Source organism: Hyphomonas sediminis (assembly GCF_019679475.1).
Classification (GTDB): domain Bacteria; phylum Pseudomonadota; class Alphaproteobacteria; order Caulobacterales; family Hyphomonadaceae; genus Hyphomonas; species Hyphomonas sediminis.
Genome location: NZ_JAIEZP010000001.1, coordinates 506,385 through 562,294 on the forward strand (window position 1 = coordinate 506,385; position 55,910 = coordinate 562,294).

General features: G+C 59.6%; 58 protein-coding genes and 2 tRNA genes (2 of these 60 cut by a window edge). 18 read left to right on the top strand and 42 right to left on the bottom strand.

Annotated elements, in window-relative coordinates; translation table 11 throughout:
- Positions 1-317 carry the 5' portion of a flagellar basal body rod C-terminal domain-containing protein gene (locus K1X12_RS02450; protein WP_220986053.1) on the bottom strand. It extends 70 nt beyond the left edge of the window, so 317 of the gene's 387 nt are visible here — the first part of the coding sequence; it begins with the start codon at positions 315-317; the stop codon falls past the left edge of the window.
- Positions 318-331: 14 nt separating this feature from the next.
- Positions 332-691 carry a FlgB family protein gene (locus K1X12_RS02455; RefSeq protein WP_225907845.1) on the bottom strand — a complete coding sequence of 120 codons (360 nt, stop codon included), beginning with the start codon at positions 689-691 and terminating at the stop codon, positions 332-334.
- 96 nt (positions 692-787) lie between these two features.
- Here K1X12_RS02455 and fliI point away from each other — a divergent pair, with 96 nt between their 5' ends.
- Entirely contained in the window at positions 788-2,161 is a 1,374-nt protein-coding gene (fliI, locus tag K1X12_RS02460; RefSeq protein ID WP_225907846.1) for a flagellum-specific ATP synthase FliI, read from the top strand.
- 7 nt (positions 2,162-2,168) lie between these two features.
- Here the strand turns inward: fliI and K1X12_RS02465 are convergent, their stop codons facing one another.
- The 6 genes from K1X12_RS02465 to K1X12_RS02490 all read right to left on the bottom strand — a co-directional run bounded on the left by K1X12_RS02465 (position 2,169) and on the right by K1X12_RS02490 (position 5,914).
- Positions 2,169-3,011 (bottom strand): DUF1217 domain-containing protein, encoded by an 843-nt coding sequence (locus K1X12_RS02465; protein ID WP_220986055.1) that lies wholly within the window; start codon positions 3,009-3,011, stop codon positions 2,169-2,171.
- 1 nt (position 3,012) lies between these two features.
- Positions 3,013-3,438 (bottom strand): flagellar biosynthesis repressor FlbT, encoded by a 426-nt coding sequence (gene flbT, locus K1X12_RS02470; protein ID WP_220986056.1) that lies wholly within the window; start codon positions 3,436-3,438, stop codon positions 3,013-3,015.
- Complete coding sequence (gene flaF / locus K1X12_RS02475) at positions 3,438-3,824, bottom strand: flagellar biosynthesis regulator FlaF (RefSeq protein WP_220986057.1); 387 nt, start codon at positions 3,822-3,824, stop codon at positions 3,438-3,440. The genes flbT and flaF overlap by 1 nt, the downstream gene beginning before the upstream one ends.
- 108 nt (positions 3,825-3,932) lie before the next feature.
- A complete protein-coding gene (locus K1X12_RS02480; RefSeq protein ID WP_220986058.1) occupies positions 3,933-5,180 on the bottom strand; it encodes a flagellin N-terminal helical domain-containing protein in 1,248 nt (415 codons plus the stop codon).
- A gap of 144 nt (positions 5,181-5,324) precedes the next feature.
- A complete protein-coding gene (locus K1X12_RS02485) occupies positions 5,325-5,705 on the bottom strand; it encodes a hypothetical protein (RefSeq protein ID WP_220986059.1) in 381 nt (126 codons plus the stop codon).
- On the bottom strand, positions 5,702-5,914 hold the full coding sequence (locus K1X12_RS02490; protein WP_220986060.1) for a hypothetical protein: 213 nt from the start codon (positions 5,912-5,914) through the stop codon (positions 5,702-5,704). The genes K1X12_RS02485 and K1X12_RS02490 overlap by 4 nt, the downstream gene beginning before the upstream one ends.
- 231 nt (positions 5,915-6,145) lie before the next feature.
- On the opposite strand from K1X12_RS02490, the gene fliK reads away from it, so the two are divergent.
- Both fliK and K1X12_RS02500 read left to right on the top strand, forming a co-directional pair.
- Positions 6,146-7,780, top strand: coding sequence for a flagellar hook-length control protein FliK (gene fliK / locus K1X12_RS02495; protein WP_220986061.1), 1,635 nt, complete (start codon positions 6,146-6,148; stop codon positions 7,778-7,780).
- Positions 7,781-7,789: 9 nt separating this feature from the next.
- Positions 7,790-8,404 carry a flagellar hook assembly protein FlgD gene (locus tag K1X12_RS02500; protein ID WP_220986062.1) on the top strand — a complete coding sequence of 205 codons (615 nt, stop codon included), beginning with the start codon at positions 7,790-7,792 and terminating at the stop codon, positions 8,402-8,404.
- 84 nt (positions 8,405-8,488) lie between these two features.
- Here K1X12_RS02500 and K1X12_RS02505 read toward each other — a convergent pair whose 3' ends face one another.
- From K1X12_RS02505 to K1X12_RS02595, 19 genes are all read right to left on the bottom strand, one after another.
- Positions 8,489-10,288 carry a methyl-accepting chemotaxis protein gene (locus K1X12_RS02505; RefSeq protein ID WP_220986063.1) on the bottom strand — a complete coding sequence of 600 codons (1,800 nt, stop codon included), beginning with the start codon at positions 10,286-10,288 and terminating at the stop codon, positions 8,489-8,491.
- A 246-nt stretch (positions 10,289-10,534) separates the two neighbouring features.
- Positions 10,535-11,080 carry a chemotaxis protein CheD gene (locus K1X12_RS02510; RefSeq protein WP_220986064.1) on the bottom strand — a complete coding sequence of 182 codons (546 nt, stop codon included), beginning with the start codon at positions 11,078-11,080 and terminating at the stop codon, positions 10,535-10,537.
- Positions 11,081-11,083: 3 nt separating this feature from the next.
- Complete coding sequence (locus tag K1X12_RS02515) at positions 11,084-12,142, bottom strand: protein-glutamate methylesterase/protein-glutamine glutaminase (RefSeq protein ID WP_220986065.1); 1,059 nt, start codon at positions 12,140-12,142, stop codon at positions 11,084-11,086.
- A gap of 42 nt (positions 12,143-12,184) precedes the next feature.
- Complete coding sequence (locus K1X12_RS02520; RefSeq protein WP_220986066.1) at positions 12,185-14,092, bottom strand: methyl-accepting chemotaxis protein; 1,908 nt, start codon at positions 14,090-14,092, stop codon at positions 12,185-12,187.
- 64 nt (positions 14,093-14,156) lie between these two features.
- Entirely contained in the window at positions 14,157-14,519 is a 363-nt protein-coding gene (locus tag K1X12_RS02525; RefSeq protein WP_220986067.1) for a hypothetical protein, read from the bottom strand.
- Positions 14,519-14,905 carry a response regulator gene (locus tag K1X12_RS02530; RefSeq protein WP_220986068.1) on the bottom strand — a complete coding sequence of 129 codons (387 nt, stop codon included), beginning with the start codon at positions 14,903-14,905 and terminating at the stop codon, positions 14,519-14,521. The genes K1X12_RS02525 and K1X12_RS02530 overlap by 1 nt, the downstream gene beginning before the upstream one ends.
- A gap of 43 nt (positions 14,906-14,948) precedes the next feature.
- Positions 14,949-15,809: a CheR family methyltransferase gene (locus K1X12_RS02535; RefSeq protein WP_220986069.1), complete on the bottom strand. Its 861-nt coding sequence runs from the start codon at positions 15,807-15,809 to the stop codon at positions 14,949-14,951.
- Positions 15,809-16,276, bottom strand: coding sequence for a chemotaxis protein CheW (locus K1X12_RS02540; RefSeq protein ID WP_220986070.1), 468 nt, complete (start codon positions 16,274-16,276; stop codon positions 15,809-15,811). Before K1X12_RS02540 ends, K1X12_RS02535 begins: the two co-directional genes overlap by 1 nt.
- Positions 16,254-18,416 (bottom strand): chemotaxis protein CheA, encoded by a 2,163-nt coding sequence (locus K1X12_RS02545; RefSeq protein WP_220986071.1) that lies wholly within the window; start codon positions 18,414-18,416, stop codon positions 16,254-16,256. Before K1X12_RS02545 ends, K1X12_RS02540 begins: the two co-directional genes overlap by 23 nt.
- A gap of 12 nt (positions 18,417-18,428) precedes the next feature.
- On the bottom strand, positions 18,429-18,794 hold the full coding sequence (locus K1X12_RS02550) for a response regulator (protein WP_220986072.1): 366 nt from the start codon (positions 18,792-18,794) through the stop codon (positions 18,429-18,431).
- Positions 18,791-19,075, bottom strand: a complete 285-nt coding sequence (locus K1X12_RS02555; protein WP_220986073.1) for an STAS domain-containing protein — start codon at positions 19,073-19,075, stop codon at positions 18,791-18,793. The genes K1X12_RS02550 and K1X12_RS02555 overlap by 4 nt, the downstream gene beginning before the upstream one ends.
- Before the next feature lie 403 nt (positions 19,076-19,478).
- Positions 19,479-20,039, bottom strand: coding sequence for a hypothetical protein (locus K1X12_RS02560; RefSeq protein WP_220986074.1), 561 nt, complete (start codon positions 20,037-20,039; stop codon positions 19,479-19,481).
- A gap of 8 nt (positions 20,040-20,047) precedes the next feature.
- The gene (locus K1X12_RS02565) at positions 20,048-20,752 is read right to left on the bottom strand and encodes a flagellar basal body L-ring protein FlgH (RefSeq protein ID WP_225907847.1); all 705 of its coding nucleotides are present in this window, start codon (positions 20,750-20,752) and stop codon (positions 20,048-20,050) included.
- Entirely contained in the window at positions 20,749-21,156 is a 408-nt protein-coding gene (gene flgA / locus K1X12_RS02570; protein WP_220986076.1) for a flagellar basal body P-ring formation chaperone FlgA, read from the bottom strand. The genes K1X12_RS02565 and flgA overlap by 4 nt, the downstream gene beginning before the upstream one ends.
- A gap of 4 nt (positions 21,157-21,160) precedes the next feature.
- A complete protein-coding gene (gene flgG, locus K1X12_RS02575; RefSeq protein ID WP_220986077.1) occupies positions 21,161-21,946 on the bottom strand; it encodes a flagellar basal-body rod protein FlgG in 786 nt (261 codons plus the stop codon).
- A gap of 29 nt (positions 21,947-21,975) precedes the next feature.
- Positions 21,976-22,692, bottom strand: a complete 717-nt coding sequence (locus K1X12_RS02580; protein WP_220986078.1) for a flagellar hook-basal body complex protein — start codon at positions 22,690-22,692, stop codon at positions 21,976-21,978.
- Entirely contained in the window at positions 22,692-24,431 is a 1,740-nt protein-coding gene (locus K1X12_RS02585) for a hypothetical protein (RefSeq protein ID WP_220986079.1), read from the bottom strand. Before K1X12_RS02585 ends, K1X12_RS02580 begins: the two co-directional genes overlap by 1 nt.
- On the bottom strand, positions 24,428-25,294 hold the full coding sequence (motA, locus tag K1X12_RS02590) for a flagellar motor stator protein MotA (RefSeq protein WP_220986080.1): 867 nt from the start codon (positions 25,292-25,294) through the stop codon (positions 24,428-24,430). Before motA ends, K1X12_RS02585 begins: the two co-directional genes overlap by 4 nt.
- Before the next feature lie 68 nt (positions 25,295-25,362).
- Complete coding sequence (locus K1X12_RS02595) at positions 25,363-26,253, bottom strand: FliM/FliN family flagellar motor switch protein (protein WP_220986081.1); 891 nt, start codon at positions 26,251-26,253, stop codon at positions 25,363-25,365.
- Positions 26,254-26,415: 162 nt separating this feature from the next.
- On the opposite strand from K1X12_RS02595, the gene K1X12_RS02600 reads away from it, so the two are divergent.
- The 5 genes from K1X12_RS02600 (at position 26,416) to K1X12_RS02620 (ending at position 32,270) form a co-directional block, all read left to right on the top strand.
- Positions 26,416-27,276 carry a flagellar motor protein MotB gene (locus K1X12_RS02600; protein ID WP_220986082.1) on the top strand — a complete coding sequence of 287 codons (861 nt, stop codon included), beginning with the start codon at positions 26,416-26,418 and terminating at the stop codon, positions 27,274-27,276.
- Positions 27,277-27,392: 116 nt separating this feature from the next.
- Positions 27,393-28,697, top strand: coding sequence for a flagellar hook protein FlgE (locus K1X12_RS02605; RefSeq protein WP_220986083.1), 1,305 nt, complete (start codon positions 27,393-27,395; stop codon positions 28,695-28,697).
- A gap of 25 nt (positions 28,698-28,722) precedes the next feature.
- Complete coding sequence (flgK, locus tag K1X12_RS02610) at positions 28,723-30,174, top strand: flagellar hook-associated protein FlgK (RefSeq protein ID WP_220986084.1); 1,452 nt, start codon at positions 28,723-28,725, stop codon at positions 30,172-30,174.
- A 4-nt stretch (positions 30,175-30,178) separates the two neighbouring features.
- On the top strand, positions 30,179-31,156 hold the full coding sequence (locus K1X12_RS02615) for a flagellin (protein WP_220986085.1): 978 nt from the start codon (positions 30,179-30,181) through the stop codon (positions 31,154-31,156).
- 4 nt (positions 31,157-31,160) lie between these two features.
- A complete protein-coding gene (locus K1X12_RS02620; protein ID WP_220986086.1) occupies positions 31,161-32,270 on the top strand; it encodes a flagellar basal body P-ring protein FlgI in 1,110 nt (369 codons plus the stop codon).
- Positions 32,271-32,357: 87 nt separating this feature from the next.
- On the opposite strand, the gene K1X12_RS02625 is transcribed toward K1X12_RS02620, so the two are convergent.
- Genes K1X12_RS02625 through fliF form a run of 5 tightly spaced genes read right to left on the bottom strand, consistent with a single transcriptional unit; the run spans position 32,358 to position 36,729 of the window.
- Entirely contained in the window at positions 32,358-33,452 is a 1,095-nt protein-coding gene (locus K1X12_RS02625) for a FliG C-terminal domain-containing protein (RefSeq protein WP_220986087.1), read from the bottom strand.
- Positions 33,449-34,210 (bottom strand): flagellar type III secretion system pore protein FliP, encoded by a 762-nt coding sequence (gene fliP, locus K1X12_RS02630; RefSeq protein WP_220986088.1) that lies wholly within the window; start codon positions 34,208-34,210, stop codon positions 33,449-33,451. Before fliP ends, K1X12_RS02625 begins: the two co-directional genes overlap by 4 nt.
- A complete protein-coding gene (locus K1X12_RS02635; protein WP_220986089.1) occupies positions 34,207-34,524 on the bottom strand; it encodes a FliM/FliN family flagellar motor switch protein in 318 nt (105 codons plus the stop codon). Before K1X12_RS02635 ends, fliP begins: the two co-directional genes overlap by 4 nt.
- Positions 34,524-35,147: a hypothetical protein gene (locus tag K1X12_RS02640; RefSeq protein ID WP_220986090.1), complete on the bottom strand. Its 624-nt coding sequence runs from the start codon at positions 35,145-35,147 to the stop codon at positions 34,524-34,526. The genes K1X12_RS02635 and K1X12_RS02640 overlap by 1 nt, the downstream gene beginning before the upstream one ends.
- Positions 35,140-36,729, bottom strand: coding sequence for a flagellar basal-body MS-ring/collar protein FliF (gene fliF, locus K1X12_RS02645; protein WP_220986091.1), 1,590 nt, complete (start codon positions 36,727-36,729; stop codon positions 35,140-35,142). Before fliF ends, K1X12_RS02640 begins: the two co-directional genes overlap by 8 nt.
- 128 nt (positions 36,730-36,857) lie before the next feature.
- Between fliF and K1X12_RS02650 the strand changes: the two genes are divergently transcribed.
- From K1X12_RS02650 to K1X12_RS02670, 5 genes are all read left to right on the top strand, one after another.
- Positions 36,858-37,370, top strand: a complete 513-nt coding sequence (locus tag K1X12_RS02650) for a flagellar basal body-associated FliL family protein (protein WP_220986092.1) — start codon at positions 36,858-36,860, stop codon at positions 37,368-37,370.
- Positions 37,371-37,374: 4 nt separating this feature from the next.
- A complete protein-coding gene (locus K1X12_RS02655; protein WP_220986093.1) occupies positions 37,375-37,863 on the top strand; it encodes a hypothetical protein in 489 nt (162 codons plus the stop codon).
- A gap of 19 nt (positions 37,864-37,882) precedes the next feature.
- Positions 37,883-38,512 (top strand): MotE family protein, encoded by a 630-nt coding sequence (locus K1X12_RS02660; RefSeq protein ID WP_220986094.1) that lies wholly within the window; start codon positions 37,883-37,885, stop codon positions 38,510-38,512.
- A gap of 139 nt (positions 38,513-38,651) precedes the next feature.
- Positions 38,652-39,575 carry an oxygenase MpaB family protein gene (locus K1X12_RS02665; RefSeq protein ID WP_220986095.1) on the top strand — a complete coding sequence of 308 codons (924 nt, stop codon included), beginning with the start codon at positions 38,652-38,654 and terminating at the stop codon, positions 39,573-39,575.
- On the top strand, positions 39,572-40,792 hold the full coding sequence (locus K1X12_RS02670; protein WP_220986096.1) for an acyl-CoA dehydrogenase family protein: 1,221 nt from the start codon (positions 39,572-39,574) through the stop codon (positions 40,790-40,792). Before K1X12_RS02665 ends, K1X12_RS02670 begins: the two co-directional genes overlap by 4 nt.
- A 7-nt stretch (positions 40,793-40,799) precedes the next feature.
- Here the strand turns inward: K1X12_RS02670 and K1X12_RS02675 are convergent, their stop codons facing one another.
- The 5 genes from K1X12_RS02675 to cpdR all read right to left on the bottom strand — a co-directional run bounded on the left by K1X12_RS02675 (position 40,800) and on the right by cpdR (position 45,248).
- Positions 40,800-42,362 carry a coiled-coil domain-containing protein gene (locus tag K1X12_RS02675; RefSeq protein ID WP_220986097.1) on the bottom strand — a complete coding sequence of 521 codons (1,563 nt, stop codon included), beginning with the start codon at positions 42,360-42,362 and terminating at the stop codon, positions 40,800-40,802.
- A 4-nt stretch (positions 42,363-42,366) separates the two neighbouring features.
- Entirely contained in the window at positions 42,367-43,290 is a 924-nt protein-coding gene (locus K1X12_RS02680) for a DUF6384 family protein (RefSeq protein WP_220986098.1), read from the bottom strand.
- Between the two features lie 23 nt (positions 43,291-43,313).
- Positions 43,314-44,513, bottom strand: coding sequence for a cell surface protein (locus K1X12_RS02685; protein ID WP_220986099.1), 1,200 nt, complete (start codon positions 44,511-44,513; stop codon positions 43,314-43,316).
- Between the two features lie 186 nt (positions 44,514-44,699).
- Positions 44,700-44,774 (bottom strand) — tRNA-Val (locus K1X12_RS02690).
- A 114-nt stretch (positions 44,775-44,888) separates the two neighbouring features.
- Positions 44,889-45,248, bottom strand: a complete 360-nt coding sequence (gene cpdR, locus K1X12_RS02695) for a cell cycle two-component system response regulator CpdR (protein ID WP_035600105.1) — start codon at positions 45,246-45,248, stop codon at positions 44,889-44,891.
- Positions 45,249-45,400: 152 nt separating this feature from the next.
- On the opposite strand from cpdR, the gene K1X12_RS02700 reads away from it, so the two are divergent.
- From K1X12_RS02700 to K1X12_RS02710, 3 genes are all read left to right on the top strand, one after another.
- Positions 45,401-46,303 (top strand): N-formylglutamate amidohydrolase, encoded by a 903-nt coding sequence (locus K1X12_RS02700; RefSeq protein WP_225907848.1) that lies wholly within the window; start codon positions 45,401-45,403, stop codon positions 46,301-46,303.
- 281 nt (positions 46,304-46,584) lie between these two features.
- Positions 46,585-46,983 carry a helix-turn-helix domain-containing protein gene (locus K1X12_RS02705; RefSeq protein ID WP_220986100.1) on the top strand — a complete coding sequence of 133 codons (399 nt, stop codon included), beginning with the start codon at positions 46,585-46,587 and terminating at the stop codon, positions 46,981-46,983.
- A 32-nt stretch (positions 46,984-47,015) separates the two neighbouring features.
- Positions 47,016-47,828, top strand: a complete 813-nt coding sequence (locus K1X12_RS02710; protein WP_220986101.1) for an inositol monophosphatase family protein — start codon at positions 47,016-47,018, stop codon at positions 47,826-47,828.
- A 32-nt stretch (positions 47,829-47,860) separates the two neighbouring features.
- On the opposite strand, the gene K1X12_RS02715 is transcribed toward K1X12_RS02710, so the two are convergent.
- Positions 47,861-48,883, bottom strand: a complete 1,023-nt coding sequence (locus K1X12_RS02715) for a TraB/GumN family protein (RefSeq protein ID WP_220986102.1) — start codon at positions 48,881-48,883, stop codon at positions 47,861-47,863.
- Between the two features lie 137 nt (positions 48,884-49,020).
- Here K1X12_RS02715 and K1X12_RS02720 point away from each other — a divergent pair.
- Positions 49,021-49,097: transfer RNA gene (locus K1X12_RS02720), tRNA-Arg, on the top strand.
- 41 nt (positions 49,098-49,138) lie between these two features.
- Here K1X12_RS02720 and K1X12_RS02725 read toward each other — a convergent pair.
- Complete coding sequence (locus K1X12_RS02725) at positions 49,139-49,447, bottom strand: type II toxin-antitoxin system RelE/ParE family toxin (RefSeq protein ID WP_220986103.1); 309 nt, start codon at positions 49,445-49,447, stop codon at positions 49,139-49,141.
- Positions 49,448-49,453: 6 nt separating this feature from the next.
- On the bottom strand, positions 49,454-49,702 hold the full coding sequence (locus tag K1X12_RS02730; RefSeq protein ID WP_220986104.1) for a ribbon-helix-helix domain-containing protein: 249 nt from the start codon (positions 49,700-49,702) through the stop codon (positions 49,454-49,456).
- Between the two features lie 344 nt (positions 49,703-50,046).
- On the opposite strand from K1X12_RS02730, the gene K1X12_RS02735 reads away from it, so the two are divergent.
- Positions 50,047-50,916 carry a pirin family protein gene (locus K1X12_RS02735; RefSeq protein WP_220986105.1) on the top strand — a complete coding sequence of 290 codons (870 nt, stop codon included), beginning with the start codon at positions 50,047-50,049 and terminating at the stop codon, positions 50,914-50,916.
- A 118-nt stretch (positions 50,917-51,034) separates the two neighbouring features.
- Here K1X12_RS02735 and K1X12_RS02740 read toward each other — a convergent pair whose 3' ends face one another.
- Both K1X12_RS02740 and K1X12_RS02745 read right to left on the bottom strand, forming a co-directional pair.
- The gene (locus tag K1X12_RS02740; protein ID WP_220986106.1) at positions 51,035-53,887 is read right to left on the bottom strand and encodes a TonB-dependent receptor; all 2,853 of its coding nucleotides are present in this window, start codon (positions 53,885-53,887) and stop codon (positions 51,035-51,037) included.
- A gap of 234 nt (positions 53,888-54,121) precedes the next feature.
- Positions 54,122-55,910, bottom strand: the 3' portion of a protein-coding gene (locus K1X12_RS02745; RefSeq protein WP_225908043.1) for a potassium/proton antiporter. The gene runs 62 nt beyond the window's last position; 1,789 of the gene's 1,851 nt are visible here — the last part of the coding sequence; its start codon lies beyond the right edge, outside the window; the stop codon is at positions 54,122-54,124.

Sequence of the window (55,910 nt, forward strand, 5' to 3'; positions counted from 1 at the left end):
TCGTAGGACCGGTTGGCTTCGCGCATGTCCGCAAGCTCGGTTACAACCGATACGTTCGACAGGGTGACATATCCCTCGCCATCCGCCATCGGATGGCTGGGATTATACTGGCGCTCGCCTTCCGCCTGATCAAGCTCAAGGCGCGAGGCAAGGAACTGCTCTCCCGAGGTGCTCATCCCCTCGTCTACCATCAGCAGCTTGCGCTTGTAGCCAGGGGTGTCGACGTTGGAGAGGTTCTCTGCCGTCACGCCCATACGGCGGGACTGGAGCTCCATTCCGGTAACCGCCTGTTGTTGAGCGGCTTTGAGCGGGTTCATGTCTCAGTCCTCCCTTAACGTGGCTTGCCCAGCGCGGTGCGCAGCAGGTCGATGGATTTCGAATAAACGGTCAGGGCCATATTGTGCTGGCCCAACGCCTCGGCGGAGTTGAACACCTCCTGCTCAAGGCTGACATTGTTCCCATTCGGATCAGATGGCGCGCCCGAAGTGTGCGTCTTGAAGCCCGAGCCGAGCCCCTCAGCGCCAGCCGACTGCATCGTGCGCGAAAGGAAATCCTCGAAGCTCTCGATCTCGTCGGCCTTGAAGCCAGGGACATCCGCATTCGCAATATTGGTCGCGCTGACCTTCTGGCTTTCAGCCGCGTGTCGGGCCATCGCGCCATAGATCTGGAAAAGCTGAAGATCCGAAATCATGGGACAATTCACCAAGGTTAACCCTTTGGGAAAATGTTCGCATTAACTGAAGAATAGGTTAACAGAAGTGCGGGGTTTGTTTACTTGCAGGCGTCAATGGCATCGCCGTCACACCGGCTCTACCGTCTCTGGGGCACCGTCACCGACGTGTCGCCTGGCATGCTTCGCATTGCTGGCGTGAGCGAGCTTGCGGGCGTTGGAAACGAAATTCTCATCGAGAAACAGGGCCAAAAGATCAATGGCGAGATTCTGAGCGTCTCCGGCGACAGTGTTTCGGCGCTACTCTACTCGCCCAGCGACATCCTGAGGATCGGGGATGTGGTCCAGATCGAACAGGAAGCGCGAATCGAACCGGGCGATCACTGGCTGGGCCAGATCATTGACTATCGCGGCGAGATTGCCGGCGGACTACCGTCCGGCGCGGCCATGCCTGGGCGCGGCGTCAGCCGGCCTCTGCGCGCGCCCGCCCTTCCCGCACACCTTCGGCGCAGGCTTGGCCCACGCCTGGCAACCGGCTGGATGGTGACCGATACGCTACTGCCGATCTGCCGGGGCCAGCGGCTCGGCCTGTTTGCTGGATCTGGTGTCGGCAAGTCGACCTTTCTGGGCTCGCTTGCCAACGGGCTGGAGGCGGACCGGGTGGTGATTGCCCTGATCGGCGAACGCTCGCGCGAGGTGGGAGACTTTGTTCAGGTGAACCTGCCAGAAGCGGTCCGCCACAAGACGGTTGTCGTGTCGGCAACGGCGAGCGAATCGCCCGGCGCCAAGAAACGCGCCGCCTATTGCGCCATGGCCACGGCCGAACATTTCCGCGACCAGGGACACAGCGTGCTGTTCCTGTTCGATTCGATCACCCGGTTTGCTGAAGCCCACCGGGAAGTGGCGCTGCTGGCAGGGGAAACTCCTGCCCTGAACGCCTTTCCGCCCTCGACCGTGCGCGTGATTGCCGAGCTGGCCGAACGGGCCGGTCCGGGCACTGGCACGCGCGGCGACATTACCGGGATCTTCTCGGTTCTGGTGGCAGGCTCCGACCTTGAAGAGCCTGTGGCCGACATGATCCGCGGCATTCTGGATGGGCACATCATTCTTGACCGGAGCATTGCAGAGCGAGGGCGATATCCGGCGATTGACGTTCTGCGGAGCGTTTCGCGAGCCCTGCCCTCTGCGGCAACGGACTGGGAGAACGACCAGCTGCGCGATTACCGGCGCATGGTGGCGCTGTATGACGAGGTGGCACCTATGCTGCGCGCCAGCCTGTTCGAGTTTGGCCGCGACCAGGACGCCGACCGCGCGATCGCGCTCTATCCGGCGCTGGACGCGTATGTTTCCGCCCGCAACAATCTTGGGATAGAGGCCGCATTCGCAGCGCTGTCGGGCATACTGACAGGAAATGCAGCTCCTGCGGGCAATCCAGTGCCGGCGCCTGAAACTCAACCCGCCGCCCGGCCGCCGCCGCGTCCGCGCAGCTGAAGACAGCTCAGAGGAAGCTCGACAGGAAAAGGTTCTGGCTGGCGCTGCTGCCCAGGCCATAGCTGCCGCCGCCGAGCAGGGTCAGCGCTGCAGCCGCCGGCGAATAGACCGCCGCGCCTTCAGAGATCGACTTCATGGCATGATAGCGCACGATCATCTTGTCGACCGCCTCTGGAGAGGCAATGTCGGCAAGGCTTGAAACACCGAGGGCCTTCTTCAGACCGCTCTTGAGCATTTCAGCCTGACGCTCCACCGGCAACTTGGTGGCGTCGGATGGCATGTTGAGCGCCGTGCGCACGACCGTATAGGCCGGAACATCCGCCATCAGACGATAGACAATGGAATCCTCGCTCGACCCGCTGCCGACGATCGTGCTGATCTCCGACTGGTAGTTCAGCGAAAGGCGCATGGAATCGTCGACATTGCCAATGGCAACTTCAAACGAGACGGCTTCAAACCGTACCGCCATGGCCGCCACGTCTTCAATCTCCAGGGAGATGACACCGTTTTCCGGTTTCAGCGCCTTGGCAAGGGCGGTGTATTTCGGATTGTTCAGGCGTGCGAGGAACGTGCTCTCCGGATCGGCGGCCTCCTCGAACACCTTCTTGATGAAGCCTTTTTTCCATTCCTCGCCGGAAAGATCAAACGCCGTCATCGTCGCGCGCAGCAGGCGCGTGTCCTTGAGCAGGTCATCCATCGTGACCGGCTCGGCGAACTTCTCGATCATGTAGTCCCGGTCGTTGCGCACCTGCGGCGAGTTCGTGAAACTCTGCAGCTGCTTGTCATAGGTCGACTGGAGGAACTTCCACCCCCCGATCCCTGACATTGGAACGACCGGTTGGAAGGCCATATCAAGCGACCTTGCTTTCCTGCGGAGTAACCCCGCGCATGGCGAACAGCTCTTCTTCCAGCGCCAAAACCTGGCGCAAATGGCAGAGGGCGGAATAATAGTTTCCGCGGCTGACCATCGACCGCAGGGTGGGAATGAGATCAGCGTCCACCGGTTTGAAGATGTCGAGCAGCTGAACGCAGGCTTCGTCGAGCGCCGGAAGGGTTTCCGACTCCTTGAGATCGCCTGTGATCAACAGCTGGATTGCATAATACACGCGCTTGACCGGAGTGTTGACCTCTTCAGGCCGCATGGCATCGCGCACGCGCAGGACACGGGCGTCGCCTTCAACCACACGGATACGGGCTGGCTTATCGCCATTCTCCAGGGTCGCCCCATTGATGATAAAACGCTCACCGGGCGCTATTTTCAGGACAAGTCCAGACATCAGATAACCTCCTGCTCTGCTGATGCGGCTGAGCCATCCAGGCCAGCCATGATTTTCCGGTTCACGTCGATGATGTCGGCAAGGCCATCGGCCCCGGCGAGCACTTTCATGGAGGTGCGGCGGACAAATTCGGAAAGCGAGAAGAGACCTGCCCTGGTCTCGCTCGGGAGGGCGTTCTCTTCATTGAGAACGTCAGCGGCGATGATCGACCAGAGCTGGAGGTTGCGATGAATTGCATCGCCCCACTCGCCGGGATTTTCGCCATTGTTGTCGTGCACTGCCTGCAGCGCCTGGGTAATCTGCTCAAAGACAGAAATTTCCAGCGCCCGGCCGGTCGCAGTCCTCTGCGTAACCTGCCCATAGGCCTTATATGCCAAAGCCTGCAAGATGCCCCTCCTGGGTATCTGATAAGTTGACCCGGGCGCCGGAGCGCCCGGGACAGTTGCTCTACAAATTTCCTCCGGATACCGAAGTATCCGGAGAAGAAGTCAGTCTTAGCGGAAGAGCGACAGCAGAACCTGCGGCGCCTGGTTGGCAATCGACAGCGCCTGAACGCCGAGCTGTTGCTGAACCTGAAGGGCCTGCAGTTTTGCCGAAGCAGCTTCCATGTCCGTGTCGGTCAGGCTGCCGATACCCGCGGTCATCGAGTCGATCAGCGTCTGAACGAATTCGGACTGGCCGGAGATGCGGTTCTGCGAAGAACCAAAGACGGAGGCCGCGTCGATCGCCGTGTTGAGCAGGTTTTCGATCGTCGTCAGAGCAGCAGCAGCGCCGTCGGAGTTGGTCACGTCGATCGTGGCGAGGTCGCCCAGACCACCGGAGCTGACGCCGGCCGTACCGTCGTTTGCCGTTGCGGCCGTGACCGTCAGGGCTGCGGCGGAGTTGTTGGTGATCGAGATCTCGTCGCCATCACGGGTAACCGAGTAGTTGGTTTCGCCCGTTGCAGCAAAGAAGTTGGAGATCTGGTTGGCAAGGCTTGCAGCAACCGATTCGGCACTGTCAGAAGCGCTGGCAACGTATTCGAAGCTACGCTGGCCGAGCGTGTTGTTGGTGGCCGAATCGTCCAGCGTAATGCGGTAGCTGTAACCGTCTGCGACCGAGGCCACGGAGATCGTCTGAGTGGCGGCTGCAGCAACGGTTGCGCCAGTGCCGGCAGCGGTGCCGCCATTGTCCAGGATGGACGTATCGGTGACAGCCGTGGTGCCGAAGGTAGCAGCCGAACCGGTGTTGGCAACGGAGAGATCCTGGCGGGCAACCGAGATGTAGGACGCCGAGACAGAGCCCGAGGACGAACGGTCAAGCGAAGCCAGAACGTTCACATCTTCTGCAGACGAACCGTTGATCAGGTTGAGGCCATTGAACTGGGCCGCGCTGACATAACCTTCGATCAGCGAGATTTTCTCGGCGATGTCGGTCTGATACTTGGCGCGGTCAACGTTCTCGCCCTGGGCTTGAACGATCAGCGTCTTGATCTCTTCGAGGGTCGAGGTGACTTTTTCAGCGGCCGAACGGGCGACGCCAACAGTCGAGGAGCCCAGGTTGAGCGAGTCAGTGATCGCCTTGAAGCTCTCAACGTCGCTGGACATGACCGTCGAGACGGCCCAGATCGCAGCGTTGTCTTTTGCTGTAGCGATTTTCTTGCCGGTCGAGATTTCGCTCTGAACGGTTTCGAGGTTGCGGTTGATGTTGCGCAGGGTCTCCAGCGCAACCATCGAGCTGTTATTGGTCAGGATGCTAGACATCTATTTATCCACTATATTTGCCACACGTGTTTCATGCGGCTGATTGTTGAAACGCGTCGTCCTGACGGTGGGGCGTGAGCCCCGAACTTTCGTAGTTCCACACCTCACTCATAACGTGGAGCTTTAAATGTACGGTTAATTGGGTCAGACCCTTTTCAAGAATTGTCCGGTGGCATTTTTGAAGGCGATTTGCCCCCCACCCTGCCGGTAGGAACCTACAAACACGTCGCTGGAAGGCGCATCAAAGCGCGCAATCAGACTGCGTACGCCGTTGCGAACCGCGTCCAGCAACCGTCCATTCTCTTCAGAGAGCTGAATGACATCCGAAATGAGCCGCCGGGTTCCGGTTGAAACTGCGATCGGCGTGCGCGCATTGAGCGCCGCTTCGAATGTCTCGAGAATCGCCAATTTTTCGCCGCTGAGCGCCGTTGCTTCGCGAACAAGCCCAGACATCAAATAATCCCGTTCCGCCAGAAGTATATCTTCCAGATCCAGCGCCGCTGTCTGAATTTCCTGCTCGCTCATTCTGTGTCCTTTCCTGAAGCGGGGACCAAGCCGGACCGCTGAGCGATGACCTCATCCACCTTTTCAGCCAGACCGAGAGGACGTGTCTCGGCGAGGTCTTCGGCGATTGCTTCGACAATGAAACGAGAGAAAGCCGACGCTGATTCTCCGCCGCCGAGCGTGAAAGACTTCTCAAGTCCGGCGTGGCTGAGCATCTCTGCCCAGAGCATCTGCTCAAAGCGCTTCCCTATTTCTGACCGTTCTTGGTCAGGCGCGACAGCGCCCGGCCCTTCCCCCGCTGGGGCGGCTGATGGCAGCGAAATTCCCGACATAACGGACTGGATCATCCTGATCTCCGAAAAATATTCCGCCTGGGGAGCTTCAGGCGACCCCAAGGTTAACGCATATTTTACGGCGCATGGTTGTAGATAGGTTAATAGAAGACATAGGCGGAAGGCAGGATGACTTTCTCCGTAGATCTGGACCTCTGGTCACCCCAGAAAGGTCCCGTGCAGGATGCAGAAACCCGTGCTCGCACGGGAGATGGCCGCGGCAAGGACTTTGCCAGCAGCCTTTTGGGCGTTCCTGCTAATTCGATCCCCGAAACCAGCCGAAGCCTTTTCGCAGGGCCCGCAGATGCGCTGACATCGCTGAACGCGGTCAATCTGCATGCCCCCCGGGCCGACGCCGCGCCGGAAACTCTGCTCGGGCCAACTGACCCCAGCAGTTTCTCCGGGGCGCTCGCCATATCCACCCCTCCAGCGGCAGATCTCGCCGAGAGTGACGCCGAGGACGCGGCCTCCAAACCATCCGTGCCAACCGACGAAGCAGACCCGGAACGGGCCTCGATTGCGGCTGCGGCAGAAGACATAAAAGCCGATCCGAAAGCTCTGATGGATGCCGAATCAACGCAATTGCCCGCTGGGCTGCCCCTCCCCCCTCTTTCCGCTGAAGTGGCCGATGCGACAGCCTTCTCGGAAGCTGCGCTGATCACGGACCCTTCCGCGCAAGAATTGGTATCCGAACAATCCGCAACCGCCCAAGATCTGCTCCGCGCAGGCGGCCCTGGGCGCGCTGAAGGAGAGCTGGAGCCGGACCGCGACGACCTGACGGCCACTGACGATGCAATGCCAGTGCCCGTTGCCGCCCCAACCGCCGCCGCTACCGTGCAACCCGATGCCAAGGCCACAGGCATAACGATCACGCCCCCGGAGACGTTCGTTGCAATGACAGCCGGCGTCAGCAAGCAGGCACAGGCCGTCGACAGTGAACTCAATAACGGCCAGCTTGTTTTTGAGATGAGCAATGTAGTCGACGGCGACAGTCCTGCAGTTGGGACTGCGCCTGCCGAAGGCGGCCTCAACGTAACCGATGGTAACTCAACCGCGCGCGCGCAAGCGCCGGCCTCAAACGACAATTCGGCGACGACTTCTGACGAACCCTTACCTCGCCTTCCGGACGCCCGCCCCGCAGGCGAGGCCGCAATGGCGGCCGCCGCAACGACAGAAACAACCTCTTCCCTGGCAACAGCGACAACAGGCAGCGACGCCTTCGCGTCCGCTTCCTCAAGCTCGTCGCCCTTCCTCTTCGGCCCCACTTCCGGCCACTCCCCTATCACCGCTCAAGCCGCGCTCAGCCAACCGGTTTTGCAAACAGTGCCAACACATGCGGTGATGGTTGCGACCGCGAGCGAGCTCCCTGGCATCGTTGCGCGCTCCTCGACCGAGGCTCAGGATGACCGCGTCGTTGTGCAACTTGATCCGCCCGAGCTTGGCCGCGTCTCCATCGACTTCAAATTCGACGCTCAAGGCCTGCAGCATGTAACCATCACGGCGGAAACGCCTGAAGCCATGCGGCAACTTCGCCAGATGCACTTTGAACTGACGCAGGCCCTGGAACGAAATGGCCTCTCCGGCCAAAGCATGAGCTTCCAGCACCAGCACCCCCAACAGGACAATTCCTGGGGACAGCAGACCCGCATGGCGGGGGCAAAATTCGACACACCGGTCCTTTCGGGCAATGGCCTTGTCATTGCAGCCGACAGTGGCCCTGGAAGGCAGGCAGCCTCCGGCGGCCGGCTGGACATCAAACTTTAGGAGCGCCTCATGGCCACCGTCAGTTCTGCAACCGCTAATATTGGCTCCGAGTTCAACAACTTCATAAAGTTGCTGACGGCGCAGGTGCGCAATCAGGACCCCCTCTCTCCGATGGACTCCACTCAATTCGTCGAACAGCTGGCAACATTCTCCAGCCTTGAACAGCTCGTGAACTCCAACAGCGCGCTTACGAATATCGCGACGATGATCAGTGATCTGACCGGCTTGATGGCGAGCGAATGGCTCGGCCAGGAAATAGGCTTCGAATCCGCCTACCGGCCATTTACCGGTGAAGCGGCAGAATTCTCTTATGAGGCACCCGGCGGGACAACAAAAAGCGTCCTTTCGATAACGGACGCGGACGGCAATGTCGTCTGGAGTGAAACCCTGGATCCCGATCAGACGAGCTTCAGCTGGAATGGTGAGCTGACCGATGGTGGCACCGCCACCAAGGATGCCATGTATAAATTCACAATCGACCGCTACCAAGACAACACATATCTCGGCGCCTCCGTGCCCGAAATCACCACGCGGGTGACCGACATAATCAGTGAAAATGGAACGCTGCGCCTTGGCACCAAGGCCGGGCTCACGGTCGACCTCGCCCAAGTTCGCAAGCTGTAAAATCGAAGGGGCGCTCCACGCGCCCCTTCACCAGCTGACAGTATGTGGGGGCGGTGATGGGGGAGCCCGCCCTTCAACCCCGCCCTAGCGGCTGGCGCGCAACCGGACCCCGGTGTGTGATTCCAGATCCGATTCCATTGGGAAGCCGGCGATATTGGACGCGCCACCTTCTACCCGGAACTCCGAGATTAGGCGCGACAGTTCCTGTGCTTCGTTGTTCATCGAATGACTTGCCGCAGTCGTTTCTTCCACCATTGCGGCGTTCTGCTGAGTGAACTGGTCCATCTGGTTCACTGCGACGTTCACTTCGGAAAGTGCAATCGACTGTTCTTGAGCTGAGGCGGCAATATTTTCTACAAGGCCGTTTATCTCGACAACCTTGGTCGCAATGTGACCGAGCGCCTCTCCAGCCTGACGTACATAACGCCCGCCTGCCTCGATATGGCTCGAGCTGTTGGAGATAAGCTCCTTGATCTCGCGGGACGCTTCCGCTGAGCGCTGCGCCAGCGCGCGCACCTCGGTGGCAACCACTGCAAAGCCCCTACCAGCATCACCCGCTCTCGCCGCTTCGACACCGGCATTGAGCGACAGAAGATTGGTTTGGAATGCAATCTCTTCCATAACGCTGATGATACTGCCGATCTGGCCCGAAGAAGTCTCGATCTGGCTCATCGCTGTCAGCGTCTGCTTCATGACGTTTTGAGCGGTTTCGGCGTCAGTCCGCGCGACAGTCACCGCCTGGCTTGCTTCCTTGGAGGCGCCGGCCGTACCGCGAACGGTCGTGGTCACCTCTTCAAGTGCAGCCGCTGTTTCTTCAAGGCTCGCCGCCTGCTGCTCCGTTCGCATGGCGAGATTGTCCGCAGACGAACTGATGCCAGCGGCTTCGGAACTGATCCCGTCGGCGCTACCGGCGATCTTCTTCATTGCTGCCTGCAGCTTGGAGATCGACTGGTTGAAGTTCTGGCGCAGTTCCTCATAAACACCTGGGAACGGTTCGGCGATCCGGTGCGTGAGATTGCCGGACGAGAGCTCCGCGAGGCCCTTGGCGAGACCTTGCACAACGAGCGCTTGTTCATTCTCTCGGGCGACGCGATCTTTCTCATTCCGCTCGCGCTCCTCCTCGATATCCGTGATATCGTCGGCAAGCTTCACGACCTTGAATGGGCGCCCCAACTTATCGACAATTGGATTGTAGGAGGCATCGAGCCAGATTGTTTTGCCGCCGCGCCCCACCCGGCGGAACTTGCCAGCCTGATAGCGCCCTTCGCCGAGCTGTTTCCAGAATTCCTTATACTCTTCGCTGCGCCGATAGTCGCCATCCACAAACATGGAGTGGTGCTTGCCAACAATCTCTTCTCGAGAGTATCCGACGGTCCGGCAGAAGTTCTCGTTCGCACCGGTGATGCGACCATCAAGCGTAAATTCAATCAGCGCTTTGCCCCGATTGAGCGCATCCAGAATGCCGGCATTCGACCGCTGCGCGGTTACGTCTTCCCAAGTCAGCGTGGTGCCGACATACTTACCCTTCGGGTCCATGATAGCGCTGACGTTCAGCTCGATCTTCAGATCACCGATCGCAATATCTGTTTTATAGGGCAGCCGGGAGGGATCAGCGAGGATCGCGCGCTGATGCGCCGGGTTCTTGTGAAAGACATCAATGCAGACGCCGATCATCTTGTTGGCGCTAAAGTCCGGCCAAAGTGTCTTGAAGGCGTCCTGGTGTCGGTTGAGAAGGTCGATCGTTGCCTTGTTGATAAACTGAACCTTCAGGTCCCGGTCCACCATCATCATCGCTGAAGAAGAGCTGTCAAACGCTGAACTCTTGAATACTGCTTCGTTGCTCGTGGAGGTCTGCTTGCGACCAAACTTTAGATCGATGCTCATGGATGGTGTCCTCAGCCCCGCTGATTGCCCCGCGGATGCCCGCGCTTAGAATGGAATAGATTTATCCGGACACGTATGAATGAGGTGTAAAATCAAAGACCCCGTGACCACCCTGAACCGCAGAATTGCGCCAGAATAACAAAACGACCATTCCGGATCTTTAGTCTGTATCCCTACTTTTTGGCAGCCCAAATGAAACCGACGGAGATTGCGTCGACAGTCGACATGCAATCTTTCTCGAGCACCTCAGAAGAGGCTTACGTCGCCTGCATCTTTGGGCGCGGGGAGTGACGGCGCCGCCTTAACCGGATCTGGAATGTCGCTCAGAAACATTTGCTGCGCCTTGCCTGTTACTGGCCAGAACCGAACTCTGCGGGCGTTCTTGCCTCCAAGGCTTTCACCCACACACAGAATTCCTTCCCGGATCAAAAACTGTTTCGCGAAAGCAGCGTTGCGCGCGCCTATAACGCTGAGCCCTTCAATCATGCTCGCACCACCAAATAGCTTCGCTTGCAACCGATCCTTCCGCGCGCCCCGCTTCATCAAATCGTTGATGAGAAGCTCCATCGCATGGGCCCCGTAAAGCCGAGCCTCTGATTCGCCGCTCGTTACATCTGGCAGAAGAAAGTGATTCATTCCGCCGATTCTGGATTTTTCATCCCAAAGACAGGTCGCGACACAGGATCCGAGGATCGTCATCAACACCGCTTTCGGATCATCCGATACGGTATGAGTTCCCTGGATGACGTGAACCTTCGTCCATTCCGGCCCCAATTGATCGAGCGCTGGCATCCCCTACCCTCTCTTCGCGCAGAGGCGTAGCGCCTGCGCGCCAATTTCCGTAATCGGATACTCACGCTCGACACCGCCCGCCAGCATCGCTGCTTTTGGCATTCCATAAACGATAGAGGATGCCTCATCCTGACCAATCGTTGCGCCACCTTTTCGGCGAATCTCGACCATGCCTTCAGCGCCATCGCGCCCCATACCGGTCAGGATCACGCCAACAACGCGGCTCCCATACCTGGAAATGGACTTGAACATCATGTCGACCGACGGTCGATGGCCCGAGACAGGCTCTCCAGGCACCAGGCGGCACCGAAGCGCAGAAGTACCTTCAATTCCGAGGTGGCACTCGCTTCCCCCAGGCGCCAGATAGACCTTTCCTACATCCAGCGGTGCTCCGTCGAACGCTTCACATACACTGGCGCGGCAATTCTGGTTCAGACGGGCAGCAAAGCTGGTGGAAAAGCTTCCCGGTATATGCTGCGTAATGACCGTTGGCGGGCAGTTCACCGGGAACCGGGAGATGACTGACATCAATGCCTCAACCCCGCCCGTCGAAGCGCCGATCGCAATCATTTTGTCGGAAGGCTGATAGGCCTCTTCAACAATGCCCCTCCCCTCGTCTTGCCCGCCATGGCGCCGCGGCGCCAGGACGGCCGCGCGGAGAATATCGGGGAGCGGCTCCAAGGCCGTCATCACATTTCCGCGCAGGGGTTTGGCGACGCAATCAAACGCCCCGAGGGCCAGCGCATCAACCGTTGCGTCGGCAGCGCCCTGCGTCCAGGACGACACCACAACCACCGGCATGGGCCGAAACTTCATAAGCTTCTCAAGGAACGCCAGGCCATCCATGCGCGGCATTTCAAGATCGAGCGTCAACACATCCGGATGCAGCCGATTAATGGCATCTCGCGCCTCATAGGGGTCTGCGGCCTCGCCGACGACTTCAATATCGGATTCCCGTCGGAGACGGGCAGCAATGACCGCACGCAACGTCGCCGAATCGTCAACGATCAAAACTCGTATGGATTTTCGAAGTTGATGGCGAGGTGCGGCGGCAGCGGTCATTCAAGGATGCTCAGTGTAGGTTTCCATGACGGCGATTGGTGATCAGAAGTCCTGCCAATCATCACTGTTCCACGACGACGTGGCAGCAGGCGCCATGGCACCAGATACTGCCCGGCGCACGGGGCGAACTGTCGGAGGATTCGCCGGCGCTTCCACTGGCGCGGGTGCTTTCGCTCGTGGCACGAGAGGCGCCGCCGTAGGCCGCTTCGCAGGCTCTGGCGCACTCGTCGCGCGAGCCGGAGCAGCGACGCCGTCGCCCAGCGAGAAACGCCTCACCAACTTCATCATCGCGGAAGCCTCACTACTCATGGAGTGGCTGGCTGATGTCGACTCCTCTACCATCGCTGCATTCTGCTGGGTAACGTGATCGAGCTGGTTCACCGCCGAATTGATTTCGGAAAGGCCTGTTGCCTGTTCGCGAGACGTTGCCGCAATTTCCGACATCAGCTGCGCGATGCCGGTCACCGAAGTGACAATCTGTGACAGCGCTTCGCCCGCCTCGTTTACGAGACCGGAACCCTTTTGAACTTGCTGAGAGCTCTTGGAGATGAGCTGCTTGATCTGCCGGGAGGCCTCGGACGAGCGCTGCGCAAGCGCGCGCACTTCGGATGCAACCACCGCAAAACCGCGGCCCGCATCCCCAGCCCTCGCCGCTTCCACACCCGCATTGAGCGCAAGCAGGTTGGTCTGGAAAGCTATCTCATCAATGACAGAGATGATCTGAGAGATCTGGCGTGACGATTCTTCAATCTCACGCATTGCCTGAACCATGTCCTGAACCACAACGCCGCTCTGCTCTGCATTCTGATGAGTCGCATCGACGCTTTGGTGCACTTTGCCTGCGTTTTCCGCCGACAGCTTAACGGAGGCCGTCAACTCCTCGAGAGCGGCAGATGTCTCTTCAAGAGTTGCCGCCTGGCTCTCCGTGCGCCGGGACAGCTCATCGGCGGCGCGGCTGATCTCCGTCGCCTCGTTCTGCATGCTGGACGCGTTGTCGACGACATGGCAGATGGTGGTTCGAAGCTGCTCAAGCGCCCTATTGAAATCAGTCTTTAGCTCTTCATACTCTTCGCCGAAGCTCTCGGTTATATTTCCTGTCAGATTTCCATCTGCCAGCATTTTTAGCTGTGTCCGGAGTGTATCGACAATCCGCATCTGGCGCGCTGCCGTGGAGGCCTGACGTTCGATGGATGCAAGACGCTCGTTTTCAGCGGCTGATATATCAAAGCCGCACTTTACGACCTTCACGACATTTCCTGCCGCATCAACAACGGGATTATATGATGCCTGAAGGAAAATGCGGTGGCCCTGCCGCGTAACGCGCGAGTGCGTACCGGCCTGTGCTTCACCGTTCCGCAACCGATCCCACAGGTTTCTGTACTCGGGACTCTTCGCATAAACAGGGTCGACAAACATTGAGTGATGCTTGCCAACGATATCCGGCAACTCGTACCCCATCGTCGCGAGGAAGTTGCGGTTCGCCGACAGAATTGTTCCATTCGGAGCAAACTCGATCATCGCCTGGGAACGCTCAATCGACGATAGGATGCCGTCCAGGTTCTGGTGCCTACCCTCGTCAACGGAGATATTGACCGCAACAAGACTGTACTTTCGAACCGCGCCGGATTTGCTCAGCACAGGAACGACTATCGCTTCGATCCAGGTCGCCTGCCCCTTCCGGACAATCACCTGCAGCTTCGCGCCGCGTGCATCGCTTCTTTCAGCACTTCTGAAAACGTCATCAAGCGGGCCATCCCCAGGCCGGGCTGAGAAGATCTGACCGTAGTGCATCCCACGGATCTCGGATTCGCGAACCCCGGAGATCTGTTGGAACAATGGATTGGCCGAGACGAGCTTTCCTTCCGGGGAGAACTCTGCCCGCATCATACGCTGATCCAGGGCGGACAAGAAATCCTGGCACGAAGCTTTTTCCGAAGATTGCATGAACATAGCTGACTTCCTGCGGTCTTAAGCGTGGGTTGAATAATGTTTGCGGACCGCCCGATAGCGAGCATCAGAAAAGCAGGACATCTCCGCCCTCGCTTGACTTGGCCGCTTTCAGAAGTTGATCCCGGAAATTTATTGGCCGAACGCCCTCCGCTGCCTCTACGAGCGTCCAGGCGCGATCCGACGTGATGCAATGGTGCAGCCGCTCGGCGAGTTGTGCGACCGCCGCCACGCCCTGCGTGGCGTGATCAAGCGACTGCATCTCCGCCGGCAGCGCGCTTACGCCCGCTGCTTCAAACTCCATGGAGAGCACGTCCTGCAACCGCAGGAGCTCGATCTCAAAGGTCCGCAAAGCGCCAGAGATGCCTGCAAAGGCTTCCACAATATCTCTTGCGACCTGCGTGGGTTCGTATCCAGACGCATCTGCCATCAGAGCGGCCCCACGACCTGCTCGATGCAGGTCTTCAAGGATGCCGAGGTGTAGGGCTTGAACAACAGGTTGTTCAATCCGAACTCCCTCCCCTTGGCCATGAGCGAAGGATCCTTCGTGCCCGTCACCATAATAAAGGCAACACGCATGACTTGTTTGTGCTCCCGAAGTTTCTTGAGCAACGTCAAGCCGTCCATACCGGGCATGTTGTAATCAGAGATCACCAGATGGACAGGCTGTCCGACGATCTGGCGGAGCGCCTCATCTCCGCTGTTGCAGGTCACCACTGTTCGTATACCGACCTGTTCCAGCGCCTGCTCCATCAAGCCGCGGCTGGCCGACATGTCGTCTACGACCATCACACGGATATGATCTTTGAGACTCATACTTTATCTCCTGTTTGACTGGGGGGCAGGCGGCGCTGGGTCATCACTGCCTCTGATATGTTGTGATGCCGCACAGGCTGAAATCGGACTTTCTTGTCTCCGAAACACGCTCGGAATGGCCGATCATCAGCCACCCCCCTTTTCGGATGGACTGAGCCATCCGGGACCAAACGAGTTCCTGGGCCGGAGAGTCAAAGTAAATCACGGTGTTGCGGCAGAAGATGACATCCATGGGATACTTCATCGGCCAGGGTGACCGTTGAATAAGATTGAGCGGGCGAAACGTGACGAGCGCCCGGACGTCGGCGCTCACTTCGCTTGTTCCGTTCTGTCCCGGCGCGAAAAAGCGACGCTTCCGATCTGGCGAGATATCTCCCAGCTGGTCGTTCCGATAAACTCCCTGCTCCGCAGTCTTTATGGACAGGGGATCGATATCGGTTGCCAGGATCTTGATGTCATGATCAGCCACGCGCGGCTCGGCTTCTAACAGCGACATTGCGATCGTGTAGGGCTCTTCACCGGTCGAGCATCCAGCCGACCACAGCCGCACTCGGTTACCCTTGCGCGCCGTTTCCATGAGCGCCGGAACGACCGTCTGCCTCAGGAAATCGAAATGATGCGACTCACGAAAGAATTTCGTGACATGCGTTGTGAGCAATGAAACAAGGTGGACTTGCTCTCGCTCGCCGCCAACGGACTCCACAAAATCGAAGTACTCCGAAAACCGCCGCATGCCGAGCGCGCGCAACCGCTTGGTAAGACGTGCGTAAACCAGTGTCTTCTTGGACGGATCAAGTTTCACGCCTGAAAGCTTGAGAAGGATCTCATAGGCTCTACCGAAGTCGCCTTCAGTCATTTGAAACTCGGCCGTTGCCGGTGCGGTGGAGCTTTCCAAAGGCGACATCAGGCAGCCACTTCCCTCGTCACCGGCAGCAACACTTCCAAGTCGATCATGCGAAGCATCCGGTCTTCATGCGAAATCACGCTGGAGACGAACGCGCTCGTCTTGGCGGAACCCACATCCGGTGTTTTCTGAAGGGCTGCATCGGATACGGACAAAATATCGGAGACCGCATCGACTACGATGCCCCAGAGTTGATCTCGAATCTTCACGACAATGACCACGTGCCGGTCTGACGATCCAGTTGGAGGCAACCCCAGGCGCGCGGCCAGATCAACGATCGGAATCACCGAACCACGGAGGTTGAATAAACCCTGCACATATTCGGGTGAATGCGGCATCGGCGTGGGTTGCGCCCATCCGCGAATTTCCCGCACGACCGCAATGTCGACGCAGTAATCCTGACCCGCCGACACAAAGGCTACAAATTCGCGCCCTACCGCGTTCTTAGCTCGCTCTTCGAAGTCCATCTGCCATCTCCGGTTTGTTCGAAAGACTCCAGAACGCATCGTCGCGGCCAGCGGCCTTGATGCTCAGCATTTCCGGATCGAGGATAAGGGCGATCTTGCCATCGCCCAGTATGGTTGCAGCGGCGATGCCATCTACACGCTGATAATTCTGCTCCAGGCTTTTGATCACCACCTGGCGTTGGTCGAGGATGTTATCCACGGCAAAGGCCCGCAGACCGAGGGTCTCATGTTCCACCAGGACAAAAACCTGCGAGTCGAAGCATTCCAGAGGCTCTCGGAGCCCCAATGCCGCGCCGATATCAATGACCGGTATGAATTCACCTCGCACCAGCACAACCGGCCCATCAGCGGCAAGCATATGAATGTTTTCTGGATGCGGCTTGATGGTTTCAGAGATCGACGTGAGTGGTACAACTAAAGTGTGGCTCGACACCTGCACGAGCATTCCGTCCAACAGCGCAAGCGTCAGCGGAAGGGAAATTGAGAACGTCGTCCCCTTCCCCGGAACCGACCGTATGGAGATCTTACCCCCAAGGGCTTGAATGGAGCGCTTTACAACGTCCATTCCCACGCCGCGACCGGACAGATCAGACACCTTCGAGGCCGTTGAAAAACCGGGCAGAAACAGAATGTTGTCTATCTCTCCAGGCGTCAGGACTGCTTCTTCCGGGATGAGTCCCTTCTCAACAGCTATAGCACGCACACGGTCTCTGTTGATTCCGCCGCCATCGTCGGCAACCTCTATCACGACCCTCCCTGAACGGTGGGCCGCGCTCAACGAAATGGTTCCCTGCGCGGACTTGCCCGCCTCAAGACGCGCGTCATTTTTCTCTAGGCCATGATCAACCGCATTCCGAACCATATGGGTCAACGGATCGGACAACTGCTCGATGACTGTCTTGTCTATCTCCGTCATCTCACCTTCAATCTCGAGACGGACGTCTTTGCCTGTTGCGCTGGAAGCTTCGCGCACAACACGCGTCATTCTTTGGAAGAGCGATCGGACTGGCTGTGCACGGATGGCTAGAACGCTATCCTGAACTTCGCGTACAAGCTGCTTGAACTCATCGAGCCCCTTGGAAACAGATGTTTCGACTCGGACATCGGAGTCCAAGACGGATTGCGACAGCATAGCCTGATTGACCACCAGCTCCCCAACGAGATTGATGAGCCGATCAACACGATCGAGATCAACTCTGATCGTGCTATTGCTGTTATTGTTGGCGGCAACTTTCGCTGTCCCGCCTGTCGGCACCTTCTCAGCAACTGCCGGGGTGCTTCCTGCATCAGGGTGCGCCTCGATTTCCGCCGGCACTGATAGCTCAGCAGCCGCGTCTACCTCCGGCCCGCCCAATGACGGGAGTCCCAACGCTTCGCCCTGTTCGGCCTCCAGTTGCTGAATTGACAGCTCGCAGTCGCCCTCAAAGAATTCAAAAGCCTCGCGAATTGCCTTGTCATCTTCCGCTTCAACCTGGATCTCCCAAGAAATGTAAGCGCCCGACGGCTCCATTTTCTCGAGTTCTGGCAAAGCGTTGAGCGACGCCGACACCGTCAATGGACCGATCGCCGCCAACTCGCGCAAGACGATCGCTGGCTCCCCGCCATTGGCGAGCATTGTAGCCTTGGGCTGAAAATAGATCTGGAAAACTTGCGCTTTCCGCTCGGGAGGCGCCATGTCCATTCCGAAGTCGAAACCGAAATCCATTGGGACCGGCGCGAAGTCATCCTCATTGGCATCGACTGGCGCTTCGCCAGAAGCTGAGTTCGCGCGGATCTCCCCCACGAGCTGCTGGGCCATCTCTTCAGGCGCCTCGGTGCCGTATTCGGCTGCGCTCACAAGCTCGCTCAAAACATCGGCGGCCCGCAGCATCAGATCGATCAACGGGCGGCTCGGCTCCAGGCGGCGTGAACGTAGATCATCAAGCAGCGACTCAAACTCGTGGGCAAAGTGCACGAGAGCATCGAAGCCGAACGCTCCTGCGCCCCCTTTGATAGAGTGCACCGCGCGGAAAACGGCATTGACCGTTTCCGGATCATCCGATCCGCCCTGCAGCTCCAGGAGACCAGACTCCGTTGCTTCAAGCAGCTCCCGGCACTCGATAAAGAAGGTTTGGCGGATTTCATCCATCGGATCTGACATGGCGCGCCCCGCTTACACCGTTACCCGGCGGATTGCCGCGATCAGCTTATCGCGATCAAAAGGCTTCACGATCCAGCCCGTCGCTCCGGCCTGGCGCGCTTTGTCCTTCAGTTCCGGCGCGCTTTCTGTCGTCAGCACAAGGATTGGCACCGTTGGGCGAACGTTGCCGTGGCGAACGGTATTGATCAGGCCAAATCCATCCATACGCGGCATGTTGATGTCTGTAATGATCAGGTCAGGCCGGAGCTCCTCCACTCGCTCAACACCATGCTGCCCATCTTCGGCCAGATGAACATCGAATCCGGCACTGGTCAGCGCTTGCTTGACCATGTCACGCATGGTCCGAGAATCATCAACGGCAAGAATCTTGAGCGTCATTGGAGTGCAACCTCGCATTCAATATCTGACGAGGAGAGCCCGAGACGCTCCAGCGACTCCAGCCACTCTTCGGAAGGATTGAGGATCTTCAGCCCACGGCCATCTCTCCGCGCGGACTTAGCCGCAGCGAGCATGACCTGGATGACGGCTGTGCCGGCAAATTTTACCGCTGAAGCGTCAAACTCGATCTGTGATCCGCTGGCGGCAAGAATAGCGTCCCGCAGGACGACCGCTTCATCGGTGAACATCTGCCCGGCAAGGGTGATCGGCTCAGAACTCATCTTTATAGCCCGCACGACAATCAATCGGGAGTAACCCGCCTGCTTCTCGATAGGTTTTATTTCTTACGACAAAGATAAGATTGAACTTATGCGGTATACATATGGTTCAGCATAACAGAACAACTGTTTCGCAAAGTATAGATTTAGAAAAAACAAAACGCCCAGTCCGGTTACTTTGTCCCCGAACGTGAGCGTTTGCAATTTTACGGACACCCAAGGCATCACAATTTGCACTGTATCCAAGACGAACCAGAGCAACCAGATGGAATAACAAAACCTTCGTTCGGATAGAGATCCGCACACCATCGGTCGCCCTGGCCCCAAAAACACAATTGGCCACGCTTCGCGTGGCCAATTGCTAGAAATACTTAGTTGGGTGCGGTCGACTGGAAAGCCTGGAGGATCAGAGATCCTGTCGGGCGATGTCGAGGATCAGAATGTTCTTGATACCCATGTCGGGGAACTTCTTCTGCAGCGCGCCCAGAATGAGAGATCGAACCGTCTCGTAGTTCTCGATGCTCGTCATCGACTGAAATGTCCGCCCGTCGCCGCTGATCTCGATGAGCGTCGTCATCACGATGTCTCGCAGCACAGGTTCCTGGGAGAAGAGCTTGTCTGAAGTCGCCGCGTCGGATTCGATATTGATGTTGAGAATGACAAGGCTAACCACCTTTTCATTCTGAATAATCGGAACGACGAACTCACGGCTGAAACGGAAATAGGCCGACTCGCCGCTGGACGCCCCGCCTCCATGCCCATCCTTCTTGGCTTTCTTGTCGCCGCCATGGGAGTCTTTCTCTTTCGGCGCATGGCCATCGGAAGAACGCTCCTCGTGTACGCTGGCCTCAACCTCTGTCTTGGAGGCCGCAGAAGCGCTTTCCCCGCCTCCACGCATCATATGTCCCACGACGCCCCCGAGGACCACGCAGATAACAGCGACAAGAGCGGTGATGAGGTGCTTCATGAAATGGCCTAGAAAGGAATGATACGGTCTAGAAGTTTGGTTCCGGCCTTGCGGTCGGTTGCTGAAGACGCGTCGCCGTTGCTTACATAGGCAAGCTTGGCATCGGCGATCTTTTCGTACGAAACAGTGTTCGTCCGGGTAATGTCCTGCGCGCGAACAACTCCGGATACCGTCAGATAGCGGACTTCATTGCTAACGCGGGTCTGTTGATATCCTTGAATTACAAGATTGCCATTCGGCTCAACGCCGACGACGCGCGCCGCTAGCGTAAAGGTGACCTTCTCGGCTCGGTTCACCGCGCCCGATCCATTCTGATTGGAACTCCGAGTGTAATCCACACCGGGCGAAAGGCTCGCGCCACCCGGAAGGACGCCATTGGCCCATTCCGGCAGGCCGAACAGAGCATCTACACTCATATCGTCGCTCGCCGCGCGGCTCCGCGACAAGGAGCTTTGCAAGCTAGCCTGGTCGTTCATTTCCACTACGACCGTCAACAAGTCACCCACTTCCTTGGCCCGGCGCATGCTGAGCAGAGCTGTAGGAGCCGTTTCCCAGAGCGAAGCGTTCTGAACGGTCGGGTCGGCCGGCTCAGGTACAGTTCCTGGATAACCAGTGTATGCGATCGGCGGCTCAAAGTCCGGAACTGTTTGTGCAGAACTTGCGCAGGCAGCTGCGGCGACCGCGACCATCGGAATTGCGAAAAGCGCTTTCATTGTGCGAGAACCCATCCTTCTTCCTGAACGATGCCTTGAACCAGTTGACGCGACTGCAAATTCAGTATGCTGACTGGTTCATTCAGAGCCGCCTCACCCATTGCGCGACCAGTGGTCGTGATCTCAAGACCACCTTTTATATACTTCACCGTCACGATTTGATTGCGGGTCACAAGCCGCGCAGGGCGCGTGTTGTCCAATGTCACCTGTTGACCAGCGTAGATTGTCCGCTTTGCCTCGCGGCCGATGACCTCTTCGCTCGAGGGCGCCGCGTCGCCTTCCTCCAAGGAAACATTCGCCGTTGTTACAAGGTCGCCCGCACGGATCACATCGGACGCGATCAGCGAAGATGCGTCCACCAAAATCAAGGCGGCACTCAAACCTATAGAAAACATAGCACTCATGTCGCTACCTGATCCGGTTAGTGACCGAGAGCATCTCATCGGATGCTGAGATCACTTTGGAATTGAGCTCGTAGCCACGCTGCGCCTCAATGAGATCGGAGATCTCCTGCACAACGTCGACAGCGGAGTCTTCGATGTAGCCTTGGCGGATATAACCTACGCCTTCTGTCCCAGGAATGAGACGATTGGCCGGCCCGGATGCTTCGGTCTCGCGATACAAGTTGTCCCCCATCGCCTCGAGCCCCTTCTCGTTGACGAAACGGGCCAGAGAAATGCTTCCGATCGGCTGGCCTGCCGCTTCGTTGGCAAAATAGGCGACTACTTCGCCATCCCGGCTAATGGAAATCCGCTCGGCGTCCGCCGGAATGACGATTCCATCCGCCAACGGAAAACCATCGGATGTCACCAGCTCACCATCGGGGCTGCGGGTAAGCTTGCCGTCCCTTGTGTAGGCCGGATCACCCGACGGCAGCGTAATTTCGAGATAGCCATTGCCGTCAATGGCGATATCGAGTTCGGCATTGGTCTGGCGCAACGCCCCCTGGGTCAGCTCCATCGAAACAGTTGTCGGGCGAACGCCGGTACCCAGCTGAATACCAGCCGGCACAACGGTTCCCACCTGAGACGTGATCGTACCTGGCGTCAGGTATTGCTGATACATGAGATCGGCGAATTCCGCCGTCCGCGGCCGATATGCGGTCGTACTCATGTTGGCGATGTTGTTCGAAATGACTTCCACCCGCATTTGTTGGGCGGCCATCCCGGACGCGGCGATCTGCAATGACTTCATAGGCGTCTCCTACACCTGATTCAAACGGTTCAACGTTCCCGCACAGCTGAGATCAGCTGGCTGATGCGCTGGTCCTCCTTCTCAAGAAGTGCCTGACCCGCTTCATATGCGCGCTGCACCTCAATCATCCGGGCCATCTCCAGCACCGGGGAAACATTCGACTGTTCCAGCGCGCCCTGAACGAGCTTGGCGTCCTGCGCCTGCACGACCCCTTCGGCAGCACTAAAGAGTGTATTGGAGTCGCGCATCAGAGCGCCGTTGGCAGTCATGATGCCGATCTGATCGATGATCTGGCCATTACCGGTAATGGTTCCGTCCTGCCCAAACGCAACGTCAACCACCTCGGCCGGAATGGTAATCGGATTGCCGCCAGCGCCTAGCACAGCATTCCCCTGGCCATCGATCAATTGTCCTTGCGCGGAAAGCTGAAAGCTCCCAGCGCGGGTGAGGCGTTGACCTTGCGGCGTGTCGACCATGAAGAATCCGTCGCCCTGGATAGCTAGGTCGAACTGGCCACCGGTGAACTTCAACCCGCCCTGCTCCATCTGATAGGCATGCCCACCCAGACCGCCCATCGAGAGGGATTGCTGGGGATCGTCCCCGGTCGGAACGAGGAACTCAGCGAAAATCGCGCGGTCCGATTTGTAACCCGTCGTGCTAGAGTTTGCGAGGTTGTTGGCGACAACCTGCATTTCCTGCATCAAGCCTTGCTGACGGGTCAAAGTGGTGAAGATCGAACTCGACATCAGTCTGCCTCCCCTTCCAGAGATTCCAGCGCCATCCGCGTCGACATCAAACGTCCGGAAACGCCCGCCAGGTTTACTGGTTCCGGCGCGGTCGCATCCCCAGCAGCAGCTGTCTTCAGCGCAAGCACGCGGTCCGCGCGCGGCTTGAATGCCGGGTCAGAAATGTTCCCGGCGGCGTCATAGACATTTTGCGGAACAATCCAGCGACCGCTTGCGGCATCCTGCTCAATCAGGACAAGGATCGTTTCCGGATTCAGCTCCAGCCTAGATGCATAACTCTGCAGCTGGGCTGGGTCATTCGCCTCAATTGAGCTCAGCGCTGCCACCAGGCCAATCTGCAAGCTCGACGGATTTTCCGCCGCAAGCCGATACACGGAAGGATAGTCCTTGAGACGGTAGGCCAAAGTTGCGCGCTGTTCCGTCACCGTATCCAGAGGCTGTGTCTTTTGCGACAGCTGGTCTGCCAGCGAAGCAAACCCTAGGCGAACAGCCTTGAGCGTCGCTTCTTCAAAAATCTCGGTACGCTCTGCATATTCGTCGAGCAGTCCGGCCTCAACGCTGAGCGCTTCAATCGCTGCCAGATTATGGAGCGGATCTTCGCTCGCCAAGTCCCGCTTCACGCCGCCAACGAAATGCGTCCGGATCTCCTCCTGCGCCGCCGCGCTTTGCATGTTCTCGCGGCCCGCCATGTCCAGCATGGTCAGATAGCGGGACTCGGCGCTCAGCTCGTCGAGCACAAACCGCATGCCGGCACGGATGTCCTCATCCCGTTGGGACTGCTCGATCTTCACAAGCATGCCGTCCAGCAGAACGGCGCGAACAGGTGCATCAATGATCCGGCCATGGCGGATCAGCGCAAACAGCGCGTCTTCCTGGAATCGTCCCTGCAACAGGAACGCGCGAATGCGCGCCTCAGCTTCGGGGCTGCCCTGGCTCAGATCCAGAATGGCTGTCGCGAACTGCAGCTGCGTGGAATCAGCGACTTCGTCCTTGCTGAAGGAAGCCAGCATCTTCTGCGCCAGGAAACGTCCACCCGTCGCGTCCAGCGTCGGCACAGTGAGCGCTGTCACGCTTGTGCGCAGCTGCAAGGGAAGATGCCGGAATTCATTGAACGTGTTGTCGAGATGCGCAATGCCATCACTGCGCCCTTCGACCAGTTGTGCCACCCCGAGCCAGAACTCGGCCTGCTCGTAACAACCCGCAAGCTCCTCGAAGTACCCGACATTCGTCCGCATACGGCGATCAAGCAGCAGCGCGACTTGACGCAGCACCTGCTCATCCGCCGTCTTGGTATTGCGGAGATTCATAATTGCTTCGGATCCAAGGTCGAGCGCGATGTAGGCTTTTGCCAGCCGCGGATCATCAGCTGACGCAACACCATCTGTCAGAATCCGGGTCCGGTAGTTCAGTATGTCGGCATAGCTGGAGACAGCTTCGAACTCGGTGAAATCGAGCGGATACGGACGGCTGCAGTCAAGCGCGGCGACCGGCTTCGGAAGCACGACTTCTTGGAGCGCCCCCTCCTCCCCGACTGCGGGCGGAGCAGTCTTTGCTCCCGTGCCCGAACCGGCAGGCGCCAGAATACCTTCATCGAGCGCGTCACGGACGAACTGATTGAATTCGCTGGATAATTCTTCCTTACGTGCGTCTGGCCCCGCCGCCTTTTCCGCCGGTTTGGCAGCAAAGACGGGCGGAGCCAGGAGCGCGCCACAAAGGAAGAGCCAGAGGATTCGCCTCATGCCGCCTGCTTCAGCCCCCTGACCGCTTGCTCCATCTCGTCGAATGTCGGGCGCACCCTTGCAGGCGCCTGCCGGCGAGCGACCTCAACACAGATGTTCACCGGGTTCTTGTGCAAGTTGGACACCAGCACCTGCCCGATCATCGTATAGAAGAAATGCTCCTCGGAGCGGATTGACTTTACGCGGGCAGCAAACGGGCCAACCACGCCATAGGCGAGAAACACGCCCAGGAATGTGCCCACAAGAGCGCCGCCAATCATTCCGCCCAGAACTTCCGGCGGCTTGTCGATGGATGCCATGGTCTTGATCACGCCCAGAACGGCCGCGACAATTCCGAGCGCCGGCAATGCGTCCGCCATCTGCTGGAGCGCGTGAGACCCATGAAGGCGCTCCTCCAACAGGCTCTCGAGATGCTTGTCGAGCAGCTCTTCGACCTGATGCACATTGTCGAAATTCATGATCATCGATCGGATCGTGTCGCAGATCATCTCGATCGCTTCGTGATCCTTCAGGATACGGGGATACTTTGTGAAGATTGGCGACTCGTTGGGCGCTTCGATGTGCGGCTCGATGTCGACCGGGTTTAGCTTCAGGATGTTGAGCAGTTCATGCATCAGCAGAAGCAGGTCCTGATAGTCCTTCTTCTTCCATTTCGGGCCCGAGAAGGCGGCGCCGACATCCCCAGCCGTATGCTTCACCGTGTTGAAATCATTGGAAGCGAGGAAGGCGCCGGTGGCGGCGCCTCCAATCATCATCATCTCGAAGGGAAGTGAGTGCAGGATAATTCCGAGCTTGCCCCCGGCGAGCATATAGCCGCCGAAGACCATCACCATGGTGACCACCAGGCCAAGTATCGCGTTCAAGTGCCTATCTCCGTGTACCAATAACCGCGCCGCTTCTCTCTTGAGCGGCTGCGGGCGATCTTTCCTGACTACATCTTCGCGACTTCCTGCGAGAAGGGTTCAAGCATGGGTTCCGTAATCTTGAGCGCGCGCTGACGCTTCCAGACCCCCAGTTCACATTGCCCGATTTCAATTTGACCGCTGACGGTCTCCGCATTCAGGAGCACCGACCGGGGATCGGTATCTGGCAGCGGAACAAGGTCGCCAACTTTCAGACGAGAGCATTCGCCTATCGTCATTGATATTTTATCAAGAACCGCCTCAACTCTTATAGGAGAGGCCATGACGCTGTCCCGAACCAGGCTCGAGGTAACCGGGCGCTTGTGATCTGAAGTGCGCCGCTCGGCTTCATGCGCGCAGCCCATAAGATAATCGAGGTCGAAAACGAACCAGACCTGCGAACGCAGCGCTTCGGGCATCACCGAATACGCGACCACAAGATACCGGCTGTCCGGTTCGAAATTGCCGGCAACCTGCACCGGATCGCAAAGCGGAGACATGCTCGTATCCGCCTCATGACCTTCCAGAGCCCCTGAAACGCCGCGCCACAGGGAGACGGCAGGCGCTTCGAACATCAGCTTCAGAAAGAGAGAGGAGGCTTCCTTGGCACTCTCGAAATCCTGATTCAGGCGCCGGGCAACGACCCTGGCCGCCCCAGGGGCGTCAGTTGCGACGGCGCAAAGACCCGGAGAAACCATAGAGCTAAAAAAAAATGCCGTGCGGCGCTCCAGCGCCTCCAGCGCGGCTGCGCCATCGTAAACACGCCGAAATTCAGGTTGTTGCACGAGGCTGCCATCAAGCGCCTCGGTCGCCCACACGGACGCCGCTTGGTGGAGATTGTCCCAGAAATCCTGATAGCGCAGGATCGTCGGCGGCAAACCCGAACCTGCTCCCATCATTTTCCGCAGCACGGAGGACATACCCCACCCCTTTGGGATTAAACGATTCCAACGACTCTTAGTGCTGAGGAATTGGTTGAGGAATGGTTATCGGATTGGCCCAATCCTTACCTCCAGCCTACGCTCTTAATTGAGCATGCAATGGTAAAAGCCACCCAAGCAGAAGCAAAATTGGTGGTAGAAATGGCCGCGGATTCCTCAGTACGAGAACCGACCATTATTAAGCGTAAGAAGGTCTACAAGGCGGACGGCCATCATGGCGGCGCCTGGAAAGTCGCGTATGCCGACTTTGTGACCGCTATGATGGCGTTCTTCCTGCTCATGTGGTTGCTCAACGCCACCACTGAGGAGCAGCGCAAGGGCATTGCCGACTATTTCAGTCCCACCATCCCGATCAGCCGGATCTCTGGCGGCGGTGCCGATGGCCTCAACGGTTCCTCGATCTTTGCCGAAAACACCTACGCTAAGATGGGCACGGGCGCGAACCGTAAGGAAACCGTCGAACATCCCGCCTACGGGAATGGAAAGTCGGAGTCTGAATCGAAATCCGAAAGCATGACGGACGCCGCCAAACAGAATGACGAGCAGCAGATCGCCAACGAACTTGAAGACCTCAAGGAGTCGCTTGGCGAGGAGAGCCGCCAACTGTCGGAGCATCTGATGATCAAGATGTCGCCGGAAGGCATTGTGCTTGAAATCACCGATTCTGAAAGCACTCCCCTCTTCCCGCTCGGCCGCAGCGAGCCGTCTGAAACGATGATCCAGCTTATCGCGGCCGTGTCGGACTCGTTTGGCGAATTCGATAATGATATCAAGATCGTCGGCCACACGGACAGCCACCGCTATCGTAATGGCGCAGTCTATGACAACTGGAACCTTTCGGCAGACCGCGCGAACGCTGCGCGCCGGCTGCTGATGGAACGCGGCATCCCGGCAGGACGCATCCGCGAAGTCTCGGGCAAGGCCGACATGGACCCCTTGATAAAGGACGACCCGATGGCCGCGCAGAACCGCCGGATTTCAATCACGATACTGACGAACTGATTCAAACCTCGTGAAAAGGTTTCACGAAAGTTAAAAAATTCGGATAACAGGAGTTATCGGCTTATTTACGAGTTGCCTCCAATTTGCGTGATTATCTGACGCAGGAGCAACCAGATATGAGCATCTCATCCTCCCTGAACGCGGGGGTTATGGGGCTAAGTGTCAACGGCACTCGCCTCGCCACCATTTCCGACAACATCGCAAACTCCGGCACCTACGGCTACAAACGCAGCGCCGTGGATTTCTCGAGCATGGTGCTCCATCAGAAATCCTCTGCCTATGCGGCAGGCGGTGTCCGTATCGACACCTACAAGGATATTGCCGCAACCGGCTCACTGGTTCGCACCGGCAGCGCAACCGACATTGCTGTCTCTGGTCGCGGCCTCATTCCGGTGACGGACAATTCGGGGATCGGCTCCCTGTCGTCAGAACGGCAGATGATGCTCACATCTACCGGCTCCTTCTATCCCGACCAGAACGGCTATCTGCGCACGCAGAGTGGCCTGTTCCTGCTTGGCTGGCCGGCGGATGCCAATGGCAGTATCGGCAATGTCAGCCGCAATAGCGGTCTGAACCTCGAGCCGGTCAACATCGCCACGTCGCAGTTCACAGCATCACCGACCACGAGCATTGAGCTCGGGATCAACCTTCCGGCCGATGCGACCAATGCAGGTGGCCCCGGTGACCCCTACCTCCTGCCCGTCGAGTATTTCGACAACCTTGGACGTGCCCAGACGCTGACCCTTGAGTTCACGCCCGTCGTGCCGGGCTCCGGTTCGTCAAACGAGTGGAACGTTCGATTCTTCGACAGCGCCGGCAACCCGGCCACGTCGCTGGGCGACCTGAACCTGGTCTTTGACGACACCGCGCTCAATGGCGGCCGTATTTCTACGGCAACTGCTGCTGGCGGCGTGACGTATGATGCCCCCACCGGCCGCCTGTCGATGAACCTCGAACACGGTCCGGTGGAAATCTTCATCGGCCGCCCGAACGACAGCGCCGGCATGACGCAGCTCGCCGGTTCCTACTCGCCGACCGCCGTGACCAAGGATGGCGCGCCGCTGGGCGACCTCCAGTCCGTCGAGATCGATGCAAACGGATACCTGCAAGCAGTCTATGATACCGGCCTGCGCCGCACACTCTACCAGATCCCGGTTGGCGACGTTCCCAACATGAACGGCCTCAACTCACTGGATTCTCAGGCTTATTCGGTCTCCGCATCCAGCGGCAGCCTCTATCTCTGGGATGCGGGCACAGGCCCCGTCGGGACCGTAGCTGGCTACTCGCTGATGGAATCGACGACCGACATTGCCGCCGAGCTGACCGATCTGATCGAGACCCAGCGCGCCTATTCGTCGAACGCAAAGATCGTCCAGACCGTCGATGAAATGCTCCAGGAAACCACGAACCTGAAGCGCTGACGGACAGACAGGAAGACCGGGCTAAGTGAGCATTTCAGCCGCCCTCAACGCAGCACAATCCGGCCTTCAGGTCTCTGGCCTGAGAGCCGAGGTCGTTGCAAAGAACGTCGCGAATGCGAGTACGCCGGGCTATGTCCGGCGTTCTCTCGTTATCAGCGAGCTCATGGTTGGGTCCCAGACGGCCGGCGTCACCTCCAATGGGGTGGCTCGCGTTCAGGACAGTGCGATCAAGAGCCAGCGGCGGGAGCTTACCAGCGACGTGGCGCAAGCGACCGTGCTCGCCTCCACCTGGCAATCCATCGCTACCCGTGTCGGCAGCACTGCTGACGGCACGGGTCTCTTCAGCGCCTTCTCAAAATTCGAGACAGCGTTATCAACCTCCATCACCTCCCCTGAGTCCACGGCGACCACTGCTGCGCTGCTCGATGCTGCCAAGGGCATCGCCAGGGAGCTCAACAGTCTGTCCGCTTATGCCGCACAGGCCCGCTCCGAAGCCGACAGCGAGATTGCGCAAGGCGTCGAAACGGTCAACGCGTCCCTCAAGCAGATCCAGGATCTCAACAAACGGCTGTCGGGCATGGACCGCACCTCCGAACAGGCCGCGATGTTGTTGGACGAACGCCAACGCGTTCTCGATACGATTGCTGAATACCTGCCGGTGCAAACCGTTCAGCGCGACGGCGGCACGATCGACGTGCTCACAACCCAGGGCGTCTATCTGATCAACGGCAGCAGCGTTCAGGAAATCGAGTTCACCCCCTCCAACAGCTTTACGTCCGACAGGACGCTGGCAGGCGGACAGCTTTCCGGCATTTCCGTAAGCGGAACGGATCTCACACCGGGATCCACCTCCTTCGGCGCAGTCTCGGGCGGTCTTTTTGGCGCGCTGTTTACACTCCGCGACGCCGACCTTCCGGCCTTCATGGATCAGCTGGACATGGTGGCAAACGATGTCATCACAAGGCTCTCCGATGACAGCATCGACCCGACCAAAACGCCCGGCGAACAAGGCCTGTTTGTTGATCCCGCCGGCGGCAGCACGCTTGGGCTTGCGTCACGTATCTCGATCAATGCGGCCATCGATCCGGCGCAGGGCGGCGAAATCTGGCGCCTGCGCGACGGCATCGGTGCCGCCACCTCCGGCCCGCCCGGTGACTCCACCATCCTTTCGGCCATGTTTGACGCTTTCACCCAGGTGAAATCCATGACCGGTGCCGGCCTGCAGGGCTCCTTCTCCGCAACCGACCTTACGGCCCAGCTCTCCTCGCTGGTCGGCCAGAAACGCGTTTATCAGGACTCTGTTCTTGCCTCGACGCAGGCCCAGCACCTGACGCTCGTCGAAGCCGAACAGTCCCTCACCGGTGTCGATGTCGACCAGCAGATGGAAGAATTGCTGCTCATCGAGCAAGCCTACTCCGCCAATGCGCGTGTCATCCAATCGGCGCGCGACATGATAAACATCCTGATGGAGCTCTGATCCCATGCGTATCATTCCTCCGAACAGCATCGTCTCGGCCTCTTTCAGTCAGAGCGTGTCGGACCTGCGTGCGCGCGCGACGGTGGTCTCCCAGGAATCGGTATCAGGACAGTATGCTGACCTGACCGCCCATCTGGGTGGCCGCATCGGCGACGCCATGATGGGTCGCAAGGCTCTCGACGACATTGCAAACCAGCGCAGCCTTCTCGGCATTCGCGAGGGCCGTCTGGACCTGACTCAGAAAAGCCTTGGGGGTATCCAGGAGCGGATCTCCGGTCTTGAAGTGCAGATGCTCAGCGCCGTTGGCTATGGCGACCAGTCTGCCCAAACGCTGGTCGCGCGCGATTCGAAGGCCGCGCTGTCCGACATTTTCTCGACGCTCAACGTACGCCACGGCGACCGCTTTCTTTTCTCGGGCGACGCCACAGCCACGCGCCCCTTCGACTCGACCGAGCAACTGCTCGATGATGTCCGCCAGATTGCACAGACCGCAGTCAGTCCTGCAGACTTTGAAACGCAACTCGACGACTACTTCAATTCGCCCACAGGCGGTTGGCAGACGTCTGTCTATCAGGGCGCTGCAACGGCGACGGACCCGGAAAGCGTTACCGCGGTCGATCCAGCGCTCACGGAGGTTATTTCCGGCCTCGCCGTCATGGCGCTAAGCGGTCAGGACGACAATATTTCCCTGTTCCGCCAGAACCCGGATATCGTGAGCGGCAGTGCAAACCGTCTTGGTTCAGGCTCTACCGCGCTAACCAATCTGCGCACAGATGTCGGCGTGATGCAGGAGCGGGCCAGCAAGGCCCAGCAGGGTCTCGACACGGAAGAAACCATTCTGAACGGTGTTTACAACAACATGGTTGGACGCGATCAGTATGACGCTGCGACCGAACTCAAACAGATCGAAGCGAGTCTTGAAGCGGCGTACACGCTGACCTCCCGCCTCTCGAATCTCAACCTCTTGAATTTCCTGAGGTAGCCCCATGAAATGGACTTCCTGGCTGTTTGCCGCCTTCGCGCTCTCCACCCTCGCCTTTCCTGCGCCCGCCGAAGCGCAGGCCCGTATCCGCGATGTTGTAGACGTTCAGGGCGTCCGCGAAAACGATCTTGTCGGCTACGGCATCGTCGTGGGCCTCAATGGCACAGGCGACACAGTCCGAAACTCACCGTTCACGGAAGACTCTCTCACCCACATGCTCGAACGCCTGGGCGTGAACGTTCAGGGTGAGGATATCAAGCCGAAGAACGTTGCTGCCGTTATGGTTACGGCCGCACTTCCCCCCTTTGCCCGCTCCGGCTCCTCCATTGATGTCAATATCGCCTCGATCGGAGACGCGACCAGCATTGAGGGCGGCACGCTGATCCTCACGCCCCTGCTTGCCGGCGACAATCAGGTTTACGCCGTCGCACAAGGCACAGTCATCGTCAGCGGCATCGATGTGAAGGCGCAAGGCGCGCGCGAAACACGCGGCTCACCGACAACCGGCGCGATTCCGAACGGCGCCCGTATCGAGCGTGAAGTGAACTATGACTTCAACAGCCATCAAACGATCTCACTCGCTCTGCGTTCGCCAGACTTCACCACCGCCGCCCGGATTGAGGACACGATCAATGCCTCGGTAGGCTTCACGTTGGCATCGATGCGTGATCCCGGCACTGTTGATCTCGATCTGCGCGGGATGACCGAATCCCCCTCCCGCATCCTTGCGAGCATTGAAAACTTGGCCATCCAGGTGGCCACCCCTGCTCGCATCGTGATTGACGAAAAATCTGGCACAATTGTTCTGGGAGAGGACGTGACGATCTCCCGCGTGGCCATTGCGCAGGGCAACATCGCCATCAAAGTGCGGGAAACGCCGGTTGCATCCCAACCCAACCCCTTTGCCCGGGGCGAATCGATTGTCCTGCCCCGCTCCGAGATCACAATCACGCAGACGGGCAGCAACAATATCGCCATGCTCGATCCGAATGTAACGCTCTCGCAGCTGATCGCAGGCCTGAACGCACTGGGCGTGTCGCCGCAGGAAATGGCAGACATTATCCGCGCCATGAAGGCAGCCGGTGCCATTCATGCCGAGCTGGTCATCCGTTAGCGGAGAAGATGTCTTCCCTAAAAGGCAAAGGCCGGATCCTGATGGAGCCGGCCTTTTGTTTTAACTGCGGGACCGAATTGGGTCGGGTCACCGTCCATTCGGCTTGTTGATTGTGATCATGCCGCGCCGGCGCATATCCATCAGCGAAGTAAGGAACTCGCGCTGGATCACTTCGGCTTCTTCCGGGGTCGCAATCACAATCTCCTTCAGGTCTTCGCGGTACTGGTCCGCCATCCGCGAGGAGATATTGCCCAGAAGATAGTCTGCAACCGCATCGTTGGTTCCGCGGAAGGATGCGAGCAGACGCAGCACGGTCAGTTGTTCAAGCTCCTTGAAAACGATCGGCACGGACGGACGCGGCAACAAGCCTGGCAGGCCCTCAACTGTGAACAGGCCCTTCTGAATGCTGGGTAGCTTGGTTTCATAGCGCTGCTTCAGAAAGTCGACGAGATTGTCCCGCTTGTCCGAAGGGATAAGGCTCAACACCTCCCCGATGGTTTCAAGATGGCTCTCATCTTCGCCGTCGCCGCCATCGAAGCCAGCCGCATTCAGGAATTCCATTTCCAGCATGCGCTCGATCACCGAATCGATGCCCGGATCGAGCTTCGGCGCCTCGACCATCTGACCAAGGGTCGGGCCCAACTTTTCATCTTTCAGATGGCAGATGATGCTGGAGGCAACGGAAGCATCCAGCTTGCGCAGGATCAGGGCGATAATGTTCGGTGTCAGCTTGTTGAGATATTCGGCAATCGCCCTCGGCTCACGGGAGCTGAGGCGGCTCCAGATGTCTCCGATCTCCACAAATTGCGGGATCGGCGCCATGATCTGCTCTTCACCGAAGATTGCCGTCATCCGCTCCGAATCGACCACGCCCTGGATCACTTCCCGTGCCCGCTCCCTGCCCCCGCGAAGGGCACCGGCGGACTTGCGCAGCTCTGTCAGGAAGCCGATCACCACGGAGATCAGGTCTTCACGCGACAGGTATTTGATCGTCTCCAGCGAGGAGGCAACCCGGGCCAGCGCGGCATCGTCCAGCCGTTCCACGATCGGCTTGGCGGCCTTGTCGCCCAGAAGCGCAATGATCACCGCCGCGCGCTGGGGCGGCGTCAGCGACGGGCCGGCAGGTTCAGCCTTGGCCGCAGCTGCTTCGCTCCGGCGGTTCATTCTCGACACATTACTCATGTCGCATAGCCCCTCAACACGGCTTCCGTAATCTTGAGCCAACCATCCGCGAGCACAAAGAAGCCAAGCTTGAACGGGAGGGAAACAACTGTCGGCGGCACCATCATCATGCCAACCGCCATAAGGACTGATGCGACCACCAGATCAATCACCATAAACGGCAGGAAGATCACAAAGCCGATCTGGAAGGCATGCTTGATCTCGCTCAGCATGAATGCGGTTGCCAATAGCGAAAAGCCGGGCTCCTGACCGTCCACGACCGGTCGGTTCACCGCGTCGCCGAGTGTCATCAGCGCTTCCGGGTCCGTCCTCTGCATCATGAAGGCGCGGAAGGGCTCTGTGGTAAGTGTCCAGGCCTGCTGCTCGTCCAGCGCGCCATTCATGTAGGGAGAAATGCCGTTCTCCCAGGCCGACATGAACACAGGCTCCATCACAAAGAATGTGAGGAACATGGCCAGCGCCATGATCATCATGTTCGGCGGTGCCTGCTGAACACCAATCGCCTGCCGCATGAACGAAAAGACGATCACCATGAATGGCAGACAGGTGACCATCATGGCGATGCCAGGCACCAGGCTCAGCACCGTCACCAGCAGGACAAGCTGGATCACCGAGCCTGAAAGCTGTCCGTCACCGGAAGAATTGAGTAGCCCTTCAAGGGCCGGCGGCACAGCTTCCTGCGCATGGGCTGCAAAGGAAAGGCATGCCGCAAAAGCGGTCATGAACAGGAAACGGTAGAAGACCGCCGCCCGGATCATTCGGCGTCTGCAGCTTTCTCGCTGATCTCGACAATCTTGACGGCGATCTGGCCATCTTCGGTCTCAACCAGCTCGCCCTTCGCGATCAGCTTGTCGCCGATATAGAGATCCACCGGGTCATCGATGCGGGATGTCAGCGCGATCACTGAGTCCGGCTGAAGCTCCAGGATCTCCTGAACGCTGAGGCGTTTCTGCCCGATCGAAACCGTAACGGTCACCGGAACGCTGTATATGGACCGCCGGTAGGAATTGCGCGCGGAAGGATCGCGGCGTTCGGCGCCGTCAAACTCTGCCGCCTTTTCGGGTTGGGCCATCACATTTGCTCCGTATTTGTCTTGTGAGTTGATCCGAGTTCGGCAAGGCAGTCGTTCAGGAGGCCTTCAAAATCGAAGGTCACCCCGCCCGTGCGCCAGGACACATCCGCCCGGCCGCCCGCCTGCCCCTCCCGGGAAACAATTTCGCATCGTCCTTCCAGAGAAGGATGACGACTGACCATCTCGGTCAGTTGCGCGGCCAGCTCCGGGGCGGCCGTTATCTCAACGACTGGCACCGAGGTCGGGATCAACCCTGGAAGGTGCCGGCCGATCTCTTCGGCCAGGAAACGGCGCGACAATTCGGGGAACAGCTGAGCTGCTATTGCCTGAATCGAGTCGACTGTCTGCTGACGGGATTCGAGGTCAATCCGGTCCATCAGCTTGGCAAGATTGCCGATTGCTGCCTGCAGCGCCGCGGTTTCCTGCGGAATAGGACGCACGGCCACCGGCTCGGACTTGACTGGCTGAGGCGCCATCGGCTCCTCTTCCATCATTGCCGACGCCATCGGCATGTCTGGCTCAGGCAGCGGCTCGCCGGCGGTCAGCGCGCGCAGCCAGTCGGCTGGCCGGCGCTCGGAAACCGCATCAAACCGTGGCAGGTGGGAGAACACGGCCTCACTCATTCACGGCCACCTTGTGATCGTCAAAGGCTGACGCGATCGGGTCATCATAGGCCGACTGCTGATCTTCCGTGAGCCATTGCTGGAGAAGCGCGGCGGCCTCGTCCTGTCGCTCGCTCGCATAATCCTTCAGGTATGAGAACGGATCGGAGTCGCCGTCGGCTGTACCTGCCCCGGCGCCTGCGCCAGCTCCGGCGACAGCGCCGCCAACGCCCGTGCCATCCGGCGCCAGCGCGCCCTTCGGCTTCTGCACCAGCATCGGGCGCACAACGCCCACGCCCAGCACAATCACGACCACGCCCAGCAGCAAAGCCTGCAGGCCAGACCAGAAATAGCGTTCCATCAGCTGTTCGAAAATACCAGGCGCCTGCACAAGATCATCCGCCGGCAGCACCTGGAACGGCATCAACTCCACGGAAATCGAATCGCCGCGCGCCGTGTCCAGCCCGGCCGCAGAGGAAACCAGCTTCTCGAAGTCCGCGATCATCTGCTGCTGCACCTGCGTGGCGTCTGCCGCCGTCGGATCAATGCCCAACGCCTGCTGGTTCAGCAGCACCGCCACGCTGATCTTCTGCACCTTGCCCGGCAGCGTCTCGACTTCGGTACGCGTCTCGTTGATCTCGTAGGCAACCGTCTCGGTCGACCCTTTATTCGACGACGAGCTGCCGGTCGCGCCGCCCGTACCTTGCGGCAGGTTGCTGGCCACGGTCATGCCGCCGCCGGAACCGGCATTGGTGGAATTGGTGTCGTTGGTCGTCCGGTTACGGATGACGCGGGAATTGGGATCAAATGTCACAGCCGAAGTCCGCGCCCGCTCCCGGCTCACATCCACGGTCGCCGAAACCCGCGCATTGCCGGCGCCCACGCGCGGCTCCAGCAGGCGCAGGATCTTCTGCTCCAGCAGGCTCGCCTGGCTTTCAGCGGCGATCGCGGGCTCTTCGGTCTTGTTGGCATTCGGCCCGGCAAGGATACCCTTCACCGGATCGATCACCGCCACATCGTCTGCGCTAAGACCCGCCACAGCCAGCGCCACCATGTACTGGATCGCTTCGGCCTGGCCGGATGTCATGTCGCGGGCGGTCGTCAAGGTTACCGACGCGGTCTGGTGGGGCTGCGAACGCGAGAAACCAGAACGAAGATTCGCGCCGATATGCACACGCGCCGACGACACGCCGGGAATCGCCAGAATCGTGCGCGTCAGCTCGCCTTCCTTCGCCCGCCAGTAGGAGGCGTTGTACATCTCCGAGGTTACCGAGAATCCGTTGACCTCGTCGAGCAGTTCATAGCCCTGCACAGAGGGACGCGGCAGGCCCTGCTGGGCCAGCGTAAAGCGCACCGAATCGCGCTTTCCCTGTGGCACGAAGATCGACTCCCCCTTGATTTCATAGGGAACTCCAGCCTGATCGAGTTCCTGGATGATCTCGCCGGCATGGGACGGCTCAAGCCCGGAATAGAGCAACGTCATCGGGTCACGGGTCGCGCCCTGAACGAGGAAACTCATGGCAGCAATGATGCCCAGCGCAGCGGCTGCCAGCATCAACTGCCGGGAAAGCGGCAGGGCTCGGAGATTATCGATGAACTTCATAAATGTGTGCGCCCCAGGCGGGTTCGAGTCAGCCGTAATGATTAAGATTTGAGGCCAAAACGTTAAGGTTATCTTTACCCCGGATAAGTCAGAAGAAGCTTGCCTCACCAGATAACCCCGGGGGCTAGATGGCCAACAAACCCGACACCGACGATTCGGGTCAGACGGAATCCGGAAAGAAGTCCGGCGGTGGTCTCGCCGGGCTGCTGATCGTTGCTGCCGCTTCCCTGGTCAGCTCGTTCGGCCTGTTCTACTTCCTGAGCCCGCCTGCCCCCTCCGCCGCGGCCTGCCCGCCCGGCGAAGGCGCCGCCATGACCGTCACCCAGCCGCTCGCGCAGGATCAGGTCTATGTGGAGATGAAGGAAATCCTCATCACCATCGGCAGCGCGCCGGCAGACCGCTACCTGAAGCTCAACCTGTCGATCGTCACCTCCGGCAAGGACAACGCCGCCAAGGTGAAGGCTGCCGAGCCGATGCTGATCGACGCTTTCAACAACTACCTGCGCTCGATTGAGCTCAGCGATCTGGAAGATCCCGGTTTCTATCCGCACCTGCGCGAACAGCTGGCGCGCCGCTCCGAACTCGTCCTCGGCAGCGCTGCTTCAAACGGTGTGCTGATCACGGAATTTCTGCTGAGGTAGCGCCATGGATATCTCGAGCACCCTTTCCGCAATCCAGCCCACAGACGTTGCGATCTTCCTCGTGTCGTTTGCGGCCTGCATCTACTGCATCGTCCTCTCCCGGCGCCTCAAGGCGCTGCAGGATACGAAAGACGGGCTTGGCGCCACGATCACGGCGATGACGAACTCAGTCTCTGCCATGTCTCAGGCAACCCATGACACGCGCACGCGCGTCGAAACCATGGCGACCCGCCTCGCTCAGCTGATCGGCGACGGCGAAAAGATGTGCAAGCGCCTGGAAGACACGATCATGACCATGGAAAGCTCGCAAACGAGCATGACCAATCAGGTCCATACCGCCCAGACGGAGCTGAATGTGATGATGCGCGATGTCCTCGACCAGTCGCGGGCGCGCATTGTCGAGATGACCACCCTGATGCGTCAGATGCGCGCCATGTCCGAAGCTGGCGAACCTGACATCACTGCCCCCCTTACCCGCGTTAAATCGGCCTGACCCCGCAATGAGTACCGCCATGAGCAATCGTTCAAATGTTCTCCTCACCCTCGGCGTGCTGTTCACGATCGGGGGCGCGACGCGCTTCCTGCCCGATGCCATCGCCTTTGCGGAGCAGACACCGGCGGCAGACAAGCATGACAGCGCCGAAGCAGCGGCAAAAAGCGAAGTTCCGAAAGCCGATACCGCCACCGCGAGCCAGGTGCCGAGCCAGCTCAAGGAAGTCTGCTTCTCTTCGGAAAGCGCCTCCCTTGTTCAGGAAGACCAGTGGCTGTTCGAATCCGAGCGGCAGGAACTGACGCAGAAACAGCTTGAACTTCAGGTCTGGGAAAATCAGCTCAAGGAACAGACCGCCGAGCTGAAAGTCCTGCAGGCGACGCTCGAATCGCGCTGGCAGGAAATGCAGGCCAGCTCCGACAAGGATCTCGATCATCTGGCGCGCATGTATAGCGCCATGAAGGCCGACCAGGCCGCACAGATCTTCAATCAGATGGATGCCGGCTTTGCCGCCGGTTTCCTTCGCCTGATGGCGTCCGATCAGGCCGGCCTGATCCTTGCCAATATGGAATCCCAGAAAGCCTATCTCGTCAGCGTCAAGCTCGCCTCGATGAATGACGACGTGCGCAATCTGCCGCCTCCGGCGAACTGACGCAGCGTCCACGCCCTTCCTCCCTATCAGGAATGACAGGTCAGTCCCGCGAGGGCTCGTGATACTGTCCAGCAAGTTGCCGCCCGCTGTCGCGGGTGGAAGTTCTGCATTTGCGTCGGATGACCTCTGGGAGGACACTATGAGCGAGCTTCAGACCTATCTCGGCTGGAAGGTGGATTACACGACCCCGCCCGGCGAATCTGCCCTGATCGCGCCAGACTCGGTCAACTGGCAGGTCTTCAAGAATCCCGTTGCCCTCGCCATCGGCGGCATCTGCGCCGTGCTGCTGGAATTTGCCGATGCGCGCATTCGCTCCGGCGTCTGGGATCATTCGGTTTTCAAGACGGACCCCATCGGACGTTCCAAGCGCACAGGCACTGCCGCCATGGTCGGCACCTATGGCCCCGCCAGCGCCGCCCGGCGCGTCATTCAGGGCGTCAACAATATGCACGCCCGCGTCAATGGCGAGACCCCAAACGGGGAAGCCTACCGTGCGCTCGATCCGGAACTTCTCGATTGGGTCAGCGCGACTGCCGGATACGGTTTCATCACCGCCTATCACCGCTTCGTCCGGAAACTGACGGAAGACGAGTTCAACAGCTATTTCATCGCCTCAGAACCCGTCACGCGTCTTTATGGCGTGCAGACACCCCTGAAATCCGTCGCAGATTTCAACGTCATGATGGCGCAGCTCCTGCCACGGTTTGAGCCTCACCCCATCAATACCGAGTTTCTGGACATCATGCGTTCGGGCCGCGCGGCGCCCAACGTGCCCAAAGGCCTGCAAAGCGCGCTGGTTCATGCCGCCGTGGATATTCTCCCGGCGCCAGTGCGCGAGCGCCTTGGTCTTGGCGCGGAATATAACCTCTCCCCGATTGGCCACCTCACGGTCAAAGCGATGGCCAGGATGGCGGAGCGCACACCCGATCTCAACGGCCCGGCTGCGCAGGCAAGCGAGCGTCTTGGCCTGCCCCGCTCTTTCCTCTGGAAATCCCCGGCAGAACGCAAACGCCTGCTGGAAGATGCCCGCAGCCGCGGCGCGCTGCAGAAGGCAACGGCATGAACCTCGCCTTCACCCGCGCCGAAGAGGCTTTCCGCGAAGAAGTCCGCGATTTTCTCGCAGATTGTCTGACCCCGGAGCTGCACGCCTATGCAAAGCGCATGACCAGCGTCTACGCCACCCGCGAAATCGGCATGGCCTGGCAGGCGATCCTCGTGAAGCAGGGCTGGGCCGCGCCCTCCTGGCCGGTCGAATATGGCGGCACGGACTGGACCGTCGCCCAGCGCTATATCTTCGATGTTGAAATGGCCCGCGCCGGCGCCCCGCCGCTCTCGCCAATGGGCATCGGCATGTGCGGCCCCGCCCTCATCGGCCATGGCTCGCAGGCGCAGAAGGATTACTACCTTCCCCGCATTCTCTCGGGCGAGGATTTCTGGTGTCAGGGATACTCGGAGCCCCATGCCGGCTCAGATCTTGCCGCCCTCACCATGTCGGCGGTCGAAGAGGGTGACGACTTCATCTGCAATGGCTCCAAGATCTGGACCACTCATGCCAATGAAGCCAATAAGATGTTCTGCCTTGTACGGACCGATGCCACCGGCAAGCCACAACAGGGCATCACCTTCCTCCTGATCGACATGGACCAGCCCGGTGTTACCGTCGATCCGATCATCATGCTCTCAGGCGAGCATATCCAGAACGCTGTCTTCTTCTCGGATGTGCGTGTGCCAAAGGCCAACGTCATCGGCCGGGTCAATGATGGCTGGACCGTCGCCAAATACCTGCTGGAGTTTGAGCGGGGCGGTTCCTCCTATGGCCCGCGCCTGCTCGCGCGCGTCCGCGCCCTCCGCCAGGCCGCTGGCGAGGAAGGCCTCCTTGACGCCGGATTCGCCCGCAAGCTTTCCCTGGCCGAAGCCGAAATTCTCGCCCTTGAGGCCGCCGAGCTTCAGCAGATGTCTGTCCTCGCCAGCGGGGGCACGCCGGGCCTCAAAGCCTCGATGATGAAAATCCGGGGAACCGAACTCAGCCAGCACCTGACCGAGCTGTCCCTCGAACTCGCCGGCGTCTATGCCGCGCCCTTCCAGCCGCAGCATTTGTCCCCCGGAGGGCCCGTTCCCGCCTCAAAAAGTCACGGTTTGTCCTCAAAAGTACACTATGTGGGCCCGGAAAGTGCCCTGACGGTCTCTTCGAAGTACCTGAATGACAGGGCCGGATCGATCTATGCCGGCTCAAACGAGATCCAGCGCGGGATCCTTTCCAAGGGACAACTCGGCCTCTGAAGAACCTTCAGAAGCCGCCGCCCGTCTTGAATCCGCCGCCGCGCTTTCCTCCACCGGATGGGAAGGATCGCCCGCCGCTGCGCGATGGCCGGGAGGTCCGCTTCGGCGGTCCGGGGAAGATCGGGCCGGATCCGTATCCACCCCCTCCCCGCGTGGTCTCGCGCATCACTTCCTCCAGCACTTCGCCCAGTACGCCGCCGATCACGCCGCCCAGCACATCGGGAAGACCGATGGTCTGGCTGCGTCCCTGTCCCCCAAAATCCGGGTGCGCTTCGGCCGGCGCCTCTGCCCGCCGCACGGACCGGCTGAGCCGCTGCAACGCCCCACGGACATCAGTCTTGCCTCGCATCAGATCGGCAATCATCTCATCAAATGCCGCCCGCGATACAATCGCATAGGGACTGTCAAACCGCGCCTGCTTGAACTGCCGCCGCAGTGCCTCCACCTGCCCCAACTCATCCCGCATTACCGCTGGTCTTGCAGCTATTCTGCCAGCCTCCAGCTCCAGCGACATCTCCTCCGACCGTAGCCGGACGAGCGTATCGACTATCCGGTCATCATCGAGTTCGACCGTTTCCGCCGCAAGCAACCTGAGGTCAGGAAAACTCGCCTTTCGTAGCTCCGTTTCCAGTTGCTGGCGCGCCTCGACTGCTGGTCCCGTCTCCCGGCGAAGCGCAGCTTCGTGCCGTTCGGCCGTTTCCCGATGGCGTGTTTCGGCCAGCGCTATTTCGACGTCGCATGCGGCAATCTCTGTCTTGATCCTGTCGGCTTCCGCCTGCAGCACCTGCGTGCCCGCATGTGCCATCGCGCGCGCTTCTGCTTCCACAAGCTTTGCTTCCGCCTCATCCGCCAGCCGCTCCATATAGGCCGCGTGCTCAGCGATACGCTGGGGCAGCTCAGTCAGGCGCTGATAGTTCAGGAACGCCTGGTCATACCGGCAGAGCTTCGCCACCCAGCCATCCAGCATGCGGATAAACGGCGCTGCCTTGTATTCCGGCGATCGGAATTTCCGCTCCCACAGATAGCTGAACAGCGCGTCCTGCCGGTAAGGTTTGCCCTTCTCGTCCCGGTCTGCGAGCGCGATTTCCAGCTTCTGCGCCGCCCGCAATGTCATTGCACGCGCCTCTTCGGCAGCCCCTGTAAGCACAGCGTACTCGTTGCTCTGCTTCAGCCGCACCTCAGCTTCGGCGACTTTGGCTTCAAAGGCCGCGACGGCAGCATCATGCTCTGCGGCAAGCTGCGCGCGCGCCTCCTCCTTTGCCTGAACGTCTGCAGCGGCCGCTTCAAGCGCCTTGCGCTCAGTTTCCACGAAGGCGGCATGGCGCTCAGCAATCGCCTGCGCCGAAGCCTCGAGCGCGCCGAACGAATTCTTCTCCGTGTTCGCCTGCATCAGCCCAAGCCGCAGATCGGCTAGCTGGGCATAGGCGGCGGCCTGCTCACGCTGAATCCCAACCCGGCGCGCCTCGGCGCTATCAGCAGCAACCAAAGCGTCGCTCAATGACTGACGAGCGCGAGCAACCAGAGTGTCAATCTGCGCCAGCGCTTCGCGTCCGTTGAATGAGTTGCTCATGCCCTCACCACTCCAGGATCGCGCCGCCGGGTGTTTCGACCGAATATGCCGGCGACAGATAACCTGCCAGTTTTCGTCCGATCACGGCGTTCTGGATGATCTGGTCGTCGCCCTTGTCTTCTGCGACCGCGCGAAACTCTGCCTCCGTCACGCGCTGCCCCCAACGGGTTACCCGCGCGGTGCGCCGGTCTTCCTCGCTCGTGATGGGAACATCTACAAGCCGGCCATTGGGATCAACCGCTTCCACAATCAGATAATAATTTCGCGCGCCGGGCACATCATCCGGAATCCGGAAGACACCCGATCGCGCTTCGTTCGGCCCATACACGATACGAACCTCATACACCCGGAGCAGGTCTCCCTGGAGCTCGGCCAGCCCATCGCGGGCTGCGCGCGCACTCTTTGCGTCGCCGGCCGCTATCGCGCCCTGCCCCTCAGCCTTGAGGGCATTCGCCTTGAGAGTTACCTCCTCTTCCAAAGCGGTTTCGGCGACAACCCGGTGCAGCCGGTCGATTTCTTCAGGCAGGGTTTCGCTGAGTTCGATCCGGGCTGCCTGCTCGGCCTGCCGGGCCGGAACGGCGACGCCGAAATGCCATGCCGTTCCCAGCGAACCGAGCGCGATGACCGCGAGCACCAACGGCGCCATCCAGCGGCTGCGAGAGATATAGAGTTTCGCCAGGCTGACAGACAGAGACGGCTTGGGCGGTTCATACTGAAACCGTCGCTCCTCAAGCGCCTTTACGCCCTCCTTCAGGATGTGCTCAGGAACATCTATGCCTTGGGCGGCATAAATTTCCTTCAGCCGGACGAGCAGGGCTTCCTCCCGCGCGCCGGCATCAAGCTCGCTCAGGACGAGCTGTTCCCGATGCCGCAGCGTGTCGACCACGTCCATCGCAAGAAGAACATCGTCCAGCTTGCTCTTGTCCACGGCAGGAGGCGCAGCGCGCTGGTTCACGGCTTGGGAAGCAGCGCGAGGGCCGCGCCCTCCTCAACCAGCTTCGTCAGGCGGCGCTTGCCATCTTCCACCGCTTCCCGGATTTCTTTTGAGTTCTCTGTCGCAAGAACCCGCATCTCGGCGATGATCGTCTGTGTACGCTCCTGATAGGAAACGACGCTGTCGACCAGCATTTTCACAGATGCCGCAGAGACCGTCGGCCCATAACCCGCCTTGACGGCGGCTTCCTGGATCTGCCCGCCAATCTCGGCCAGCACTTCAAGGCTCTGGTTCACGCCCTTCTTCATGGCTTCCAGCGTCTGCGTGCTCTCATGCAGGCCATGCATGCCGGTGAAGCTCGCGGTCAGCGCCGTCAGCACCACTTCATTGGTCGAGAAGAAACTCACGGACTGGGCGTAGACACGCTCCTTGGCGCTCGTCGTCTGAACGAGGCGCGCCATGATCACTTCGGACGTGTTGTAACCGATAGTAATGTTGTCGGAGAGATCCTTGGAAACCTGGTAGCGCTTCTCTTCAGCCTGCAGCAGGCGGAGCTGTTCGTCGCGCGCAAGCTCCAACCGCGCACGCTCGGCGGGATCTTCTCCGGAATACCCAGCAACAGTTGTAACTGCTTCGCCAACTTTCAGCCGGGCGGCTTCCAACTCGCCCTCAGCCGTCTTGAGCACTTCCAGCGCCAGCACTTCGGATTGCTTCATCGCGCCGCGGAAATCTAGATACGCTTCCAGGATCTTCCTTTCACGGTCGATCTGGTTGGCGGTCTCGTCCTGCACCTCGAGGTAAAGATCCTTGATCTTGCCGAAACGGCTGGCGATGTCGCCGCGCGTCATCTTCATCCAAACATTGGAGACGCGCTCCATCGTGGAAATCTTGCCATCGGCATACTGGTCGACGAGGGATTTTGCGTCGTCGCGGATCGTATTGAACGCGGTCGTCACGCCTTCGTAGCGCTCGCCAACCGTGATGCCGGACACCTGCTCGCGCACCACATCGTTGAACAGGCTCGCCTGATCGAGCGTGCGCGCGATGGCGGCCACCTTCTCCGGTTCGAGATCAGCGATCTGCTCAAGCAGGGCAACAATCGGCGCTGCCGAGTTCTTTCCCTCATCGGGAACAAGGCCGAGCTGTTTCAGCCCGCCCATCGCCTTGTCGAGATACTGAAGTGCCGAAGGGCTCGCCGTCTGGGCCATTTTGCTCATGTCTCCCTTGCAACCGCGAGGACGCGGACCAGAGCAAAAGGTATCAAAGCAAGGTCTGCACGCAAGGGGAATTTATCGAAAAACGGCAAATTTCGAATATTGAAATGCCATCAAAGGCCCCTATTGGAACAGCCGGAAACGGCTGCAAGCGCCTGGCAGATTCAACAAATCAAAGGGGAGAAAGAATGGTGGGCGGTACAAGGTTCGAACTTGTGACCCCTACGATGTCAACGTAGTGCTCTACCGCTGAGCTAACCGCCCTCTCGTCACCGCAGCCTGATGGCCCGTGCCGGAAGAAGAGGCGTAATGGACAATCCGCGCTGGCGCGTCAAGCGGCCTTTGTGCGTGATCTACAGATGATCGCCGCGCAAGGCCTCAGGCGGCCATCACCTTGTCCACTTCTTCGACGATTTCGCGAAGGTGGAACGGCTTGGACAGCACCTTGGCGCCAGCAGGAGTCGGGGAGCCCGACGACAGGGCGACAGCCGCGAAGCCCGTGATGAAAACAATCTTCATGGCCGGATCGAGTTCGGCGCCGCGGCGCGCCAATTCGATCCCATCGAGACCCGGCATCACAATGTCGGTCAGGAGTAGGTCGAATACTTCGCGCTCAAGCGCCTGCAGGGCGGTCTCGCCGTCTGCATAGTCCTGCACATCATGTCCCGCCCGGCGCAACGCCGAGGCCAGGAATGTGCGCATCGAATCATCGTCTTCTGCAAGCAGGATCTTGGTCACGCAGGGTCCCCTGTGATGCGACTCATGTAATTAACACATTAACACCACCGATGGTAAATCGGCGGTGAACACTGAGGCTTGCAAGGCTCACGCCAATACGCAGGCGCTGAAAAGCCCTTGACCTTGCGAACGATTGTCAAACCATTGCGCAGATGCCGGATACGTCGCCCTTCCTAACGATTCATGAAGACAGGCCCTCCGGGCCTGAATCTCTAAGTGCGCCGTTCGTTCTGGCAGCGCCTGACAGCGACCTTGCTCCCATCGTCTTTGCCAGCCCGCATTCAGGCAGCCTTTATCCCGATCAGATGGTCTCGGCGCTGTGCGTGCCGCTGATGGACGTGCGCCGGACAGAAGATGCCTTTGTCGACGAGCTATTCGCCAGCGCGCCGACCCATGGCGCATCGCTACTGTCGGCCCGCTATGGCCGTTCCGTGGTCGACCTCAACCGCGACCCGCATGAACTCGACCCCACCATGTTCCATGACGGCCCTCCGCGCGCCTGCGCCTTGCCGACCCCCAGAGTTGAGGCCGGTCTCGGCTGCCTGCCAAAGGTCGGCGCCAAGGGAGAGGCGATCTATGCCCGCCTCCTCTCCCGGGAAGAGGGCGAACAGCGCCTCGCCGGCGTTCATGATATTTATCACGGCCAGCTTGCCGCCATGCTGGAAACGCTGCGCGCCGCTCATGGTCGAGCGCTGCTGATTGATTGCCATTCCATGCCCTCGGTCCAGCCGGGTCGCCGAAACCTCACGGATATTGTGCTCGGAGATCGGTTCGGATCGAGCTGCGATCCCCGGCTGATGAACAGGTTGGAGCGGGTTTTCCGCAATCACGGCCTGACGGTAGCACGCAATGCGCCGTATGCGGGGGGATACACGACCCGCCGGTATGGCCGTCCTCGTCGTGGCCTTCACGCCCTTCAGATCGAAATCAATCGCGGCTTGTATATGGATGAGCAGATGATCACTCGCACCAGCGGGTTTTCCCAACTCCGCCCGGTCATGGATGCGGTAATCCAGGAGATGATCGACGCTATCGGACACCTCATCCCAAGATAACAGTCCCATGTTTTTCTAACTTGAAAGAAAAAAGGCCGCGCCAGTGGGCGCGGCCGAAGTCAAAGGGAGGAAACGCCAGAGGCGTCTGCACCGAAGTGCAAGTTCAACCTATGTTGCGACGCACAATTGACCAACAACCTATTCACCTCTTCCCCGCCCCCGCCTCGCGAGTGCCTGAATTTGAGGCAGTTTCCCCGGCCCGGCACGGCAATTGCGTAGAAACCGCGCGATTATCCTGTTTTGGGACTGATAGGCGGTCCCGCACCAGAAGGGAGAGGATCATGGCTGACGAAACTGATCTGCATGTTGGCAAACGGCTTCGCCGCCGCCGCCGGCTGCTTGGCATGACACAGCAGGAACTGGCGTCCCAGGTAGGCGTCCGCTTCCAGCAAATCCAGAAATATGAATGCGGCGCCAACCGCATCACCGCCTCGCGCCTCTACGATCTGGCGAAAGCCATGAACGTCTCGGTCCAGTATTTCTTCGACGGCATGGTCTCCCAGAGCACGATGCCGAATGCAGCGAATGACGCCGAACATATGGAAGGCGACATCCTCTCCCAGAAAGAAACCCTGGAACTCGTGCGCGCATATTACCGCCTCGGCGAGCGCCCGCGCCGCCGTCTGCTCGAACTGGCGAAGGCCCTCGAGCAAGACACCTCCAGCACCGGCGCTGCTTGACCTGATGTCACGGGCGGGGCATCGCCTCGCCCATGACCTCCCAACGAGACTTCGCTTCCGATATCGCGCTCGCCCGCCGGCTCGCTGACGCCGCATGGAGCGCGATCCGTCCGCATTTCCGCAATCTTGCGGAGATCGACCATAAATCTGGAAACGGAAACGCCGGCTTCGATCCTGTTACCGAAGCAGACCGTGCCGCCGAACTGGCGATGCGCGCGATTATCGCTGCCGAGCGCCCGAATGACGGCGTAACCGGCGAAGAATTCCCTGACACCGACTCAGCCAGCGGCTGGCGCTGGTATTTCGATCCGATCGACGGCACGCGCGCTTTCGTGGCCGGCCTGCCCGTTTGGACCACTCTGATTGCGCTGGTGGACCCCGACGGCCACCCAGTCATGGGCGTCATTGATCAGCCTGTACTGGGCGAGCGCTATATTGGCGGGCCGGATGGATCGGTGCTGGAGACGCCGGCAGGGTCATCCCCCATCTGCGTCTCCGGAAATCCGGACCTGCGCACCGCAACCATCTCCACCACCGACCCGTTCATTCTTACGCCGCCTGAACAAGGCGCCTGGAACCATCTGCGCTCGGCGGCCCGCATCACGCGGTATGGCCTGGATGCCTACGCCTATGCCCGCCTTGCCGGAGGGACGCTGGATCTCGTCGCCGAGTCCTGCCTCAAGGCCTGGGATGTGGCGGCGCTGATCCCGGTGGTTCGCGGCGCGGGTGGCCTTGCCACCAACTGGCGCGGCGAAGCCCCGGCTCTAAGCGGTCAGATCGTCTGCGCAGCCAGCGAAGGCATTCTGGAACAGGCGCTCCTCGCGCTGCGCCGGGCGGCTGACTGACCCGAAAGCTGCCCGAGTATCCTATCGGTGCCTCAAGGCCCTTCTACCACGTGGCCCTTCTCGCGAAGCATCTCGATAACACTGCCCTCCCCAGCAAGGTGGCCCGCGCCCACAGCAACGAGGACCGTTCCCGGAGATTCCAGCATGACCTCGATCTTCGGAACCCAGCGCGCGTTCCGGTCGGTCATCATAGCATCATAGATCGGTTGGGATCCGAGCATTTCGGGATTGGACATCAGCGCGCCCAATCCGTTCACATCGCCGTCTGCCCATTCATCGACGAGCAAGTCTAGCGCGGCGGTGCCGTCTTCAAGACCATCCACAGTCGCCATCAGGAAATCGATCTGCTCGCAATTGCCAAGCCCCGCGAGGCCGCCAAGCTGGTCGTCCACCGTTTCAAGGAACGCAAAGCTCGCGCCGTGCTCCAGGGCAGCGCGCTCGATAACCTTTTCAACGCCGGCTTCCGGGTCAAAACCCTCATCGATCATCTGCTTTACAGAGATGTTGATCGCCGCCATCCAGGGCTTGTAGGGCTGAAGTGCCTCCACCGGCAGGTCTACCAGTTGCAAGGCCTCGGTCAGCTCCTCGGTCTCGGTGCCGGAAAGCAGGCTGGTCAACTGCGTGCCATCCGCAAAAAAGCCCTGCCCGGTATAGAACTTCATCAGCTCCCGCTGGGCCTCAGGGCTCGACACATCGGCCTCGAAAACCACGGTATCGGCGCTCGCAATCGCCGCTTCGATCACCGGTGTCTGCCACTGCATATCCGGCCGCAACAGATGGACCGTTCCGAACAGGTAGACCACCGTGTCCTCATCCGACATCTTCCAAAGTGCTGGCGCCCCGGCGCCCCGGCTCTCCTGGGCGGCGGCCAACGCGGCCTCTTCCAGCGCCGGGCGCCGGGCCCGGGCGTCTGCTCGGCTTTCCGCACTACATGCTTCAGCGACAACCTGCGTGGCTGGCGCTGCCGGCGTCTCGGCAACCTCTGCGCCGCCACAGGCAGAAAGCAGGGCGCCAGCGCAACAGACAAGAGCGGTTCGCAAGAAAGCTGTTTGCATGAAGGAAGCGGCCTTTCAGGTCAGATGAACAGGTTACACCAAAACACCTAAGGCCCCCGCCCGCCGCCGTCCATGCCATGGCGCAGGCAAACGCGGTTGCGCCGCTCCCCAGCTTCGCATAAACACCGGCTCGGCCTGCACCCATAGCTCAGCTGGATAGAGCGTTGCCCTCCGAAGGCAAAGGTCAGAGGTTCAAATCCTCTTGGGTGCGCCATTCGCCAAATGAGCGAGCCGCCAACTCACAATTCCCCAAATTCAGTCGCCGGACCTTTGATCGAGGTGGCGCGTGGGAAGTTGGCTTTCGTGCAGGATGGCGACAACGGCGATTATACCCTCAATCAGCATGTAGAAGATGGCATGCCGCTGGACGCGGAAGCAGCGATAGCCCGGCTTCAGATGATCGATAGGAAACCCAATGTCCGGATTGGCGCGTAGCGCTTTGAAGCCTTCCTTGAGGTGGCCCATATAGAGCGAAGCCTGTCGCGCTCCGAACTCGCGGCGAGTGTAGGTCCGAATATCTGTCAGATCGCGCTGGGCATCTTCCGTAATGCGGAGCGTCGTCATCCAAGATCAGCCTTCGGCAGCGAAAATCCGGTCGATATCTTCATCCGAGTTCAGGTCTGTATAGGCGCCGTCGCCAAGCTGCTCTGCCCCCGCTTCAAGACGGGAAAGCAGGTAGGCCTTGCGTGCTTCCTCCTCCTGATCACGGCGCACGAGATCGCGGAAATATTCGCTCTCATTGTTGAACTGGCCACGCTCAATTCGCGCCGTGATCCAGATCGCCATCTTGTCGGGCATGGAGATGGTCTTGCGCATCATGGGAAGCACTCCTTCAGGACACATCAATAACATGTATGAACTATTCATACAATCGACTTCCAGCTCTACGCCTTTTCTCGAAACTTCGATCAATCACAATCCGGAAAGAGTTCTCGTCTTCACCCTCCCCGGTGCGCCATTCTCCCGCGACCGCCAGCACGTTGCCCCCCTTCAAATGCAGGCCATTCCTCCGGCATCGACCACCACAACCCCGCGCGCGGGAAAACAGTTATGCACTGCCTGGAGGAAACGCTTACCTTTTATGGTCAGCCACGCCCCCTATTTTTCTGTCACTCGTCAAGGATGACGGGCTATCAGCATGCCAACAGGAAAGGAGGCAGCACATGAACAAGAAAGTTCTCGGCCGCTTTGGCAACAATCAGGGACATTGGGTCGGCGACGGCTTCCCCGTTCGCTCGCTGTTTTCCTACCATTCCCTGGGACAGCACGCGAGCCCGTTCCTCCTGCTCGACTATGGTGGCCCACACGTGTTCGAACCGACCGAGCATCGCCGGGGCGTTGGCCAGCATCCCCATCGCGGGTTTGAAACCGTGACTATCGTCTATGACGGGGAAGTCTCCCACCGGGACTCCGCCGGCAATGGCGGCACGATCGGCCCGGGAGACGTACAATGGATGACCGCCGCAGGTGGCATCATTCACGAAGAATACCACTCCTCTTCCTTTGCGAAGACGGGCGGCCCCTTCAAGATGGTGCAGCTTTGGGTGAACCTTCCGTCCAAGGACAAGATGGCACCTGCCGGCTATCAGGGTATTCTGTCCTCGCAGATCCCGGTGGTTGACCTGCCTGGCCATAAAGGCGAGGCCCGGATCATCGCCGGTGACCTCTATGGCGCGAGCGGCCCGGCCAGAACGTTCACTCCCGTGAACGTCTGGGATGTGCGGCTGGAACGGGACGCTGACTTCACCCTTCCCTTGCCGGAAGGCCACACCACGATGCTGGTCGTCCTGGGCGGCCATCTCACGGTCAATGGCACCGAGCAGGTCGGCGAAGCTGAAGTCCTACTTCTCAGCCGGGAGGGCACTGATGTCACTATCCATGCCGATGGCGACACCACCCTACTCGTCCTCACAGGCGAGCCTCTGAACGAACCGATTGTCGGCCACGGTCCCTTCGTCATGAATACCGAGACGGAAATCCGCCAGGCCATTGACGACTTCAATTCGGGCCGGTTCGAACGCCTGCCCGCCTGACGGCAGAAAAACAGCGGCCCCCGGATCATCTCCGGGGGCCGTTTCATCTCCTGGCGATTCTGCGAATGCCTGCCTGAAAAGGAAAGGCCCCGGCTTTCTGCCAGGGCCTCCGGGTTTACTAGAAGTTGGCCTTGAAGCCGAACTTCGCCGTCCAACCATACTCTTCATACTGCAGAAGGCGGTCGCCTTCCGGACGCTTCTGGTAAGCGGTGTAGGTCGCATCGTTGATGTTCACCATTTCCGCGAACAGCTGGAAGTTCTGATTGATGCGATACTTCGCCGAAGCGTCCACCTGGAAGTGCGGCTTCACGTAACGATCCGCTTCCGGATCGCTGCCAAGCTCATCGAGATAGGAAGACCGGCCAGCGCCCGAAAGACGCAGGCTGATCGGACCTTTCTCATAGCCCAGGACTATGTTGTAGGTGTGCTCGGCAGAGGTCGGCAGCGGAATGGAGCGAGAGCCGTCTTCCGTCAAAACGTCACCTTCAGCGTCGGTGTAGGTGTAGTTCAGGTTCGTCACCAGGCCGTCGAACGGTGCCGGAAGCATCGTGAAGGCTTGTGCGTAAGAGAACTCAAACCCGCGAACCTCGGCTGTGTCGCCGTTGATCGGGATGGTCGCTTCGTCATAGGCGATGCCGTTGAACTCGCCGCTGAGGAATTCCGCGTCCACGATGAAGTCGTCGATCTTCTTGTAGAAGACGCCGCCCTGGATCACGGCTTCCGGAGAGAAGTAATACTCCAGCGTCGCGTCAAAGTTGGTGGCGCGATAGGGATCAAGATCCGGATTTCCGAATTCGCCCGTGCGCTCATTGTCATCATTCTCTTCGATGATGAAGCGGGGGGCCATCTTGCCGAAGCTCGGACGGACGATCGACTGGAACGCGCCGAAGCGGGCGACAATCTTGTCGCTCACATCGTAACGAATGTTCAGGCTGGGGAGTACATCCGTGTAGTCCTTGCTGATCGAGACAGGCGTCACGAACAGGGTGTCTTCGTCGAGCGGCAGGCCGTCAACGATTGCGCCCTCTTCAACCAGCTCTGCACGGTTGCCGTTTGCGTTCAGCTCGGTCTTCTCAACGCGCACGCCGCCGATCACCCGGAGCGGACCCGACTGGTACTTGCCCATCAGGTAGCCGGCCAGGATCTGCTCGTCTGCTTCATATCCCTCTACTGTCGAAGCAAATGCGGTGTCGAGTTCATTCAGCTCGAAGGCGCCGAGACCGTTGACCGCGATGAAGGCACGCGCACGATCGAGCGCCGGAACAACGCCCAGATCTGCCAAACCATAGGAAGGCGAACCGGCGACATCGGCCAGCGTAAAATCGCCATCATAGTCGTCATAGATATCGTACTGGAAGGCGAGCGTCTTGTCGCGCTGGCGCAGCTTGGCGCCGGACTTCACTTCCAGCGTACCGTTGGAAAGCGCAAACTCACGGGCCACGTCAAACTTGACGGAGGTTTCCTTGTCCTTGGCACGCTCCCTGGTCGTCCGCTCAAGGAGCGTAAATCCGTAATTGGACGGGTCGTTGAATGCGGCCTCGCCGAAGTCGATGTTAAAGGCAGGCTTGTCCATGTCGGAATAGTCAACCGTCACACCGAGCGCGCCCGGCGTCTGGAAGCGGGCCTGGAAGCGCATCGGATCAAGCGAGCCATCTTCGGTCTGGTCTGCTTCCGAATAAGCGATGTCATAGTTCACCGTCCACGGACCGCTGACGGTTTCACCGCCAGCCGACACGGTGCGGATGGTCTGGATTTCGCGGCGGTCCTTGAGGTCGCGGCGAACCTGGATGCGGCCGTCCGCAGAGTCGAACGATGCCGAGTTGCCATCGATCGAAGTCGGCTCGTCAAAACCGAAAACCAAGCGGCGGCGCAGTTCAGTGTCGTCGAATTTGGAATAGAGGCCGCGAACATAGAGATTGGTGTTCTCGGTTGCGCGGAAATCGGCGCCCAGCGTGAAGCCGTAGCGCTCGCGGCGGACATCATAGTCGCGGTATTCGAGGTCTTCGGCGTAGCCATCGTCCTGCCAGCCATCCATCTCGATATTGTCGGTGGAGAATTGGCGGTCGTAGTAGCTAAAGCCGCCCGATAGACCCACTCGATCCCCAATCAGCTTGATGAAGTCGATGGAGCCTTTCGGCGAAGTCTTGCCGTTGAGATCGTTGTAGGACCCCTCAAACGACATCGAGAAGAGATCTTTCTTCCGGTCGAAAGCAGAGGTCGTGTTGATCTCGATCGAGCCACCGATGGTGTCAGCATCCATGTCCGGGGTAAGGGATTTCTTGATCTCGATCGACTCGATGAGTTCCGACGGGATTACGTCCAGGGCCACAGCGCGCTCGTCACCGCCGGTTGCCAGGACGCGGTTGCCGTTGATCGAGGCGGAGTTGAGGTTCGGGTCAAGACCGCGCACCGAGACGAAGCGGCCTTCGCCCTGGTCGTTCAGAACATTCAAGCCAGGCGCGCGGCGCAGGGCTTCTGCCACGTTCTGGTCCGGGAACTGACCAATAGCATCGCGGCTGAGAACGGTATCGACCGTATCGGATGCGCGCTGACGGGCCAGAGCGTTGAGCAGGTTCGCTTGCTGACCGATCACAAGCACCGTGTCCATGACGGCCGTATCGCCCTGCGCGCCGCGTGGCGCAAGCGCAAAGGATTCAACCGTCGCAGCGTTGTCAACGAGCGTGATCACGCGGGTCTGTTCCTCTGCACCCGGATAACGAACGCGCAGCGTGTAGGTGCCAGCCGGCACGTTAACGAAGCGGTAGGAGCCATCCTGACCAACCTCAGCACTCTGATTGAGCTCCACAAGCGTCACTTCTGCGCCGCGAAGCGACCGCGTGCCGCTGGAGTCAGCGACTTCGCCCGTCACCGTGCCGGCCATTGCGGCAGGAACGGCGATGGCAGTTGCCAGAATACTGGATGCGAGCAACCGGGCGGTCAGACCCCGGCCAAGGAAAGTAGAATCGAACATGGGACAGCCCTTCCGCTTTAATTCGAAGCGGCGGGTAACAGTCGATTATCTCAGACTTGCGACAGTTTTGCGTAGTTATTGTTGCGGGGATCACGCGCCCCAGCCAGCGTGACCCGGAAAGCACGGATTATACGGTATTTTGTATGTCGTTCGTCGTGTTTCGGTGAATTAAATGACAGCATCCGGCCTGTTCCCGGCACGTTGGTTACTTTGTGGCGCCGCGCCGATCTCCCCTTATGGGCTCTCGCCAACATTTCTGGCTCTTTCTGTATCGGTGTCTACCGAATTACGCCTGCCCGGTCGCAGCGCGTTCAACTTCTTCCAGGCCTGGCTCAACATGTCCGCTATCAGCGCGCCCGTGCCGGGGTCTTCCTCACCGATCACGATGCCGACTGTGCTCACATCACCCGCTTCGTCCAGCGCGCAGACAACCAACTCCACGTCCCCGATCGATACCCTGTCTCCGATCACCGGATTTCCATCGAAGGCCTGATCGAGGAACTGGCCCGCTGTCAGCCCTTCATGACCTTCCACATCATCAAGGCCATACTGCTTGATGAGGTCGGTCATCCGTGTGGAACCTTTCATCCGAAACTGGATATCGGATTCCGTGACAGTCTCATCCGAGGGACCGGCATAGATCTGGTCAAGCAGACGCACCCGGCGCAACGACGAGAAAAGGTAGACCTGATCATTGGCCTGAAGCGGCCCGATCGTATGGATTGAATAAGACAGCCCGTCGCGGATCACCATCGCCGGACGCGCCCAGCGCGGCACACGCTCGCCCTTCGCAATCGCGCTGTCGGGATGGATCTTGTAGCCGACCAGTTCCATCTCCGCGCCACCGCGCAGCTCCAACTCCACCCGGTCGACCAGCCCCTGCTCGGTCGGCAGGCTCATGTTGAGCGCCTTGGCGGCCGGTTGCAGCGTCCAGCCCTGCACCAGCAGAGAGACGAGCACCATCACGAACACGACGTTGAAATAGAAGCTGCCATTCTCGATGCCGGACAGGCCCGGCAGGATCGCCAGCAGGATCGACACAGCGCCGCGCAGACCCACCCAACTCGTGAACAGCGTCTCCCGCGACTTGAACCCGAACGGGATGAGGCAAAGCCAGACAGCCAGTGGCCGGGCCACAAAGATCAGCACTGCCGACAGCACTAGCGCCGGGATCAATATGCGGCCGAACTCGGACGGCGTCGCCAGCAGGCCAAGCGCAAGGAACATCCCGATCTGCGCCAACCAGGTCATGCCCACCTGGAACCGGCGCAACCGGTGCGCAAACCGCACCTTGCGATTGCCCGCCACCACACCGGCAACATAGGCCGCCAGGAAGCCGCTACCGCCAAACAGCGCACAGACCGCAAACACCACCAGCGCGGCCGCAAGGCCCGAAATCGGATAGAGCCCCGGATCGAGGTTCACCAGCTTGTTGAGCAACCAGGATATACCGAACCCGCCCGCGATGCCGAAGATGACGCCCAGACCCATCTGTTGAATGAAGCTCAGGAAGATGTGGAGCCCAAACAGGGAGTCGGTGCTGGCCCCCGCCGCGATCAGCTCGATCAGCAGGATGGTGAGGAAGATCGCCATCGGGTCGTTGGCCCCGGATTCGATCTCCAGCGTCGCGCCCACGCGCTCGCGCAGGCGTATGCCCCCTGCCCTCAGGAGGAAGAACACAGCCGCCGCGTCCGTCGACGCGATGATCGAGCCAAGCAGGAACGCTTCAAGCCATCCGGCCCCGAACAGGAAGTGCGCGGCAACTCCCGTCAGTCCCGCTGTCAGAAGAACGCCCACCGTCGCCAAGCTTAGCGCCGGCGCGGCGGCCACGCGATAGCTGCGAAACGATGTTTCAAATCCGCTGTCAAACAAAATGATGGCAAGCGCCAGCGAGCCGATAAAATAGGCGGCATACCCACTGTCAAAATTGATGCCCAGAAGGCCGTCTTCGCCCGCCAGCAGGCCAATGCCCAGGAAAACGAGAAGCAAGGGGGCGCCAAAACGCTGCGATACAAGGCTCGTC

Excerpts from the sequence above, each read along its gene's own strand:
- K1X12_RS02515 (WP_220986065.1), bottom strand. The coding sequence starts at position 12,142 with ATGACCGCTGCCGCCGCACCTCGCCATCAACTTCGAAAATCCATACGA.
- K1X12_RS02625 (WP_220986087.1), bottom strand. The coding sequence starts at position 33,452 with ATGAGTAATGTGTCGAGAATGAACCGCCGGAGCGAAGCAGCTGCGGCC.
- K1X12_RS02555 (WP_220986073.1), bottom strand. The coding sequence starts at position 19,075 with ATGAGTTCTGAGCCGATCACCCTTGCCGGGCAGATGTTCACCGATGAA.
- K1X12_RS02740 (WP_220986106.1), bottom strand. The coding sequence starts at position 53,887 with ATGTTCGATTCTACTTTCCTTGGCCGGGGTCTGACCGCCCGGTTGCTC.
- K1X12_RS02500 (WP_220986062.1), top strand. The coding sequence starts at position 7,790 with ATGGCCACCGTCAGTTCTGCAACCGCTAATATTGGCTCCGAGTTCAAC.
- K1X12_RS02545 (WP_220986071.1), bottom strand. The coding sequence starts at position 18,416 with ATGTCAGATCCGATGGATGAAATCCGCCAAACCTTCTTTATCGAGTGC.
- flgA (WP_220986076.1), bottom strand. The coding sequence starts at position 21,156 with ATGAGTGCTATGTTTTCTATAGGTTTGAGTGCCGCCTTGATTTTGGTG.
- K1X12_RS02615 (WP_220986085.1), top strand. The coding sequence starts at position 30,179 with ATGCGTATCATTCCTCCGAACAGCATCGTCTCGGCCTCTTTCAGTCAG.
- K1X12_RS02715 (WP_220986102.1), bottom strand. The coding sequence starts at position 48,883 with ATGCAAACAGCTTTCTTGCGAACCGCTCTTGTCTGTTGCGCTGGCGCC.
- K1X12_RS02655 (WP_220986093.1), top strand. The coding sequence starts at position 37,375 with ATGGATATCTCGAGCACCCTTTCCGCAATCCAGCCCACAGACGTTGCG.
- fliI (WP_225907846.1), top strand. The coding sequence starts at position 788 with ATGGCATCGCCGTCACACCGGCTCTACCGTCTCTGGGGCACCGTCACC.
- flgG (WP_220986077.1), bottom strand. The coding sequence starts at position 21,946 with ATGAAGTCATTGCAGATCGCCGCGTCCGGGATGGCCGCCCAACAAATG.
- fliF (WP_220986091.1), bottom strand. The coding sequence starts at position 36,729 with ATGAAGTTCATCGATAATCTCCGAGCCCTGCCGCTTTCCCGGCAGTTG.
- K1X12_RS02510 (WP_220986064.1), bottom strand. The coding sequence starts at position 11,080 with ATGCCAGCGCTCGATCAATTGGGGCCGGAATGGACGAAGGTTCACGTC.
- K1X12_RS02735 (WP_220986105.1), top strand. The coding sequence starts at position 50,047 with ATGAACAAGAAAGTTCTCGGCCGCTTTGGCAACAATCAGGGACATTGG.
- K1X12_RS02530 (WP_220986068.1), bottom strand. The coding sequence starts at position 14,905 with ATGAGTCTCAAAGATCATATCCGTGTGATGGTCGTAGACGACATGTCG.
- K1X12_RS02535 (WP_220986069.1), bottom strand. The coding sequence starts at position 15,809 with ATGTCGCCTTTGGAAAGCTCCACCGCACCGGCAACGGCCGAGTTTCAA.
- K1X12_RS02595 (WP_220986081.1), bottom strand. The coding sequence starts at position 26,253 with ATGTCCTCCGTGCTGCGGAAAATGATGGGAGCAGGTTCGGGTTTGCCG.
- K1X12_RS02670 (WP_220986096.1), top strand. The coding sequence starts at position 39,572 with ATGAACCTCGCCTTCACCCGCGCCGAAGAGGCTTTCCGCGAAGAAGTC.
- K1X12_RS02660 (WP_220986094.1), top strand. The coding sequence starts at position 37,883 with ATGAGCAATCGTTCAAATGTTCTCCTCACCCTCGGCGTGCTGTTCACG.
- K1X12_RS02525 (WP_220986067.1), bottom strand. The coding sequence starts at position 14,519 with ATGGCAGATGCGTCTGGATACGAACCCACGCAGGTCGCAAGAGATATT.
- K1X12_RS02455 (WP_225907845.1), bottom strand. The coding sequence starts at position 691 with ATGATTTCGGATCTTCAGCTTTTCCAGATCTATGGCGCGATGGCCCGA.
- K1X12_RS02465 (WP_220986055.1), bottom strand. The coding sequence starts at position 3,011 with ATGGCCTTCCAACCGGTCGTTCCAATGTCAGGGATCGGGGGGTGGAAG.
- K1X12_RS02650 (WP_220986092.1), top strand. The coding sequence starts at position 36,858 with ATGGCCAACAAACCCGACACCGACGATTCGGGTCAGACGGAATCCGGA.
- K1X12_RS02505 (WP_220986063.1), bottom strand. The coding sequence starts at position 10,288 with ATGAGCATCGATCTAAAGTTTGGTCGCAAGCAGACCTCCACGAGCAAC.
- K1X12_RS02490 (WP_220986060.1), bottom strand. The coding sequence starts at position 5,914 with ATGCTCTGGGCAGAGATGCTCAGCCACGCCGGACTTGAGAAGTCTTTC.
- K1X12_RS02620 (WP_220986086.1), top strand. The coding sequence starts at position 31,161 with ATGAAATGGACTTCCTGGCTGTTTGCCGCCTTCGCGCTCTCCACCCTC.
- K1X12_RS02725 (WP_220986103.1), bottom strand. The coding sequence starts at position 49,447 with ATGACGACGCTCCGCATTACGGAAGATGCCCAGCGCGATCTGACAGAT.
- K1X12_RS02665 (WP_220986095.1), top strand. The coding sequence starts at position 38,652 with ATGAGCGAGCTTCAGACCTATCTCGGCTGGAAGGTGGATTACACGACC.
- K1X12_RS02635 (WP_220986089.1), bottom strand. The coding sequence starts at position 34,524 with ATGGCCCAACCCGAAAAGGCGGCAGAGTTTGACGGCGCCGAACGCCGC.
- K1X12_RS02550 (WP_220986072.1), bottom strand. The coding sequence starts at position 18,794 with ATGACGCTCAAGATTCTTGCCGTTGATGATTCTCGGACCATGCGTGAC.
- K1X12_RS02600 (WP_220986082.1), top strand. The coding sequence starts at position 26,416 with ATGGCCGCGGATTCCTCAGTACGAGAACCGACCATTATTAAGCGTAAG.
- K1X12_RS02485 (WP_220986059.1), bottom strand. The coding sequence starts at position 5,705 with ATGAGCGAGCAGGAAATTCAGACAGCGGCGCTGGATCTGGAAGATATA.
- fliK (WP_220986061.1), top strand. The coding sequence starts at position 6,146 with ATGACTTTCTCCGTAGATCTGGACCTCTGGTCACCCCAGAAAGGTCCC.
- K1X12_RS02640 (WP_220986090.1), bottom strand. The coding sequence starts at position 35,147 with ATGAGTGAGGCCGTGTTCTCCCACCTGCCACGGTTTGATGCGGTTTCC.
- K1X12_RS02675 (WP_220986097.1), bottom strand. The coding sequence starts at position 42,362 with ATGAGCAACTCATTCAACGGACGCGAAGCGCTGGCGCAGATTGACACT.
- K1X12_RS02710 (WP_220986101.1), top strand. The coding sequence starts at position 47,016 with ATGACCTCCCAACGAGACTTCGCTTCCGATATCGCGCTCGCCCGCCGG.
- fliP (WP_220986088.1), bottom strand. The coding sequence starts at position 34,210 with ATGATCCGGGCGGCGGTCTTCTACCGTTTCCTGTTCATGACCGCTTTT.
- K1X12_RS02565 (WP_225907847.1), bottom strand. The coding sequence starts at position 20,752 with ATGAAAGCGCTTTTCGCAATTCCGATGGTCGCGGTCGCCGCAGCTGCC.
- flbT (WP_220986056.1), bottom strand. The coding sequence starts at position 3,438 with ATGTCTGGACTTGTCCTGAAAATAGCGCCCGGTGAGCGTTTTATCATC.
- K1X12_RS02580 (WP_220986078.1), bottom strand. The coding sequence starts at position 22,692 with ATGTCGAGTTCGATCTTCACCACTTTGACCCGTCAGCAAGGCTTGATG.
- K1X12_RS02705 (WP_220986100.1), top strand. The coding sequence starts at position 46,585 with ATGGCTGACGAAACTGATCTGCATGTTGGCAAACGGCTTCGCCGCCGC.
- K1X12_RS02480 (WP_220986058.1), bottom strand. The coding sequence starts at position 5,180 with ATGTCTAGCATCCTGACCAATAACAGCTCGATGGTTGCGCTGGAGACC.
- K1X12_RS02700 (WP_225907848.1), top strand. The coding sequence starts at position 45,401 with ATGCCGGATACGTCGCCCTTCCTAACGATTCATGAAGACAGGCCCTCC.
- K1X12_RS02520 (WP_220986066.1), bottom strand. The coding sequence starts at position 14,092 with ATGTTCATGCAATCTTCGGAAAAAGCTTCGTGCCAGGATTTCTTGTCC.
- K1X12_RS02605 (WP_220986083.1), top strand. The coding sequence starts at position 27,393 with ATGAGCATCTCATCCTCCCTGAACGCGGGGGTTATGGGGCTAAGTGTC.
- K1X12_RS02540 (WP_220986070.1), bottom strand. The coding sequence starts at position 16,276 with ATGGACTTCGAAGAGCGAGCTAAGAACGCGGTAGGGCGCGAATTTGTA.
- K1X12_RS02585 (WP_220986079.1), bottom strand. The coding sequence starts at position 24,431 with ATGAGGCGAATCCTCTGGCTCTTCCTTTGTGGCGCGCTCCTGGCTCCG.
- K1X12_RS02685 (WP_220986099.1), bottom strand. The coding sequence starts at position 44,513 with ATGAGCAAAATGGCCCAGACGGCGAGCCCTTCGGCACTTCAGTATCTC.
- K1X12_RS02560 (WP_220986074.1), bottom strand. The coding sequence starts at position 20,039 with ATGAAGCACCTCATCACCGCTCTTGTCGCTGTTATCTGCGTGGTCCTC.
- K1X12_RS02730 (WP_220986104.1), bottom strand. The coding sequence starts at position 49,702 with ATGATGCGCAAGACCATCTCCATGCCCGACAAGATGGCGATCTGGATC.